Genomic DNA, 56,999 nt, shown 5'->3' with positions numbered 1-56,999 from the left:
GTGCAACCCCTTGCGTGTCAGGCGTTCCAGGCGCGTTTGTGCGGGTTCGCCATCGCGCGCTTCGTCGGGATACGCATGCTTCAAATCATTCAGACGGAACGCGCAGGCATTGGCAATTTCAACAGTGCGGCGGAGAGCGGCGGGATAACGGTGAAACAGCCGGGCCATCTCGGTTCCAGACTTCAGCCGATGCTCTGCATTGGTCAACCGATGCAGGCCGATGGAGTCGATGGTGCAACCAAGGCGCAGGCAGGTCAGCACATCTGCAAGTGGCCGCCGGGCCCCACGATGCATCAGTACATTGCCGACCGCCACCATGGGCAGTGCCAAATTCTTCGCAAGCGCGGCAATCCCGTCGAGCCGGGGTTGATCACGGCCATCATAGAAAGGCGCTGCTCCCAAAAAGCACTGCCCGGGAAAGGCGCGGGCCATATGGGCCATGTCTGCGCAAATTGCTTTGGTCTGTGTGGAATCCGCTTCCATCAGATCGGGCGGCAAAGAGATCAGGATCATTCCTTTGCCCCATTCCAGAAGGTCGGAACGCGTCAGATGGCATTCACCCTTGGGCGCACGACGTTTGCCCACCGACAGCAACCGGGTCAGGCGCGACCAAGCGGCGACATCTGTCGGCAAGGCCAGCCATTCCACGGCAGAGTCAGTCAAGACCAGTCTCGCACCGGGAATCAGCCGGGGCAGGGGCATATCGGGCAAAACAGGGGGGCCAGTCTCGCCCGTAAAATGCGGCACCGTCTGGCGGCTGGAGTGGTCGGTGACGTGCTGTGAACGAATGGCGGGCCCTTCGTACAGGGCTTGGTTTGTGGCTCTGGCCTCGTCGCGTTGCCGCGTCAGTTCCTTGAGCGCAGAAAAGGCCCGCACAACCCCGGCAACCGAGTTGCGATCGGTGATTGCAATGGCGGTCAGGCCAAGTTCGGCCGCGCGTGTCACGAGTTCTTCGGGATGCGAGGCCCCCGTCAAAAAGGTGAAATTCGAGGTCACGCATAATTCGGCATAAGGGTGTTTCGCGTCCCCGTGCCGACCGTCAAAAGAATTTTGGGTCTGAGAGACGGGGGTCACACGAACTCTCCTTGAACCCGCCAATCCGGTGCCTGGGGCGTGTGGAACAGCCACAGGCGCGGACCTTCCCGTGTTTCAATCCGCCAGTAGTCGCGCAATCCGCTGCGCCATGCCGGATCATCAAACCACCATTCCGGGGTGATACGCTCGGGGCCATGTGCGCGCAGCGTTGTGAATTCCATCCGACGCCAGCGAAATCGTACAGGTGGGTTTCCAGACGCATGGGTGACAGGTTCAGACAGAAAAAGTGTCGCAGGGCGCAGGGGGCCACGTCGCAAAGGTGCGGCCACGGGCTCAGACCAAGCCGCGGCCGTCATGTGAAAACTGCGCTCAGGAATCTTGCTGTCTGAGGGCGCCAACCGCAATACATGGTCAAAACCGATCCGGTTGCCAAGGCGGGACACCAGATCGGCCAAGTCATCCTGATGCCGCTGAGCCGGACCGCTGCCGGTTTGTTCAGGGGGCATCGGTTCGGTCACCGGGGCGGAAAGGCGCATGGCGTCAATGCCAAAGCCTGCATCAACCTCATCCACGCCTTTGGAGAACAGCGCGGCAATTCGGGCAGGGTCACGCATGGGGCGAGCCAAGCCAATTTCCACCTGTGCCGTGCCATGATCCACCCGGCGCAACTCCAGCCGGAGGCGCCGAGCGCCCTGATGATGCAGCGCCAATGTCGCACACAATCGGTCTAGCAGCCTTGCAAGACCTGCCATCACATCAGACTGCAGGCCGATCGGCTCTGGCAGAGTCATCCGAACGCCGAAATGCGGCGGCTCTGTCCCGGCCGAGACGGGTTCTGGCTGGTAGCCCAAAAGCTGATCCAGACGCAGCAGCAAAAAGGCGCCAAAACGACGCCCAAGCGGTGCACGGGGTTGGGCAATCAGATCTCCGATCCGCGACAGGCCCACACGGCCCAATCCATCGGCAGTGGCGTGGTCAATACGCAAGGCCGAGACAGGAAGATGAGCCGTTCCTTTTGCCAGCGCGCCCTCCGGGATGATCCCCCCCCCATGGCGCGCCAAGGCATAGGCTGCCCCCCGTGTATCGGCAATCGCGCTGAGCGCCGTCAAGCCGGCGCGTTCAATCCGGGCATGCAGATCATCTTGTAATTCTGCTTCTCCACCAAAAAGATGGGCAACCCCAGTGATATCGGCGATCAGACCATCTGTCCCGTCACTGGCCACCATTGGTGCATAACGGCTCACCCAACGGCGCAGTCCAACCAGTGATGCCGCTTCACGCGCCAGATTGGCCGGGCGGGTGGACAGGTCAGGGTAGATGGCGCGGGCATCGGCCAAGGCCATGCCTCGATGCAGGCCGCGCTGCTCCGCAGCCTTGTTCAGACAATGCAGATGGTCCGCATGGCCTGACCGATGGATCAGGGCAAAGGGTCCTTCAACAGGCCGGTTGCGCAGGCTGGCTTCGCTCGCCAGCCGCGGAAACCATATCGAAAGCAGCCGACGTCCCATTCCAGTTCAACACCCAACTTCCAATTGTTCCCTTTTTGTTCTTTTTAGTGCTCCAGCAATGTAAAGTCGAGTCTGCATCCGGCGCAGGCAAGGGCGCGCAGTGCCAGCGTGTTTCTGTGGCCGCGCTCCCATGATCCGTGCGGATCAGCAGAAGACCCGTGCTCTGCCCCGCTTCGGCGGCCAATTGCAGGCGGCGCCCTGCTGTCAGAGACAACATCTGTTGTGGTTCGGCAATCACAAGCCCGACAGGGTTTGCGCGCAGCGCTTCTTCCACACACCACAAAAGATCGGTTTCGTTCTTGGGGGTCAGCACAAGCAAACGTTCTGACACACCCTCAGGCAGGCCGTGCAGCATGGGGCGTTGCGGTTCATACGCAGGCAGGATCCACAGCACTGTGCCGGAATGACGCCGCGCTTGGAACAGCGCAAAGGCCCGTCGTCCGGGCCCTTCCGCCTCATGAACCCGGCCCTTGAGCAGACTCAACGGGTCTGCAGGGGCCGTGCGGTGGGTAAGATCACGCAGAGGGGTCATGCGCATCCTCGACCACGATATCCAATTCGCCATCTGGCAAGGGGCGCTGCAACTCCAGCGCCTGTTCAATGGGAGCGGTCAGCCAGATGCGCCATTCTTCAGGGCGCACCAGAATGACCGGCATCGCCTTGGGGTGAAACCGCTCTACCTCACGGTTGGGCGCACAGGTCAGGAAGCCGAAGGCATCCACCGTCACCTCGCCTTCTTTCAGTTTGCGCACCGACGTCCACTCGGTGCGGATGCCCGCGAAAAACCCCAGCGGTTGCTCTTTCCCAAGCGCGAACCACACCGGTTTGCCCTTGCCGGGGCCGGGGGTGGTGTCGGGCTCGGCAAAGCGGGTGAAGGGAACAAGGCACCGATGACCCACCCCCAACCAGCGCCGCCAATGCGGAGAGGCGAGGTTGCGGATATTGGTGACGCCGGGGTCCGTGCGCTTGCCTGCCAGAAATTGCGGCGGTGTCGGCATGCCCCAACGTGCCATCGAAAGCTGCCAGCCCCCTTGGGCGGCGTGCCGGAAGAGGGGGGCCGGGTAGTCCGGCCAGATGTCGGGCATCGGTGGCAGGTTGCCCGTTAGATCGCTGAACGCTTCTCCGTCGTGAATGATGCCGTCAAACACATGGCGCATCGCGTCTTGGCTTTTGGTTTGCGAATAAAGATTGCACATGCCTGTAAGATCCGGAATCGAGCAGATCTTAAGGGTGCGAACATTTGGGGAACTTGTCCAGTCGTCAGTTCGGCGCAGCCACCGGGGTCCACATCACGCTGTCAATCCGCGAAACCCCGGTCGCCAGCATGACCAGACGATCAAAGCCCATGGCGCAACCGCTGGCATCGGGCATATGGGCCAGAGCACAAAGGAAGTCTTCGTCCAGCGGATAGCGCTCCCCATAAAGACGGGCCTTCTCTTCCATTTCCGCAGTGAGTCGGCGCCGTTGCTCCTCGGGGTCGGTCAACTCGCCAAATCCGTTGGCCAGTTCCACCCCGCAGGCATAAAGCTCGAAGCGTTCCGCTTCGCGGGGATCGTCGGCGCAGGGGCGGGCCAATGCTGCCTCAACCACCGGATAGCGGTCCAGCAAGGTCGGGCGACCGTGGCCCAGATGCGGCTCTACCCGGTCTGCAAGCAAGCGGCTGAACACATCCGACCATGTATCGGTGTCATCCACACGCACGCCCGCCGCTGCCGCCTGACATGCCAAGGCCGCACGATCTGCCGTTCCATCCGCTTGCACGGTTGAGAGCAGATCAACCCCCGCATGGCGCTGCATCGCTTCGGCCACGGAAAGCCGCTCTGGCAGGGCGAACGGATCACAGCGCGCGCCTCGAAACTGCAACTGACTCGCACCGGCGGCCTGTGCCGCAAGCTGCAGAAAGCGCAGGCAGTCTGCCATCAGTGTCGTGTAATCCTGCTCGACACGGTACCATTCCAGCATGGTGAATTCCGGGCTGTGCAATGCGCCCCGTTCGCGGTTGCGCCAAACATGAGCAAAGGTGTGAATTCGGCTTTCGCCTGCCGCCAGCAGTTTCTTCATCGCGAATTCGGGGCTTGTGTGCAGGTACATCCGGTGCGGCAGGCCGTCGTTGCCAATCGCCTTTGTGCCAAAAGCATGCAGGTGGGTTTCGTTGCCGGGGCTGATCTGCAAACAGGCCGGGTCTACCTCGACAAAGTCTTCTCCCGCCAGATGCGTGCGCAGGGCGGCCTGTATCCGGTTGCGCGCCAGAAGTATGGGGCGGCGGTCGGCATGATGGGCGGCAGACCACCATTCACGTTGATTTTGCATGGTGACAGTTCCCCCGTCTTTTTGCGCGCTCTGCGTTGAATTTTCCATCCAGATGCGTTAGGCGCGCAGTCAATCGGTGCCGGGGCTATCCTTCGGCCTCACAAACCACAAGGAAAACCTGACCGTGAAAGTCATCGCATCCTCGCTGCGTAAGGGCAATGTTGTTGAAATGGATGGCAAGCTTTATGCCGTTCTGAAAGCCGAAAACTTCCATCCGGGCAAAGGCACGCCGACCACCAGCGTCGATATGCGCAGGATCTCGGATGGCGTGAAAGTGTCGGAACGCTGGCGCACCACCGAGATGGTGGAAAAGGCCACGGTGGATGAGCGCGAGTATGATTTCCTCTATGAGGATGGTGAAGGCTTTCACTTCATGGAGCCGAACACCTATGAACAGATCGCGGTGTCTCCTGATGTGATCGGGGATGACAAGGTGTTTCTGACAGATGGGATCAAGGTTTACCTGCGGACCTTCGAAGGCGTTGCGATTGCAATCGAACTGCCCCAGCGGGTGATCGTTGAGATCAGCGAGACAGAGCCTGTGGTGAAAGGCCAGACCGCGTCTTCGTCCTACAAGCCGGCGATCTGCTCAAACGGGCTGCGGGTGATGGTGCCACCACATATTGGTGCAGGGACCCGGATCGAGATCAACACCGAAGATTACTCTTATGTCGGTCGCGCCAAGGACTGATCAGGCTCAGACCTGCTGATTGCTTTAGGGTGCATCGCGTCACAAAACACCCCGGCCCTCCTCAGGGGGCTGGGGTTTTCGTTTGAGATCAGAAATCCTCCCAATCGTCCGCAGGGCTGGTTTGTTTGGCAGGAGCAGAGCGCGCTCCTCCGGATTTTCGGGCAACTTGCACAGGCGCAGAGGCGATCTTGGTTTCTGCCTGTGACGCTTGCCAAGATTCAGCCGTTCGGCTTGCCGCGCGGCGCAAAGTCCGATCCGCAGTGTTGCGCTGTTGAAGAGTGAAGCGCTGGGTGGTCTCCGTCAGCGCTGTCGCTGCCCGGTTCAAAGACTGCGAGGCGGCGGACGTTTCCTCAAACATCGCGGCGTTTTGTTGGGTCACCTGATCCAGATGTTTGACGGCCGTGTTCAGCTCTGTGATTCCATTGGACTGCTCGCGCGCAGATCCCGCGATGTCCGCCACAAGACCGTGGATTTCCCCGACGGCTGCCTGAATGCCCGTCAGACTGCGTCCGGCTTCTGCCACCAGACTGACGCCGCGTTTGACCTGATCCGAGGAGGCGGTGATCAGCCCTGCAATTTCGCGTGCGGCTTCTGATGAGCGTTGTGCCAAATCCCGGACTTCCGAAGCCACCACCGCGAAGCCCCTCCCAGCTTCGCCCGCCCGCGCAGCCTCAACCCCCGCATTGAGCGCAAGAAGATTGGTCTGGAAAGCGATCTCGTCAATAACCGAGGTGATGCGTGAGATCTTTGATGAGCTTTGCTCGATCTCTCCCATGGCGGAAACCGCCTCGCGCACCACCTGACCTGAAACTTCAGCATTCTGCTTGGCTTCTTCCACCTTGCTGTTGGCATGATTGGCCACTTCTGCGGTGGATTTGACTGAAGTGGTCATCTGATCCAGCGCTGCGGATGTTTGTTCAAGCGTTGCGGCCTGTTGTTCGGTTCTCCGGCTGAGATTTTCTGCAGCGCTGCTGATGTCCGCCACTTCGCCCCGAATGGCCGCCGAACTTTCTACGACGTCCGACAGTGCTGCTCGCAATTGATGGGTGGCGTCATTGAAATCGGCCTGCAGGTCTTCATAGCGTGCATCAAACGGTCCGCTCAACATTGCTGTCAGGTCTCCATTCGACAGTTGCGCCAGTGCGGCACGCAGGGCATCGACAACCTTGGCCTGCGCTGCGTCCATTGACCGGCGCAATTCTTCGGCTTCGCGTTGTTCCATGTGCCGGCGCGTCACATCGGTTCCGAGCAGAAGAAAGGATTGGCTTTGACCGTCCTTGTCTTTGACCGGTGTCAGCCTTGCATCCAGCAAAGCCTTACTGCCACCGGGGAGTGCCAGATGCAAAAGCCCTGCCACCGCCTCGCCCGCGTGCAGCACAGTCCACAGATCGCCCATGGACGCGCTTTCAAAAGTCAGAACGGAGCGGCAATCCCGCCCTGTGATGCTGCCGGCCGACTGACCGAACAGAGCGGCGAATTGTTCGTTGGCGGCCTCGATTTTTCCGGATTTGCTGAATTCTGCACGCAATTGTCCGGCATCAATGGCCGACAACACCGCTGCATTTCGCCGATCTTGCGTCGTCATGCGCCATTCCATCACATAACCTGTGACGGCTGTGGCGCTGTCGGTTACGGCAGCGACGGAGACTTCAAACAGCTGGTTTCCATTTGCAAAGCTGATCTGCCGAGGAAGGCTTCCCCCCACATGTCCGGCCAGCCCCGCCAACGCCGGACTGAGGGTCGTGATCGAGCGACCCAGCAGGCTGACACCATTGCCGGTAGCGAATTCGCTGCTGATGAGATTTTGTGCAGCGCCATTGGCAAAGAGAATCCGGAAGTCCGTATCGGTGATCACCAGCGCTGCTGAAGCGCCATCAAAGCCCGACCCTTTGAACATGCCGACCCGCGTGGTCTCGACGGACGCGGCGAGGTCAGCACGAAAGCCCTCCAGCGCCCGGGCGATATCTCCGATTTCGTCGCCCGATTGCTGGCCGGGCACAGCAATGGTGTAGTCGCCAGCGGCAACTTGCCCCACCGCCGCGTTTAGCCGGCGCAGGGGGCTGGCGATGAACACGCGGAAGCAAAGAGCCGCGGCAAGCAGCATGATCACGAAAAACGCACCACCAATCTTCAGGTTTTCGCGCATATTTTCCGCAATTTCCGACAAAATGCGGGCATCAGACCATCGCGTGACAATGACCCCCACCATTTGGCTTTCCGCCCCGAAATAAACGGGGTGCGCCGCAATCAGGCCGCTCTCGTCAAACATCAGCTCTTCGCTGTGGCTGGGGCTGTGCCCCTGAGATGTCCAGAGTGCCATTTTCGTCAGCAGCGCCTTGCCCAGAGCTTGGGCAGCCCCGTCTGCTGTCGCCTGAGGTTGTCTGATGGCATGGGAAAACACGCTGCCATCAGGGCGCAGCATCATTATTTCCGACAGGTCGGACCCCACCCTTTCGAAAAGCTCCTGCTCTATCATCTTGGCCGCTTCAGGCTTGTTAAAGCGCAATGGGCCGCCGCTGCTGTGGCCCGCCATGTTGGTCAGCAATCCTGCTGTCTGTCGCAGGGCGCTGTGCAGCAATTCATCCGTATCGGTGTTGCTGCGAAAGACCGCCGCAGCGGCGACCACGGCGACGGTGAATGCCGTGATCGCAGTCGCCTTCAAGAAGACCGAGCGCAGCTGAAAAAGAGATCGGACGGGCGAGATTGGAGACATGGGGTCAGTCCTTGGTACGTGTGCAAGAAAAGGCGCCTTCAAGCGGGAAGGTCAAAGCTGCTCTGCGTTCAGGCCTACGGTGATGGCTCCGATCAGGGTGCCATCTTCTGGGTCCAAAAGGCTAAAGGACGCTTGGATCTGATAAAGGTGCGCACTTTCGTCAAACTCCACATCGCTGATGTGCAGCCCATCCTCGCCTTTTTGGTAGGTTTCCGTGAATTTGGCCTCGTCGCCTTGCCAATAGTCGGAGGTGATCCCGGAGGCGGCGACGTTGAGGCCGACCGCATCCATCACGAAGACTTCCGTGATCAAGCCCGCCGAAAGTTCAATCTGATCGCGCAGCAGATCTGACGCCGCAGTGTCGACCACGCTGGAAATCAAAGGGCTTTGCGATCGCCCCAGCTCTTGCCTCCATTGCCTGTCAAGCGTGTCGATGTCTTCCTGCGTCATCATCTTGTGGCGAAGGTTTTGTGCACGGACCGCCTCTATAAGCGACGGGTCGGCGGCCCAGCCCTTCACCGCGGCCGCAATATAGGCACGGGCTTTTTCAGCGGGTTCGACAATTTCGGTAGCTTGCGCGGGCAGGGTGCAGGAGCACAGCAAGGCAGCGATCAGATGGCGCATCAAGGACTCCATGGAAGCAAACCCAGTCTTGGGCCAGTTCTGAGAGCTAACAGGGTTGCGATTGCCGCCTGCTTAACATCCGGCCGATCCATAAAATGCCGATCATAATCGCCGAGGCGATCCAGCCCTTGGATTCGTGGTGCAATCGGGTATTGCGACCCTCTGGATAAGGTCAGAGGGTTTGAGGATGGCGCAAAGGTTCGGATTTTCCCTGACGGCAACGGATAAGGGCGCGCGCACCGGTGTGATTCACACGCCGCGTGGCGAGATCCGCACGCCCGCGTTCATGCCGGTGGGCACGGCCGCGACGGTCAAGGCGATGTTGCCAGAATCGGTGCGCGCCACGGGCGCCGATATTCTGCTGGGCAATACCTACCATCTGATGTTGCGCCCTACTGCGGAACGGATCGCGCATCTGGGCGGGCTGCACCGCTTTATGAACTGGGAACGCCCGATCCTGACAGACTCTGGCGGATTTCAGGTCATGTCTCTTGCCAGTCTGCGCAAGCTCACCGAAGAAGGCGTGCGCTTCTCGAGCCATATCGACGGGTCCAAACATATGCTGAGCCCAGAGCGCAGCATGGAGATCCAGAAGCTGCTCGGCTCCGACATCGTGATGTGTTTCGATGAATGCCCTGCGCTTCCGGCCACCGAAGCGGAGGTGGCCAAATCGATGGCGCTTTCGATGCGCTGGGCACAGCGGTCGCGCGATGCCTTTGGCGACCGTCCGGGCCACGCGTTGTTTGGCATCATGCAAGGCGGGGTCACCCGAGATCTGCGTGAGGAATCGGCGAAGGCCTTGGTCGATATTGGGTTTGATGGCTACGCCGTTGGCGGACTCGCCGTGGGCGAGGGGCAGGAGGCGATGTTCGGCGTGCTGGATTATGCGCCGGGTTTTCTGCCCGCAGACAAGCCACGTTATCTGATGGGGGTGGGCAAGCCCGACGATATTGTGGGCGCGGTCGAGCGCGGGATCGATATGATGGACTGTGTTCTGCCATCCCGGTCTGGTCGAACAGGCCAGGCCTGGACCCGGCGCGGGCAGGTGAACATCAAAAATGCCCGTCACATGGACGACCCCCGGCCTTTAGATGAAAACTGCACATGTCCGGCGTGCCAGAACTACAGCCGGGCTTATTTGCATCATGTCTTCAAGGCGCAAGAGATGATTTCCGGCATGCTGCTGACTTGGCATAATCTGCATTATTATCAGGAACTCATGCAGGGTCTGCGTGCGGCAATCGCTGCAGGCCAGCTGTCGGCATTCGTTGCAGATTTCCATGCGCAGCGCGCAGCGGGAGACATCGAACCTGTGTGAGTCCGCGATGCGTTGCGCTGGGCGCCTGCTTGACCTGACACATTTGCCGTGCTTCTTGCCCATGCTGCGAGCCCGAAACAGGATGAATGCCTTTGATCCGGGAGTTATGACGCATCTGCGCTGAAAAATGACTCAGACTGTAAACTTGTGCGCGCATTTTCTGCAAGGCGCTGCTAAGATGGTGAGGCAGCGCCCTGCAACGACGGACAAGACGCTTGAAATTTCTGCATTGCTTTTGTGTGGTCGACTCGTCGCTCCGCATCCTTTGGGTTGGAGGTGATTGGGACGATTTTGCCATGGCGAATGGCGGCGGGGCAATTTTGGCCAACGATGTCCTGTCGACGCGGTTGACGGATCACATCACAGATGACCCAACCACCGAGGCGGTCGCAAAACTTGTGCGGGCGGTGATCGCCACCAAGGGCACCCTTCGAATGGACTACCGCTGCGATGCGCCGCACGAATTGCGCCGCATGCGGTTGACGATCAAGCCCATGAAAGATGATCGTGCGATTATGGTGCATGAACTGCGCGATGCTGTTCAGCTCAGACCAGAGATGGGCTTGTGGTCATTTGACCCAGCGGCGCGCAACCTGAAATGTTCGATTTGCGGAAAGGTGCATCTGCCTGACGGTCCTTGGTTTGATCCGGCTCAACGCGGCAACCGTCACCCGGAATTCGTAAGCTACACGGTCTGCCCAACCTGCGTGGGCCACATCGAGACCGCGATCACCGGCATCATCGAAGGCGCGCTGGACGTTGGGGTCGGGGATCTGAACCTCAAACCCGGATTGCGCAACGACTGAGCAACACACCCCGCGTCGCCCAAGCTGCTCCGGTGGCAAGCGTCAGGCGGGCTGGTCTGGCGATGGGCAAAATTGCGAAAGGAATGTGACTTGCCGCCATCTGCGGCAAGGCGCAGAATGTGGGCAATCGGATGGCCTGTCCCGGCCGAAAGGTTGCCCTGGTTGACAGCTCATCTTCGACCCCCCAGATAGAGGGTCCAGAGAGGGGAAGGTCGGGATGCTGCCGATGATCGGGGCCGTGACCTTCCTGCCGAGATAAGGATACCCGAAATGAGCGAGCAATTTTCTCCCAGCTACCCGGTTCTGCCGTTGCGCGATATCGTGGTGTTTCCGCACATGATCGTGCCGCTGTTCGTCGGTCGCGAAAAATCGGTGCGTGCGCTGGAAGAGGTGATGCAGGACGACAAGCAGATCCTGTTGTCGAGCCAGATTGATCCGACTGTGGATGATCCGGCCACGGATGGAATCTATCGTGTGGGCGTTCTGGCCAACGTGCTCCAGCTTCTCAAGCTGCCGGATGGCACTGTCAAGGTGCTGGTCGAAGGCAAGACGCGCGTGAAGATCACCGAATTCATGGACAATGTGAGCTTCTTCGAAGCCAAGGCTGCTCCGCTGTCGGAAACGCCCGGTGATGCCTCCGCGGTTGAGGCGATGTTGCGTGCCGTGGCGGAAGAGTTTGAACGCTACGCCAAGATCAAAAAGAACATCCCCGAAGAAGCGCTTTCGGCAGTGCAGGAAACGCGTGAACCCGCCCGTTTGGCCGACCTCGTTTCAGGGCACCTCGGGGTGGAGGTCGCGCAAAAGCAGGCCTTGCTGGAAACACTGGACGTCTCCGAGCGGCTTGAAAAGGTTTACGGCCATATGCAGGGCGAGATGAGCGTTCTGCAAGTCGAGAAAAAGATCAAGTCGCGCGTCAAAACCCAGATGGAGAAGACGCAGCGCGAGTATTATCTGAATGAGCAGATGAAAGCGATCCAGCGTGAGCTGGGTGATGGCGAGGATGGCCAGAACGAGATTGCGGAACTTGAAGCGCGGATCGCAGCCACCAAACTGTCGAAAGAAGCGCGTGAAAAGGCAGATGCCGAGGTCAAGAAGCTCAAGGCCATGAGCCCGATGAGCGCAGAGGCAACGGTGGTGCGCAACTATCTTGACTGGCTGCTTGGCGTGCCATGGGATGTGAAGTCGCGGGTCAAGAAGGATCTTGGCGCGGCCCAGAAGGTTCTGGATGCCGATCATTTTGGCCTGGAAAAGGTCAAGGAGCGCATCGTTGAATATCTGGCGGTCCAAGCGCGCTCGGCCAAGCTCAAAGGCCCGATCCTGTGCCTTGTTGGCCCTCCGGGCGTCGGCAAGACCTCGTTGGGGCGGTCGGTGGCCAAGGCGACAGGGCGGGAGTTCATCCGCATTTCCTTGGGCGGGGTGCGTGACGAATCCGAGATCCGCGGCCACCGTCGGACCTATATCGGGTCGATGCCCGGCAAGATCATCCAAAGCCTGAAAAAAGCCAAGACCAACAACCCGTTGATCTTGCTGGATGAAATTGACAAGATGGGTCAGGATTTCCGCGGCGATCCGGCATCGGCCCTGCTCGAGGTGCTCGATCCGGAACAGAACGGCAGCTTCGTGGACCATTATCTTGAGGTGGAATACGACTTGTCGAACGTGATGTTCATCACCACGGCCAACAGCTATAACATGCCCGGGCCTTTGATGGACCGCATGGAGATCATTCCGCTGGCGGGCTATACTGAAGACGAAAAGCGCGAGATCGCCCGGCAGCACCTGCTGCCAAAGCAGATTGCTGCCAACGGTCTGAAGAAAGGTGAGTTTTCGGTCGACGATGCTGCTTTGACGCATACGATCCGGTACTACACCCGTGAAGCCGGTGTGCGGAACCTCGAGCGTGAGATTGCCAAACTCGCCCGCAAAGCGGTGACCGAAATCCTGAAGGGGAAGACCAAGACGGTCGCGGTCGATGTGCCCAAGGTCGAAGAATACCTTGGGGTGCAGCGCCACCGCTACGGATTGGCCGAACTGGAGGATCAGGTTGGCGTGGTAACAGGCTTGGCATGGACCTCGGTTGGTGGGGATCTGCTGCACATCGAAGCCTTGAAACTGCCCGGCAAGGGACGGATGAAAACCACCGGCAAACTGGGCGACGTCATGAAGGAGTCGATTGATGCGGCCGCGTCTTACGTCCGCTCGGTCAGCCCACAGATTGGTGTGAAGCCGCCTAAATTCGAGACGATGGACATCCACGTCCACGTGCCGGATGGTGCTACGCCAAAAGATGGGCCCTCCGCTGGCTTGGCGATGGTGACGTCGATCGTTTCGGTTCTGACCGGTATACCGGTGCGCCGCGATATCGCGATGACGGGTGAGGTCAGTCTGCGTGGCAACGCGATGCCGATTGGCGGTCTGAAAGAAAAGCTGCTTGCAGCCTTGCGCGGTGGGATCAAGACTGTGCTGATCCCGCAGGAAAATGAGAAGGACCTCGCCGAGATCCCGGACAATGTGAAAGAGGGTTTGAAGATCATCCCTGTGACGCATGTGCGCGAGGTTTTGGCGGCGGCTCTGGTCCGTCAGCCCGAGGCGGTGGAGTGGGACGAAGCAGCAGAAGAGGCCGCAGCCGCGGCCCGGCGCGCTGCGGATGTCAATCCGCACGCACCCACTGCACATTGACCACTCGTCCATAGCAAAAGCAAAAGGCGCCCTGTTTCGGGGCGCCTTTTTTGCAAGGGGGCCTAGCCTTGCAAATACCCGTGGCAGATGATTCTCAGTGACTTTTTCTTGGGAGCATGGCTACTCTGAAGTCTGGCACCTGTGCATGGGACAGAACGGAGTGGTCAATGTCGAGCAAGTCCAGCGTTAAGCCCGGTTCCAAAGGCCTTGCTGCTGTCAAGACGAAGCCAGAGGCAAAATCAGAGCATGTTTCAAACGTCGCAGAGACGGTCGCCGGCGAAGACAATGCCGCGCAGGCTGGGTCAGTGAAGATGCGTGATCTGCTTGCCCGTGTGGTCGAGGCGACCGGGTCCAAGAAAAAGGATGCGAAGGGAATCGTCGAAGCCACTTTGGTGGCCTTGGGGGCGGCGTTGGCAAAGGGGGAAGACCTGAACCTTCCCGGCGTCGGCAAGGTTAGGGTTGCCAAATCGCTGGATCGGGACGGGCGCGCTCTGATGACCTTAAAAGTGCGCGGGAATGGCGCTGTAAAACAAAAACAAGCAAAAGAGGCCCTTGCAGACCCCGAGGAAGCCGTCTAAGACACGCCTCATCGGGCGATTAGCTCAGCGGTAGAGCGCTTCGTTCACATCGAAGATGTCAGCGGTTCAAATCCGTTATCGCCCACCATTCATTCATCGCATACGATAAGGCGGTCCTGAAAAGGACCGCATTATCGTATGCTCTGCCGGGCCAACGGCGAAAATGCGGTGGGAAAAGAAGCCGTCACAGGCACAAGATGCAGACTTGAAACCCCCGACTGAAGTCGCTAAACGAGCACCCAGCGGGTGATTAGCTCAGTTGGTAGAGCGCTTCGTTTACACCGAAGATGTCGGGAGTTCGAGTCTCTCATCACCCACCATAACCCTCTCTAATCAACGTGTTCTGATCCTGTCCTCATCTTGATTTTTTCAGGCGTGTAAGTGACGGTCTCGGTCGCATCACGCTGCGCACGAAAGGGCGTTTTCTGATCTTGTTGCGGGGCGGAGCCGAGCTTTTGTCCCTCGCCGCGCGCTTGCGGATTTGCCTTTGCTGATTGGGTTCCTGTCAGCCAAAGCCCAACTCTCCTTGAATGGTCTTGGCGGCATTGTTGTGGCACGGCAAACGGCGCTCTGTGGCCACATGCCGTTTGGACTGCCGTCAACATGACGTGCAAAAGGCGTGACAAGGCCAAGCCCGCCACGCCGGATGGGATCATCCGAGCATCGGTGCCGGACGGCCTCGTTATCCGGCCGATGCGTAAGAGTGTTGCCTCCTGCGCGGTGAGGCAGGCCGCGGTCGCTTTCTGGTCACTGGCGTGACGGGACGCGTGGGCCAGTTCCGGCGGGGATCACAAACGGCCGCTAGGTCCAAGGATGTGATCCACGCCGGAACTGGCAGAGGCTTATGCCGCCGCCTGCATCGTGGGTCTTGCGCCATGTTCCAGCAAGGCGGCATATGCCTTGCGCAGTGGGGCTTCCAACGTCTCGGCAAGCCTCTGCGGGAACACGGATCGCATTGAGAGCAGTGCGCCCACCGGATCGGGCGAAGTGGCTGCTGCGCGCAAAGCCGGGGCCAAAGGATCTTTCACCTCAATCGGTTGACCCGCAAGATCTGTGCCGCGCACATAGATCATCCATGCCGCGACAGCCAGCATCAGGCCGGGGCAGGGCCGTCCCTTTGCAAGATTGGTCTCCAGCGTGCCCAAGATCCGCTGCGGCAGTTTCTGACTGCCATCCATCGCAATTTGCCATGTGCGGTGCCGGATCGCAGGGTTGGCATAGCGTGCATGCAGGGCCTTGGCGTAATCTGCCAGCGCAACGCCTTCGGGAGGGGTCAACGCCGGGATGATCTCTTGCGACCACAACCGTTGCACAAAGCTGTCCAGAACCGGGTCGGCCATGCAATCTGCAATGGTCTCGTGGCCTGAGAGATAGCCGAGGTAGGCGAGCGCGGAATGGGTGCCGTTCAGCATCCGCAGCTTCATATGCTCGTATTCCGTCACATCGCGCACCAGTTGCACACCCACTGCGCCCAGATCGGGGCGGGCGCCGCCGACGAAGTCGTCCTCGACCACCCATTGCCGGAACGGTTCGTGGAAAACGGGTGCCGCATCCTGTGCCCCGATCAGCGCTTCCATCCGCGCCACGTCCTCGGGCTTGGTGGCAGGCACGATACGGTCGACCATGGTGGAGGGGAACTTGCCCTCGGCTTCGATCCAGGCGGCCAGTGTGGGATCAACCGCGCGTGCCAGATCAAGCACGACGCCGCGCACCACTTGGCCGTTGTTGGGCAGGTTGTCACAGGTCAGCACGGTAAAAGGAGCGAGCCCTCGCGCCTTGCGCAGGGCAAGGGCACGCACCAGAAAGCCCGGCGCAGAGACGGGCAGGTCCGACGCCAGATCCTGCACGATGTCGGGATGGGCCATGTTCAGCCGCCCTGTCGAAGGCTCATGGCAATAGCCTTTTTCCGTGACCGTCAGACTGACGATCCGCACGCCCGGGTCGGCCATGGCTTCGAGCACGGCGCTTGGGTTCTCTCGCGCGACCAGCACGTCCTGCACCGATTGAACATGGCGCAGGGTCTCTCCCTCGGGGCCCAGCTCCAGTGCCATATAGGTGCCGCCCTGAGGGGCCAATTGGTCGCGCATGGTGCTTGATTGCAGCGAGACCCCCAAGATGCCCCAGTCACCGCCCGAGGCTGACATCGCCTCTTCAATATAGACCGCGCCATGAGCCCGGAAGAAGGCGCCGAGGCCAAGGTGAACGATGCCCACCGGAACGGCAGGCGCACTGCGGGTCAGACGTTCAACGGGCAAGCCAGCCTCCATCGACATTCAGCACCGCACCATGGATATAGGCCGCTGCGGGCGAGGACAGGAACACCGCCGCTTCTCCGATATCTTCGGCGCGCCCCCAGCGACCTGCGGGAATACGGTCTAGGATCGCCTTGCTGCGATCTGGATCGGCGCGCAGGGCTTCGGTATTGTTGGTCTCGATATAGCCGGGGGCAATGGCATTCACATTGATGCCTTTGGCCGCCCATTCATTGGCCAGAAGTTTGGTAATGCCAGCCACCCCATGTTTCGAAGCGGTGTAGGAGGGAACCCGAATTCCCCCTTGAAATGACAGCAGGGACGCAACGTTCACGATCTTGCCCCCCCCATGACCAAGCGCTGCCTTGGCGAAGGCTTGGCAGGTGAAGAAAACCGCTTTCAGGTTCACGTCCATCACGGCATCCCAGTCTTCCTCGGTGAAATCCACCGAATCCGCGCGGCGGATGATGCCTGCGTTGTTGACCAGAATATCGATGCGTCGCGTTGCAAACACATCGCGCGCGGCCATCGGGTCTGCAAAATCAAGCCGCAGCTCTTCGCCGCCCGTCAGTGCGACGGTTTCTGCGCAAGAGGAACGGCCCGCCGCGATCACATGTGCGCCGGCCCGTGCCATCGCCGCCGCAATCGCCTGACCGATGCCGGTATTGGCACCCGTTACGAGTGCGGTTTGCCCGGAAAGTGAGAAGGGGGTCACCGCAGATCCTCCATCTTGACCATTTCCACATCGCGGTAATCGACGTTGTCACCGGCCATCGCCCAGATAAAGGTATAGCTTGCCGTGCCTGCGCCGCAGTGGATTGACCATGGCGGCGAGATCGCAGCCTCTTCATTCGCGATGACAAGGTGACGGGTCTCTGCCGGATCCCCCATGAAGTGAAACACTCGCTGGCCTTCGGGGATGTCGAAGTAAAGGTAGGCCTCCATCCGGCGGTCGTGCAGATGCGCGGGCATCGTGTTCCAGACCGAACCGCCGTGGAACTGCGTATAGCCCAGCACGAGTTGGCATGAGGGCATGACATCGGGATGGATAAACTGGTTGATGGTGCGATGGTTCACGGTCTCGGCCGCGCCCATGGTGACCTTCTTGGCGTCTTCCAGCTTGATGAGCCGCGCGGGGTGCGCGTGATGCGCGGGGCAGGAGTTGATGTAGAACCGCCCTTTGCCCGAAAAGGTGACCGCGCCTGCGCCCATCGGCAGATAAAGCACATCGCCTTTGGACAGGGCATAGCTTTCGCCGCCTGCGGACACGGTGCCGTCATCGCCGATGTTGACGATGCCCATCTCGCGGCGATCCAGCACGCTTGGCGTGCCGGTTTCCTTGACATGATCCAGCACCAGATCGCTGCCCGCAGGCACCGCGCCGCCCACGATCATCCGGTCGTAATGGGTATAAAGCAGCCGGATCTGACCGTCCTGAAACAGTCCCTCGCCATGGAAATTCGCGCGCAGGGCGGTGGTGTCCATTCCCTTCGCTTCATTGGCGGAAATCGCCTGGCGGGTTTCTACGTAAAGCATGGTCAGTCCTTTCAGAGAAAATCATCGCGACGCGGGGTAAACCCGTCGATCAGCGTGCCGGGTTCAAGGCAAACACAGCCATGAACGGCGTTGGAGGGGATCACGAAGGCATCCCCGGGGCCGACCTCGAAGTCGTGGTCGGCGATGGTAAAGCGAAAGCGCCCGGATTGCACAAAGGTGGATTGCACATGCGGGTGCTGGTGCAAGGCGCCCGTGGCTCCTTTGGCGGCAAAGCGGAAGGCCACCGTCATCAACTCGGGCGCATCAGCCAGAACCTGGCGGGTGACGTTTTCGCCGGTTTCAACAATGGGATAGGTCATGGTCAGCCTCAGTGGAACAGGGCGGGCAGCCACAAGGACAGCGCCGGAATATAGGTGACAAGCATCAGCGTGAAGAAAGCCGCGCCATAAAAGGGCCAGATGGTGCGCACCGCCTGCCAGACCGAAATCCGGCCGACTGCGCAGCCCACGAACAAAACCGCGCCCACAGGAGGCGTGCACAGCCCGATCCCAAGGTTGAGAACCAAGATCACCCCGAAGTGCACCGGGTCGATCCCAAAGGCAACCGCCACCGGCAGGAAGATCGGCGTAGTGATCACGATCAACGGGCTCATGTCCATGAAGGTGCCCAAGATCAGCAGGATCACGTTGATCAGCAGAAGGATGATGATCGGGTTCTCGCTGACGCTTTGCATCATCGAGATCATCGCGGTCGGCACCTTGAGATAGGCCAGCAGCCAACCGAAGGATGCCGCGCAGCCGATGACCAGCAGAACCATGGCCGTGGTGCGCACCGCCGCCTTGACCGCGCCAACAAAGTCAGCCCAGCCCATGGTGCGATAGGCCAGCGTGGTCACCCCAAGCGCGTAGATGGCGGCGATACAGGACGACTCCGAGGCGGTGAACACACCAGAGCGCACGCCGCCAAAGATGATCCCGATCAGCAGAAGGCCCGGTATCGCATTGATCAGCAGCAGGCCCAGCATCGACCAGCCGGGAAAGGCTTCGGTCGGATAACCTTTCTTGCGCGCCACCCACCACGCTGCGGCGGCAAGGCTCAAGGCCAGCAACAGCCCCGGAATGATGCCAGCGGTAAAGAGATCGGCAATCGAGAGGCGCCCGCCCGCCGAGATCGAATAAATAATCATGTTGTGCGATGGCGGGATCATCAGCGCGATGATCGAACTGACCACCGTGATGTTCACCGCATAATCCACATCATAGCCGCGTTCTTTCATCTGCGGCACCATCAGCCCGCCGATGGCCGAAGCGTCCGCCGCAGCAGAGCCCGAGATGCCGCCGAACAGCACCGATGAGGCGATGTTGACTTGGCCCAACCCCCCCCGAAAATGCCCTACGGCCGCACCCGCCACCGCAATCAGCCTTCGCGCGATATCGCCGCGCACCATCACCTCACCCGCAAAGATGAAGAAAGGGATCGCCATCAGCGCAAAGACGGAGACGCCGGAATTCAGCCGCTGGAACACCACGACGGGCGGCAGGCCCATGTAGATCACCGTGGCAAAGCTCGACACACCCAGACAGAAGGCCACCGGGGTGCCAATCGCAAGCAGCACCGCGAAAGTGCCGAAAAGAACCCAAAGCTCCATCACGCCACCTCGTCGAGTTCGGTTTCGCCAAAGCGGGCGGTGGGCAGACCTGCCGCGCGCCGCGCCAGCCGTTCCAGAGAGAACAGCACCATCAAGACGCCACCGACGACCAGCGGGATGAAATCAACCGCCCCTGTGATGCCAAGCGAGGGCAGGGTGATGCCATAGGCCGACACCATCAGTTGCCCGCCAAACCAGACCATGCCGGCCCCAAAGGCCGCGACCACGATATCGGAGAGCGAGAAGAGCACCATCTTCACCTTGTGCGACACCAGATACAGCAGGATGTCGAACGAGAGGTGATAGCCTTCACGAATGCCAACAGCGGCGCCGAGAAAGATGAACCACCCCATCAGGATCACCGCCGCAGGCTCGCTCCAGATGATCGAGTCATTCAAAAGGTAGCGAAAGAACACCTGTGCGCCAATGATGACGGTCATCAGAACCAGACCGGCCCCCGCGACCCAAAGCGCGGCTTTCGCGACATAACTCAGCCAAACGGCCAGCCGTAACAATCCCGTCTGCATGAAGGCTCCATGCCGCGCGCGGCGGTCATTCCTTTGAAGTGTAAATTCCCCGCGGGGAATCCGGGGGGCAGGAGCGCCCCCCGGTCCCGCGATCGGTTTAGATCACTCGGTGGCCTGAATACGCTGCACCAAGTCTTGCAGCTTTGGCGTGTTCGCGTGTTTTTCGTAAACCGGAACCATCGCCTCGATGAACGGGGTCTTGTCGATTTCCGAGATCACCTCGACGCCGGCCGCACGCACTTTCTCTTCCGAAAGCTTTTCACGTTCAGCCCAGAGTTGGCGGTTGACCGGAATCGAGTCCTTTGCCGCCTGCACCACAAGCGCCTGATCTTCCGGGCTCAGCTTGTCGTAGCTGGCTTTCGACATCACCAGAACTTCCGGCACAATGAGGTGCTGGTTCAGCGTGTAATAGCCCGCAACCTCGTAATGCCCCGAGGATTCGAACGACGGCCAGTTGTTCTCGGCCCCGTCGATGACGCCGGTCTGGATGCCGGAATAGACCTCACCATAAGGCATCGGGGTCGCGTTTGCGCCGAGTGCGGTCATCATGTCGACAAACACATCCGACTGCATCACGCGGATCTTCATGCCCTTCAGGTCTTCGACCGAGGTGATCGGCTTTTGCTTGTTGTAGAAAGACCGCGAGCCGCCGTCGAAATAGGCCAGACCGACAAATCCATGCGGTTCAAACGCGGCCAGAATTTCATCGCCGATCGGGCCGTCCATCACGCGGTGCATGTGATCGGTGCCGCGGAAGATAAAGGGCAGTGACACCACCTTGGTTTCTTCGATGATGTTGTTGAACGGCCCCATCGAGACGCGGTTGAAATCGATCACGCCGAACTTGGTCTGCTCGATCGTGTCTTTCTCTTCGCCCAGCTGCGCCGAGTGAAAGACTTCGACGCAGATCCGCCCGGCGCTGCGCTCTTTCAGCAGGTTGCCCATATGCTTGACCGCTTCCACCGTGGGATAGCCGTCAGGATGGGTGTCGGAAGATTTCAGGGTCACTTCGCATTCGGCAAAAGCGGCCCCGGCAAAGGCGGTCGTTGCCAAAAGAGCAGCGGCCATGGTCTTGATTTTTTTCATTTCAGTCTCCTCCCGTTGAATGGCTTCACAGCCGGTAGGCTTGCTTTGCAAGCCGGTATGCAAGGTCTTGTGCGACCTCGTATGCATCAGTCTCGGACAGGCGGCCCGTGCGGACCAGCGTCGCCAGAAAGGCGCAATCCACCCTGCGCGCCACATCATGGCGGGCGGGGATCGACAGATAGGCGCGGGTGTCGTCGTTGAAGCCGACGGTGTTGTAGAACCCGGCGGTTTCGGTCGTCATCTCGCGAAAGCGGCGCATGCCTTCGGGACTGTCATGGAACCACCACGCAGGCCCCAGTTTGAGGGCCGGATACACCCCGGCCAGAGGCGCGAGTTCCCGCGCATAGGAGGACTCGTCCAGAGTGAACACGATCACCGAAAGCCGCGGGTCCATGCCGACCGCATTCAACAGCGGTTGCAGCGCCGTGACGTAATCGGTGCGGCCCGGAATATCGAAGCCCTTGTCGCGGCCAAACATCTGAAGCACCGGCGCCGAATGGTTGCGCCGGCTGCCGGGGTGGATCTGCAACACCAGCCCGTCCTCCAGGCTCATCCGCGCCATCTCGGTCAACATCTGGCCGCGAAACGCATCTGCCTCTTCGGCCGAGCATTCTCCGCGCAGCGCGCGCGCAAACAGCAGTGCCGCCTCATCCTGCGGCAGATCCATCGTCCGCGCCGTCGCATGGCCATGGTCAGAGGAGGTGCAGCCATAGCCAATGAAAAACGCGCGCCGGATCCGGTGCGCGTTCAGATAGCCTTGCCATGTGCTGGTGTCTTCGCCCGTCAACGCGCCCAATTGCGCCACGTTCTGCGCAAATCCCGCAAACTCGGGGTCCACCACGGCATCGGGGCGATAGGCGGGCACCACGCGGCCATGCCAGCCCGAGTCCCGCATCATCTGATGCCAGTGCAGATCGTCCAAGGCGCCATCGGTGGTGGAAATCACCTCGATGTTGAACCGATCATACAGCGCGCGCGGGCGGAAGGCGGGCGTGGCAAGCTCGGCGGCGATCCGGTCGTAATAGGCATCCGCGGTGGCGGCAGAGAGCGGCGTGTCAAAGCCGAACACCGTCTCGAAGGCATGATCCAGCCACAGCCGCGACGGCGTGCCCCGGAACAGATGGTAGTTTTGCGCAAAACGATGCCAAATCTTGCGCCCGTCGGTTTCCGTAGGCCCGCCATCGGCGCGCGGCACGCCCAGATCGGTCAGGGCGATGCCTTGTGAACACAGCATCCGAAAGACGTAATGATCGGGTGTCACGAACAGCTGCGCCGGGTCGGGAAAGGCTTCGTCCGTGGCATACCAGCGGGGATCAGTGTGGCCGTGCGGGCTGATGATCGGCAGATCGGCCACCGTCTGGTAAAGCGCACGCGCAAGGCCGCGCGCGGCAGTCTCGACAGGGAAAAGGCGATCTGCATCGAGTAGCGGCACTTTGTGATTTCCTCCCGGTTGGTGCCCGATCGGCGAAAGGCGCTTTTCAAGACACGGTTAAACTAATATGCTAGTATGCGAAACCTGTCAACGGAGGCAAAGATGCCGGAAAGCACGCTGCTGAAAATGCTGGAGCCTGTGCAGCGGCCATCGGTGACAGAGACGATTTTCGAAGAGCTGCACCGCCAGATTCTGGCGCTGGAATTGCCTCCCGGCACCAAGATGTCGGAAGTCGACGTCGCCCGCATCATGGGGGTGTCGCGTCAGCCGGTGCGCGATGCGTTTTACCGGCTGTCGACACTGGGGTTTCTGACCATCCGCCCGCAGCGGGCCACCGTGGTGACCGCGATTTCCGAGACGGCCGTGATGCAGGCCCGCTTTATCCGATCTGCGATCGAGGCAGAAACGGTGCGGATGGCGTGCCAACGCCTTGCAAAGAGCGATCTCGCTGCCCTTGAAGCGGTGCTGGATCAACAGCGCGCCGCCGTTGAGGCGCGCGACTCGGCGAAATTCCACGCCCTTGATGATCTGTTCCACCGGGAGATCTGCGAGCGCAGTGGGCATGGTTTCGCATGGGACATTATCCGGGAGAACAAGGCGCATATGGACAGGGTGCGGTTCCTGTCGCTGTCCTTCGCCTCACAGGATGCTTTTGACGATCATCTGAAGGTCATGGCCGCGTTGCGGCTGCGGGATGCGCCGGGGGCCATGGCGGCGATGCATGCGCATCTTTCGCGCATCAAGACGCAGATCCGGCGCATCCGGGCCGAGCGCGAAAGCTTTTTCGACGGTGATCCCGTCCTTGAGGATTAGGCCCACAGCCGGCGTCGCGCGCCGGCTGTGGAGTCGTGTTCAGTCCAGCTTAGCCAGCACATCGGCCAGCGTGCCGATCAACGTGTCGATCTGGGCCTTGCTGATCATCAAAGGCGGCGACATGGCGATGATGTCTCCGGTGGTGCGGATCAGGATGTTCTTGTCATAGGCGGCAAGAAACGCGCTGAACGCCCGTTTTGTGGGCTCTCCTGCGATGGGGTCCAGTTCCACTGCGCCGATCAAACCCATGTTGCGCACGTCGATCACATGACGCGAATCGCGCAGGCTGTGCAGTGCCTCTTGCCAGTAGGGCGCGATCTCGGCGGCGCGTTCAAACAGCGCCTCTTCCTTATAGGTTTCCAGCGTGGCGATCCCGGCGGCACTGGCGATGGGGTTGCCGGAATAGGTGTAGCCGTGGAAGAGCTCGATCATATGTTCGGGGCCGTCCATGAAGGCATCATGCACCTCGGGCGTGGTCAGCACGGCGCCCATCGGAATGACGCCATTGGTCAGCCCCTTGGCGGTGGTCATCATGTCGGGCAGCACGTCGAAATACTGCGCCGCAAAAGGCGCGCCCAGACGGCCAAAGCCGGTAATCACCTCATCGAAAATCAGCAAGATGCCGTGCTTCTTGGTGATCGCGCGCAGCTTTTCCAGATAGCCCTTGGGCGGCAGGATCACGCCAGTGGACCCGGCCACCGGCTCGACAATGACTGCCGCGATGGTTTCGGCCCCGTGCAGCGCCACCAGCCGCTCCAGATCGTCGGCCAGCCATGCGCCGTGTTCCGGCTGCCCTTTGCTCCACCGGTTTTCTTGCGGCAAATGCGTGTGAGGAAGATGGTCTACCCCACTGAGAAGGCTGCCGAAATGCCGCCGGTTGTTGACGATGCCGCCGACCGAGATGCCGCCAAAGTTCACCCCGTGATAGCCACGTTCGCGCCCGATCAGCCGCGTGCGGCTGGCCTGACCCTTGGCACGGTGGTAGGCAATCGCCAATTTCAACGCCGTTTCAACGCTTTCGGAGCCAGAGTTCGTGTAAAAGACATGCTCGATGCCTTTGGGCGCAATCTCGATGATGCGGTTTGCCAGCTCGAAGGCGACCGGATGCCCCATCTGAAACGCGGGCGCGTAATCCAGTTCGGCCGCCTGCTTTTGGATCGCCTCGGTGATCTTCGGACGGCAATGGCCAGCGTTGCAGCACCACAGGCCTGCCGTGCCATCCAGAACCTGCCGGCCATCGCTGGTGGTGTAATGCATGTCCTTGGCCGCCACGAACATCCGCGGGTTCTTCTTGAACTGGCGATTGGCGGTAAAGGGCATCCAGAAGGCGTTCAGGTCATTGGGAGCTTTGCGGTCCAGCGCCATGGCATCAGGTTCCTGTTGGGGCGGCCTTGCGGCACGCGAAGGGGTTTTGACCAAATGGTCAGATCTTGCTATCACTGCGGCAATGCCAGTCAAGTGCCGGCTGGATCGCTGTGATCCTAGCACAGCCAGCTCAAGCTCTGCCAATTGCAAGATGCCGCAATCTGCGCCACGCTGTGCTTCCGACCGCAGGAATGACGATACAATGCCAAGACCCATGACCCGCATCCAGATTAGGAATTCGGAAACCATTCTGGAGGCAGCGCTGGATGTTTTCTCTGCCCACGGGTTTCGCGGGGCCACGTTGGATCAGATTGCCGAGGTGGCGGGCCTGTCAAAACCCAATCTGCTTTATTACTTTCCTTCAAAAGAGGCGATCCACCGCACCTTGCTCACCCGTTTGTTGTCCACTTGGCTGGATCCGCTGCGCGATATGGATGCGGCGGGGGATCCTGTGGCTGAGGTGATGGGATATATGCGGCGAAAGCTGGAGTTGAGCCGGGATTACCCGCGCGAAAGCCGCCTGTTCGCCATCGAGATTCTGCAAGGTGCGCCGCGCATGCGTGAGGCAATCGAAGGCGAGTTGACCGCGCTGGTGGCCGAAAAGGCGAAGGTGTTGCAGCACTGGATGGATGAAGGGCGTATCGCACGGTTGGACCCGGTGCATCTGGTGTTTTCCATCTGGGCACTGACGCAACATTACGCCGATTTTGACGTGCAAGTGCGCGCGGTTCTGGGCAGTGGGCATGACCCTTACGCAGAGGCGGGGGCCTTTCTTGAAACGCTTTATGCGCGCTTGCTGGCGCCCTGATCCGTTGACATTTTCTTGTAAAATTCACAGGGCTCTGTAAAGCTGCTGCATCGCCATCAGGTGACAGCCATGCCAAACAGCGTCAACACCACGCCCGCCAGTCTGACGGGCAGCCTGATCCGAGAGCGGAGGTTGGCTCTGGGGCTGCGGCAGGGCGACGTGGCTCAGGCCGTGGGGATTTCGGCCAGCTATCTGAACTTGATCGAGCACAACCGTCGCAAGGTGGGGGCGGATGTCCTCGCGCGGCTGGCGGATGCCTTGGGCACCGAGGCTGCCACCTTGGCCGAAGGGGCGGGCGGCGCGCTGATCGACGATCTGCGCGCCGCCGCCGCTGCTGCCCCGGGTGCGCAGCCCGAACTTGACCGGATCGAGGATTTCGCCGGGCGCTTTCCGGGGTGGGCGGCAGTTCTGGCCGCACAGCTCCATCGGGCGGCGCAACTGGAACGCACCGTGGGGGCGCTCAATGACCGGCTGACCCATGACCCGCACTTGTCCGCGTCATTGCATGAGGTGCTGTCGGCGCTTGCTTCGGTGCGCTCCACCGCGGCCATTTTGGCGGATACGGAAGACATCGAGCCACACTGGCGTGAGCGCTTTCACCGAAATCTCCATGAGGACAGCGAGCGGCTGGCGGCAGGGGCCGAGGCTTTGGTGGCCTATCTTGATGGATCCGATAGCGCGGTGGATACCGGGCTCGCCGCGCCGCAGGAAGAGGTAGAAAGCTGGTTGGCGGCACGCGGCTGGCATTTGGCAGAACTGGAGCAACCCGCTGGGTTCGAGCGGCTTGATGCCGAGGTGGCGGGGTTGGCTTCGGCGGCGGCCCGTGCCTTGGCAAGCGACTTCTTGCGGCAGGCTGTCCGTGACGCGCGCGCCTTGCCGGACACCGCCTTGCGCGCCGCCTTGGCGCAGGGGCACGATGACCCATGGCTTCTGGCGCAACAGTCCGGGCTATCGGTTCTTGCGGTGATGCGGCGCATCGCGCTGCTGCCGGGATCGGCGGCGGGGCTGGTGATTTGCGATGCCTCCGGCACCTTGCTGTTTCGCAAGCCCGTTGACGGCTTCGCCTTGCCACGTTTCGGCGCGGCTTGTCCCTTGTGGCCGCTGTTTTCCGCCTTGGCACGCCCGATGACCCCGATCATCGCCATGGTCGAGCCGGCGGGGCGCGCCGCCCGCCGGTTCCGGACCTTGTCGATCTGCGAGACGCGACTGCCTCAGGGATTCGGCGGCAGCGCCTTGCGTGAGGCCGCCATGCTCATCTGGCCTGATGAGGGGGGCCAGACCAGCTTGCCCGCCTTGGCCTTGGGAAGTTCGTGCCGGATTTGCCCCCGCGCGGCCTGCCCGGCCCGACGGGAGCCATCCATCTTGGCCGAGGCCGGGCTGCAATAGAGCTTTGACATAAGGCGGCAGAGGCCGGATAGTCAGCGCGAGGCCGGTGTAAACCGGAGGGGGGAACCAAGACGTATGACGGCGCGTGTGCTGCTCATCGAGGATGAGCCGAACATCAGCGAGGCTATTCGCTTTATCTTGTCGCGCGATGGCTGCGACGTGATGACGCTTGCCGATGGTCAAGGCGCCATCGCCACCGTACGCGCCGAGCGGCCGGATCTGGTGATCCTTGATCTGATGCTTCCGGGCCTGAGCGGGCTGGAGATATTGGCGCAGTTGCGTGCAGATCCGGTGACCCAGACAGTGCCGGTGATGATGTTGACCGCCAAAGGGCAAGGCCGTGACAGGGAGGCCGCCGAGCGTGCCGGGGCCAACCATTTCATGACCAAGCCATTCTCGAATGATGACATGCGTGCTGCGGTCCGCGCCCTGACGCGGGAATGAGCCGATGGCGCGTGGCCCACGTCCCCCACCGCTGTTTTTGCGCCCTGCCAGCTATCGGCAGCGCCGCCGCCGAGACGCCGCACGTCTTTTGCCGGTTGTGGGGATCTTCCTGACAATGTTGCCTGTGCTTTGGGCGCCGCAAGATACGTTTTCGCGGGATACGGCGCCCGACGGCATTTATCTTTTTGTTGCATGGGCCGTGCTGATCGGTTTGGCGATGCTGATCTCGCGCAGCCTGAGTGCCCCAGACGATGACGATGACGCCGCCGCCGGCAGCGATCAGGATTTTGGACGCTAGGAGGACACCGTCGTGCCCTTCAACATTCTGGTTCTGTCCTGTCTGGCCTATGTGATCTTTCTGTTTCTGGTGGCTTGGGCGGCTGAACGGCGCGCGGACCGGGGCCGTCTTGGCTGGCTACAATCCCCGCTGATCTACACGCTTTCCTTGTCAATCTATTGCACGGCTTGGACCTTTTACGGCGCGGTCGGGTATGCCGCGCGCTCTGGGCTTGAGTATCTGACCATCTACCTTGGACCAACGATCGTGTTCATCGGGTGGTGGTGGATCTTGCGCAAGCTGGTGCGCATCGGGCGGCAACAACGTGTCACGTCGATTGCCGACCTGATCTCCAGCCGATTTGGCAAGTCAAACCTCTTGGGGGTGATCGTCACCATTATCGCCGTGGTGGCCGCGACGCCCTATATCGCCTTGCAGCTTCAGTCGGTGACCCTGTCATTCAGCGTTTTCGCCAGTCCGACGGATGAGGGGTTCGCGCCTCCGGGCACAGAGGCGACCGCCATCTGGGTGGCCGGAGGGTTGGCGCTTTTCACCATTCTGTTTGGCACCCGCAATCTGGATGCGAAAGAGCAGCATCATGGCATTGTCACCGCCATCGCGGTGGAAGCGGTCGTCAAGTTGATCGCGCTCATCGCGGTTGGCATCTTTGTGGTCTGGTTCATGGCCGATGGACCAGCCGACATGATTGCGCGGATTGATACTTCTGATATTGCCGACTGGAACCTGCAGCCCGGCCGCTGGGCAGGCCTGCTTTTCGCTGCCGGGGCCGCTGTGATCTGCCTGCCGCGCATGTTTCAGGTGATGGTGGTGGAAAATGCCGATGAACGCCATCTCGCCACCGCGTCTTGGGCTTTTCCTTTGTATCTTTTCGCCATGAGCCTGTTCATTGTCCCCATTGCGGTCATGGGGTTGGAGCGCTTGCCGTCGAGCGCCAACCCGGACATGTTCGTGCTGACCTTGCCTTTGGCCGAAGGGCAAGGAGCGCTTGCGATGTTGGCCTTTTTGGGCGGGTTTTCTTCGGCAACCTCTATGGTGATCGTCGAATCGATCGCCTTGGCTACGATGGTGTCGAACCATGTGGTCATGCCCATCTGGTTGCGTCTGCGTCCGTCGCGTGCGGTGTCGGGGGATGTGCGGCGCTTGGTGCTGCTGTCGCGGCGCGTCTCCATCGGTGTGGTTCTGGCACTCGGCTACGCTTACTACCGGATGTCAGGGGGCTCGACCGCCCTTGCCGCCATCGGTTTGATTGCCTTTGCCGGTGTCGCACAGATCCTGCCGGCCATGGTTTTCGGCATCTTCTGGCGCGGCGCCACCCGGATCGGGGCCGCGTCGGGCATGACGGTGGGCTTCATCGTCTGGGCCTATACCTTGTTCTTGCCTTCCTTCGGGCCGGATGCCGTGATCCCGGCGATGGTGTTTGCGGACGGGCCTTTTGGCATTTCTTGGCTGCGTCCGCGCGCCCTGTTTGGCGTCGCAACCATGGACCCGCTTTTGCACGCGCTGTTTTGGTCGATGGTGTTGAACACGGCCGCTTTTCTGATCGGCTCGCTGCTCACCTTTCCGGGCCCTGTGGAGCGCATGCAGGGCGCAGCCTTTGTGCGGGTGTTCGACACCACATCGGGCAGTCCGCGGGGGTGGGAGCGGGGTTTGGCCGAGCCCGAAGATCTTCTGGTGATGTCACAGCGGATCATGGGCGACGACGATGCGCTGACGTTCTTTGAGACAGAGGCGAAGAAGCAGGGCAAAGCGGGTTATCTGCCGGATCCCACGCCAGACTTCATGGCCCGGCTTGAACGACGTCTGGCTGGCTCGGTCGGGGCGGCGACGGCTCATGCCATGATGAGTCAGCTGGCCGGGCGCGCCACGGTGACGGTCGAGGATCTGATGGCCGTCGCCAGTGAGTCCGCCCAGATCATGGAGTACTCGGCCCGGCTTGAAAGCCAGCAGGAAGAGTTGACACGCACGGCCCGCGCCCTGCGCGAGGCGAATGAAAAGCTCACGCAGCTTTCGATCCAGAAAGATGCCTTCTTGTCGCAGATCAGCCATGAGCTGCGCACCCCGATGACCTCGATCCGCGCGTTTTCCGAGATCTTGACGGAAGGTGAGCTTCCACCGGAACTGGTGACGAATTACGGTCGCATCATTCATGACGAAGCCAAGCGCCTAACGCGGCTTCTTGATGACCTGCTGGATCTTTCGGTGCTTGAAAACGGCAGCGTGCAACTTAATCTGGGGCTGGCCAACCTCAGCCAGATGATTGACCGGGCCTTGGCAAGTGCAAGCCATACCAAGCCAGAGCGCAGCTTCATCATTCACCGCGACCTGCCGATGGAGAATATCTTCATCCGCACCGATGCGGACAGATTGGTGCAGGTGTTCATCAACCTGATCTCGAATGCACGCAAGTATTGCGACTCTGAGACACCGGAATTGCGCATCTCGGTGCGGCAACGCGGAGGGCGCGTTGCGGTGGATTTTATAGACAATGGCTCGGGCATTCCCAAGAAAAGTCAGGCGCTGATCTTCGAGAAATTTGCGCGGCTGACGGATCAGACCCGCGCGGGCGGTGCCGGGCTTGGGTTGGCCATCTGCCGCGAGGTGATGGCCAATCTTGGGGGCACCATCACCTATCTGCCGGGGCAAGGCGGCGCCGCGTTCCGCGTTGCCATACCCCTGCGGCTAGAGCGCAAAGCAGCCTGAAACGCGAAAGGCGCGTGTTCTTGTCAATGCTTTGGTAATGTCGCTGCGGGACACTGCCCAAAAGCAAGCAAGGACAGGATTGCCGTGCCGGGTGAGGTGTTGCGTAAAAAGCTGCAATCCACGCAGCCGCTTTCTGGCGATGCCGGCATTGGGGCAGAGCGTGCGTGGAGGCTGGCCTTTGCGCGGGCGGCGCGCGACATGATGCAATTGCCGGTCGACTTTATCAGCCTGTCCATGGCGCGTCTCTCCTTGCCTGAACTGCTCGACATGCCGCCGGAACATGCCCTGATCTTGATGTTAGAAGGCCCCGAAGACAGCCTTGGCCTGCTGATTCTTTCCCCGCCCTTGGTTTCGGCCATGGTCGAAATCCTGACCATTGGCAAATGCGGCACCCAAGCACCAGAACCGCGCAAACCCACCCGCACTGATGCCGCCATGTTGTCGCCTTTGGCAGATCTTGCCCTGTCCTATCTGGAAGACGCCCTGGCTGGCTTGCCTGATCTGATCTGGGTCGGGGGCTTTCGCTTTGCGTCCTTTATCGAAGAGGCGCGGCCTCTGGGTCTTTTGCTGGAGGATATCAGTTACCGCGCGCTGACGGCGCGATTGTCGCTGGCTCAAGGCGCCCGCACAGGCGACATGGTGCTTGTGCTTCCGGCCGATGGGCAAGGGCATCAGGCGCATGTGACGCCACAGCCCGCTGCTGATGGCGCACCGCTTCCGGATTTTGCCTCTGCGCTCGCCGAAAACGTCGAAGGGGCCTGCTGCCCGCTGGATGCGGTGCTGACGCGGCTGTCCTTACCCTTGTCCGCCGTCCTGCGTTTGTCGGTCGATATGATTTTGCCCTTGCCGAATGCCGCCTTGGACCTGATCCGTTGTGAAGGCCTGGACCGGCGCGCGGTGGGTGAAGGCCGTCTGGGACAGCATCGGGGTATGCGCGCCTTGCGCCTGACCTCAGGCGGATACCAGGCGGCCAGTGCGCCACCGCCGAAGCTGCACAGCGCGCCACAGGCTTTGCACGGCGCAGATGCCTTTGCAGAAGACATCTCAAAGACAGCGGTTCAGATGCCAGCGGCGCAAGAGATTGACTTTATGCAGTTTTCGGCCACCGGCACAGGTTAGGCAAACCCAATCAACGATTGGACAACGCCTCCAGTTGCGGGCGCAGCCCTTCCAGGTTGTAGCCATGACGTGCCGCCGTTCCGATGAGGTCATCGGCCGGAACATCGGCTGCTTTTGCCAAGGCCCAACAGATCGAAGACCGATTGCCGCTTGCGCAATAGGCCAGAACCGGCCCCGAAGAGGAGGAGATTGCCTCGGCCTGTGCGGTGACATTGCTCATCGTGAGGGCGCCGCCAATCACGGGGTTGGCGACGAACTCCAACCCGGCCGCCTCTGCTGCCGCTTTCATGACAGATGTCTGATGCGACGGGGGAATTTCTGCATCGGGGCGATTGTTGATCACCCGTGTATATCCTGCGGCCTTGATGGCGGCAAAATCCTCGGGGTCGATCTGGGGCGCAACAGCATAGTCGGGGGTCAGGGCGCGGATATCCATCCGATGTCTCCTCAGGTCAGGGCGCGGCGCAGCGCGGGCGTCGCAACCATAGCGGCCAGCATCGCAACAAGGAAGACCACTCCGCTGATCCCGTTCAGGAAAGCGGCGGCCAAGGCCGGGCCGGGGCAGAGCCCGACCAGCCCCCAACCCGCTCCGAACAAAAGCGAGCCAAGGATCAGGTTGCGATCCAGCTTTTGTGCAGGCTTTGGCGGGATCGGCGTGCCCAGCAAGGCAGTCTTGCGCCGTTCGGCCATCCGCCATGCAAAGACCATCGGAACGATCGCTCCCCCCATCACGAAGGCGAGGGTTGGGTCCCACCGCCCGAACACATCGAGAAACCCTTGGACTTTCGCAGTATCCACCATGCCAGACACCAAAAGCCCGGCTCCAAAGAGGGCGCCTGACAGCGCCGCCGCAAACAGACGCGCCATATCAAATGGCTCCCATCAGATAACGAAATGCCGCCACAGTGAGTCCTCCCGCAAGCAGGTAAACCAACGTGGCTGCGATGCCGCGCCAAGACAGGCGCGAAATGCCGCAGACCCCGTGGCCAGATGTGCACCCATTTGCAAGCCGGGTGCCAAAACCGACCAACAGGCCTGCGGCGACCAGAAGCCAGAGGTTGTCGGTCAAATGCGTGTCAATTTCATCGACAAGCCCAGCCAAAAGTGGCGGAACCAGCACCAGACCTGCCAGAAACGCCACTCTCTCCGCCCAATTGCCTCGTCCCGACCCGTCTGCCAAGCCACCGATGATACCGGAGGCTCCCATGATCCGACCGTTGAGCAAAAGGAAAAGCGCGCCCGCGCCTCCAATCATGAGGCCGCCGATCAGGCCCCAGATCCAGTCTTGTTGCAGCATGATGACTTTCCATTTGGGACAAAGGGGCAAGGCGGACTAGAGGCCGTTAATCGGGACTTTCAGATAGGTTTTGCCGTTGTCTTCAGGCTCGGGCATTTGCCCTGCGCGCATGTTGACCTGCAGCGACGGGATGATCAGACGCGGCATTCCCAAGGTGGCGTCACGACTTTGGCGCATGGCAACAAAATCCTCGCGGCTTTTTCCCGCGCCAACGTGGATGTTCAGCGCCTTCTGCGCCCCCACCGTGGTTTCCCACGCAAACTCTTCTCGTCCCGGGGCCTTGTAGTCATGGCCCACGAAAATCCGCGTTTCGTCCGGCAGCGCCATGATCTTTTGCACCGAGTCGAACAGCGTTTCCGCCGAACCGCCCGGAAAGTCGCAGCGGGCCGTTCCGAAATCGGGCATGAACAGTGTGTCTCCGACAAAGGCAGCGTCTTCAATCACATAGGTGAGGCACGCAGGTGTGTGGCCGGGCGTGTGAAGGACTTCGCCGCGCATCTGGCCGATATGGAAAGAGTCGCCCTCGCGGAACAGCCGATCAAACTGCGACCCGTCGCGCTGGAAGCGCGTGCCTTCGTTGAAGATCTTGCCGAAGGTGTTCTGCACCACGGTTATCTGGTCGCCAATGCCGATCTTTCCGCCCAAGCGCTCTTGGATATAGGGTGCGGCGGAAAGGTGGTCGGCGTGGACATGCGTTTCCAAGATCCATTGCAGGTCAAGGCCATGCTCTTGGATATAAGAGATCACACGGTCCGCCGAGCGGGTGTCTGTCCGCCCTGAGGCATAGTCGAAATCCAGCACCGAATCGATCACGGCGCAGGCTTTTCCGTGGGGCTCAACCACCACATAGGTGATCGTATTGGTCGCTTCGTCGAAAAATCCCTGAACAGTGGCGGTCATTGTCATCTCCGTTGGCTGTCTGGCGCTGATATAGGCAAGCGCTAAACACATTGCAAGATTTGAATGTATTGTCCTGCAGATCTATCGAGTCTTTGACATGCATCAAGGCGGAGCTCGCGGGACTGCCCGACACTGGAGAAAACCTTGGGAGGCATCATGGGCAAGACTTTGGCAGACCGCAAAGCGCATCTTATCGATCGGCGCACAAAGCTCGCAGACCGTATGGCGGCGATCGAAAGTGAACTCGACAGCCACCAGAACCGGGACTGGGAAGATTTGGCGACTGAACGCGAAGGTGATGAGGTTCTGGAAAGCATAGGCCTTTCTGCTCAGGCCGAAACGCGGATGATCGATGCCGCGCTCGCACGTCTCGAGGCGGGGAGCTATGGGCTTTGCGTCCGCTGCGGAGACGAGATTGGCGAAGCCCGCCTGGATGTGCTGCCCTTTACGCCCCTCTGCCGCAGCTGTGCGGCGAAAGCGTAAGAGGGGGCATCCATGGGAGTCGAGCGAACTGTGCGCAGGACGGCACATCTGGCAGGCGATGGTGCCGAGGGCACCGTCGCGCCGAACACGTCTCCGCTTTCCCCCTTGCTGTGCGAGATGCATGCCTTGTGGCATCTTTTGCCGGGCTTGGCAGATCGGACAGCGGGGGCTCATGCTGCGTGGGACGCTGAGGGTGACACCGAGTTAGACAATATGCCGGTTTGATCGGACTGCTTGCCCGGCAAGCCGCGCCTCCGTTGCGGGCGCATCGCGGCTTGACCGCGCGTCCCCTTGCGCTGCACTGTGCAACGGCGTGCGCAAAACAAGGACATGACAGTGACAAACGGCATCAATGTGACCCACACGGACGCATTCGCCGAGATTGTCGTGTCACGGCCTGTGGAGGGTGAGTGGATGGGCGTTATGCAGCGCAGCGCCTTGGTGGATGCGCTGTCTGGGCTGGATCGCGAAACCGCTTTTGTTCTGCTCCGTTCTGCGGACAGGCACTGGGCGCGTTACCCTGATGGCGGTCCCGACCTTCCCGGCGAAGACGATGCAGCGACCCCGACATTGGCTGACCTGTGTCTGGCGATCGACGCCTCGCCTGTCCCCGTCTGTATCTTGCTCGAAGGGCTGGTGTGCGGTGTAGGCGCAGAGCTTGCCATCGCGGCGCAGGCAAGGGTTGCAACACCTGCCGCGCGGATCGTTTTCTCGGCGGCACGCTTGGGCCGGATCAGCGGTGCTGGAAGCACGCAGCGCCTTCCGCTTGCGGTTGGCGCTGAACAGGCGTTGCGTCTGCTGATCGACGCGCGCCCGGTGCCAGCGCCCGAGGCTTTGGCCATAGGTCTTGTCGATCAGGTGGTCGAAGGTGAAACAGCGGCCGATTGCGTGGCCGCGGCGAGAGCATGGGCCCAGAGACATGCTCTGCGTTCCCCCCGCGAGAGGGGGGGACAGGATGGCCGCAGCTTCTTGCGCGCCGTCAAGGCTGTGCGCGCGACTGCATCCGAAGGAAGCCTTGCCATGGCCTTGGCGGATTGTGCTGAAGCGGCGCTTTTGCTGCCACTTGCACAGGGACTGGCCTTTGAGGCAACCCTTGCCGCCGAGCGTGACAGCTTGCCTCAGACCGGGGCCTTGGCGCATCTGATCCGCGCCGAGCGCAGCGCCGCGCAGATGCCTGAGGCCTTGCAGGGGGTGACGCCGGAGCCTGTGACCTGCCCGACATGGGTGGGCGCCTCCCCTCAGGGCACGGCCTTGGCTCTGATGGCTTTGGTGCGCGGGATGTCGGTCCAGATCTGGGAACCAGATCGCGCACGGCTGGTGGCCTTGTTGCAAAGCATTGCTGCCCGACAAGAGGCCGCCGTGCAATCTGGTGCGCTGACCGCAGCAAAGAGGGATGCCGATTGGTCGCGCTTGCGGACCTTTTCCGATGCCACAGCGCTGGAGGGGGCGGATCTGGTGCTGGTGGCTGCAGAGACGCCGCTTCCACCCGTCAGAGCACAGGTGCCCTTGCTGGTGATGGGGCGCGGCGAATTGCCTGCCGGTGCGTTTCGTCTGACGATTTCGGGCCGGGTGGCCGAACTTGGTCTGCCGCAGCCTTGGTCGGCAGCGGCGGCGGCCCAAAGCCTCGCGTTTTTGCGCCGCCTTGGGCAGATCGTGATACTGACTGCGCAGCCGTCTGGTCCGGGGATCGCGTCAAGACTGGCCGGGGCAGGGGGCGCGGCCTTGCGCGCGATGCATGCGTCGGGCGTGCGCGATGAGGCCATTCTGGCCGCCTTGACCGACTTTGGGGTTGCATCTCCCCGTTTGCCAAAAACCGACTCTCGCCCGGAACCGCGCGACATGGCGCCGGAGGAAATCACGCGGCGCTGGTTGGCTGCTCTGGCAAACGAAGGCACGCGCTTGCTGGCCGAGGGCGTTGCCCAGTCTGCCGCCGACATCGATTTGGTTGCGATCCATGGGCTTGGATTGCCCGCAGAATGTGGCGGGCCAATGTATCAGGCAGACCAACGCGGCCTGATGATCCTTCGGCGTGATCTTCGGCTTTGGGCCGCCGAAGCAGATGTGTGGGAACCGGTGCCTGCGCTTGACAGGCTGGTGTCAGTCGGTCGGGGGTTTTCAGCGGCGATCAGCCCAGAATGACCCCAACGACCACAACGATCAGCCCGAGCGCGGAGACGGCGAGTGCGCCAAGGTTCAGCACCACAACGCGCTGAAGCTGCGCTTTGATCTGATCTTCGGGCAGGCTGGATTTGCGCGCCCGCATCGCAAGCAGAATGCACCACACCAGCGCAAGAACGCCCGTCATGGTCAAGGCAGCGCCTCCCCAGATCAGCATGTCCATCTGTCGTTTTCCTTTGGCTATGGTCCCGCGCCGCCTAGCCGAAGCCTGCCCGCTGCGCAAGCCTTGAACCCCCGAGACGCCCGCGTTAGGGATGAAGTCAAACCGCACAGCACGAGGCCATGATGAGCGACGCAATTGACAACTACTCCGTGACCGCCGACGAGCTGCGCCAGTTCATCGAGCGGGCCGAACAGCTGGCAGCTGAAAAAAAGGACATTGCCGAACAAGAAAAAGAGCTGTTCGCTGAAGCCAAGGGCCGCGGCTATGACACCAAGGTGATGCGCAAGGTGATTGCCCTGCGCAAGCGCAAGCCGGATGAGATTGCCGAAGAAGAGGCTGTGCTGGAAATGTACAAGACCGCCCTCGGCATGGCCTGACCGTCTTCAAGCAAAAAGGGGCGTTTTGCGCCCCTTTTTTGTGTCGCGGCTTTTGCGCCTTACGCCGAAAGGAAGGTCACCCCGGGCATCGCCCGGATGCGCGCCACATCGGCATGGTAATTGGCCGTCAGCGTGGTCACCATCTTTTCGGTCCATCCCGGCACGTCCAGCTCCATTTCGACTCGGTCTGGCAAGGCAAACTTGTCAAGAAACGCCGAAACGATGCGTCGCCGCTGCGCGATCGTCTGAACCGGGTGAGTTTCAAGATAGGCATTCATGCGCGCCACGCCTTCGGGCGACATGATGTGGTGCAGCAAATCATCGCTGTCTTCCAGCACGGTGCCCTCTGCATGGCCCGACACCACCCGCAGAACCTCGGGCCAGATCAGCGGAGTGTCTTCGTCACACCAAACCGTCAGTGGCACGCCGGGGTTGTTCTTCAGCACGTCCTCGACCACCTCCGACCAGTGCAGATCCTGCGGATCAATGCCGTCCATGAACTGCTCGAAACTTTTGTCGCGCTGCTTGGCAAACAGGTCTGGCAGAAAGCTCGCCGGATTGCGGATGGCCAGATGAAACTCGGCGTCGATTTCGGGGAAGATCTGCGTGAAGGCGCGGACCCGCTCTGCTGCTGCCGGATACAGCCTATCCTTCAAAACCCATTGCGGAAAGGACAGGAAATTGTCCCACGACAGCACCAATCGCTCAGCCCCGTCTTCCTCCATGATCTGCTCCAGCACCAGCGCTTGCGTGTCGCGGTTCGCGGCTTGGCCCTTGAGCGTGATGGCCGTATCCCGCAGCAATGAGCGGTAGCGGGCGGGTCCCGGGACCACGATGCCTTGAGCGCCCAGAACCTGACGGTTCTTCAGCAAACAGCGCAAAAGGCGCTCGTCATCGGTGCAATGGGCGCCAAGGTGGTAGACGATACGCATGCTGCCGGGGACCTGTGCTGTTCTTGTTGCTTGCAACTATATGGTCATTCGGGACGAATGCCACCGGGCGGCCATATAGGTGGCACAAGAAATGCGCCGAGGGATGGCTGCGCAACGCATGCGCGCGGGTCGATCTGGACAGGGCAGGGGATGGAGTGCTAGGTGAGCCCAAGATGACCAAGCAAAACACTCAAGTTCCGCGATCTTTCTCTCGGTCTGCCCTGCGCCTGCCGCGCGTCGATCTGTGGACGGCTGGGGCGATGATGATTGCGCTGGTGGTTCTGGCGCCGATGGCCTCGGTGGTGTGGATCGCTTTCCACCCGACCGAAAACATCTGGCCACATCTGATCTCGACAGTTTTGCCCCGCTATCTGGGCAATACGCTGGTTTTGATGCTGGGCGTGGCCGTGCTGACGGCGGGTGTCGGCACGGGCGCCGCATGGTTGACCACCATGTACCGTTTTCCCGGACGCAACTGGTTGGATTATGTATTGCTGTTCCCCTTGGCGATCCCTGCCTATGTCGGGGCCTATGCGCTGGTCGATGTGCTGCAATACGCCGGGCCTGTGCAAACGGGGTTACGCAGCCTGATGGGCTATGAGACGGCGCGGGACTACTGGTTCCCGCAGGTCCGATCGCGGGGCATGGCGATCATTGTGTTGTCGGCGGCACTCTATCCTTATGTCTATCTGCTGGCGCGCGCCGCGTTTCGCGAACAGTCCGCAGGCGCATATGAGGTGGCGCGGGCCTTGGGCTGCGGGCCATGGCGGCTTTTTGGCCGGGTCGGGCTGCCCTTGGCGCGGCCCGCAATCGCGACGGGCGTCGCCTTGGCGCTGATGGAGACGGTGGCCGATTACGGCACGGTTCAATACTTTGGGGTGCAGACCCTGACGACGGGGATCTTTTCAACGTGGTTGAATGGCAACAATGCCGGCGGTGCGGCCCAGATTGCGGGGGTGGTGCTGACCTTGATCTTCCTGCTGCTGGCGCTGGAGCGGACCAGTCGTCGCAATGCGCGCTTTCATCGGGTCGGGCGGGCCGCCCGCCCGGTAGAGCCTGTCACGATCACCGGCCTTGCACGGTGGGCCGCCTTTGCGCTTTGTGCGCTGCCGGTGCTGCTGGGTTTTCTGTTGCCGGTCGCCATTATGGGATGGCATGCCTTGCGCCGACCCGAGGTGTGGTTGTCGCCGGGCTTGGCGCAGGCTTTTGTCAACACCTTGGTGACGGGCGGGGCGGCCGCCGTGCTCACGGTGGGGGCGGCTTTGTTTCTTGTGTATGGTTTGCGCATGGCCCACCGCTCGGCCGCACGCTGGGTGTTGCCTGTGACCACGCTGGGATACGCCGCGCCCGGCGCCGTGCTCGCTGTCGGGATCCTGATTCCGCTCGCCGCGTTGGATCACAAACTGGCCGATGCCATCTTGGCGATCAGCGGCTGGGACCCCGGCCTGCTGTTGACTGGAACGGCAGCAGCGCTGGTGCTGGCCTATTCGGTGCGGTTTTTCGGGGTGGCGCAAGGCGCCGTCGATGCGGCCTTCGGGCGGATTTCTCCCTCCCTTCCGATGGCCGCCCGCTCGCTGGGGCGAAGCCCCGGCGGCGCTCTGCGCGCGGTGCATCTGCCCTTGATGCGGGGATCCGTGGCGACAGCGCTTTTGGTGGTGTTCGTTGATTGCGTGAAGGAACTGCCCGCCACCTTGCTCTTGCGCCCGTTCAACTACAACACGCTGGCCACTCGTGTCTTTGAACTCGCCAGTCTTGAGCGGCTGGAAGAGGCTGCGCCCGCCGCGCTGATGGTGATGGCGGTCGGATTGTTGGCCGTAGGGCTTATGGCACGCGCCAATCGCTGAGGGGCTTGCACACGCCGCCGCGCGCGGTTATTTCAATGCCATGCCTCTATAGCTCAGCTGGTAGAGCACCTGATTTGTAATCAGGGGGTCGCGGGTTCAAGTCCTGCTGGGGGCACCATTTTTCCTAACCAGATCCTCCGTCGCCTCTTTGGGGGCTGAGTATCCACGTGCGGTCTTGGGTTAGGATGGCGGCCATGGCCTGTGCGGCCGCAACTGAGGCGCCGGATGCGACTCCATTTGCCAAATCCTTGTAATGCGCTGATTTTTCAGATGAAAATTCCGTTACGCCAGCCGCTCTCCTGACCAGCGTGGCCTGCACGACACCAAATTCCACAAGCCCCGAGGTTGCGCGCAGGAACGGGTTCTGGCTGGCTTCGCACAGAATGCGATGAAACTCGAACTCCGCCAAAGCATAGGGCTCGCTCATGGCGGCCATGGCCTCGCGCTGATTCAGCCAATACTGCAGCATGCGCACCTGCTCGGCGGTCCTGCGGCTCGCGGCGAGCGTTGCTGTTTGCAATTCCACCGTTTCGCGCAGTTCCACAAAGCTTGCCAGAAAGGCAGCATCTGGCCCTGCTTCCTGAATCCAGCCCAGCACAGACCGGTCGAACAAATTCCAGCGGCTGCGGGACAGCACGCGGGTGCCAACCTTGGCGCGCGCCTCAACCAGCCCCTTGGCTTCCAGTGTTTTCAAAGCTTCCCGCAAAACCGTGCGTGACACACCGAAAGTGTCCATCATCTCGGCGTCATTGGGCAGGATCGACCCAATGGCAAAGCGCCCCGAAGCGATGCCAAGCCCGACTTCGGAAATCACATAGGAATGATAGTTCCGCGCCGTCTGCCGCCCGGAGAGCGCGCGCACCAGGCTCCCCGGTTCGCTCATGTCAGGATTTCCTAAACGCCTTTTTTCGGGAGCCGAAACCTGCCTTTTGCGGGGCAGCGGCCGAGAACACCAGTCTTTGCAACAGAATGAACAGAAAGAGAAGCCCGCCAATCACGATCTTGGTCCACCAACTGGACAAGGTGCCGTCAAAGACGATGTAGGTCTGCACCAGTCCTTGCAGCATGACGCCGATGAAAGTGCCCGCCACAAAGCCATAGCCGCCTGTCAGCAATGTGCCGCCGATCACCACGGCCGCGATGGCATCAAGCTCTACGCCCAAGGCGGAAAGCGAGTAACCCGCAGATGTATAAAGCGAAAACACAATTCCGGCGAGCCCCGCCAACGTGGAGGAGAGGGTGTAAACCAAGATCGTGGTGCGGGCGACGGGCACACCCATCAGGGCGGCTGAGGTTTCATTGCCGCCGAGCGCGTAGACATAAGAGCCAAACCGGGTGCGGTGCGCCAGGACGATGCCAAGCGCGAACACGGCCAGCATGATCATCGCAATGACAGTCAGTCGGCCGCCGCCGGGAAGCAGCACATAGCTGCGTGAAATGCTCGTATAAAGATCATGCTTGATGCCGATGCTGTCGGGCGACAGGACAGAGGCACCACCCCGGGCAAGAAACATGCCAGCCAGCGTGACGATGAAGGACGGCACTTTCAGATAATGGATGGCCGCCCCCATCACCGCTCCGAAACAGGCCGCCGTCACAAGCGTGATCGCGAACGCCATCAGCGGGTGCAGCCCGGCCCACATGATCAGCGTGGCAATCAGCACGGTGGAAAAGCCGATCACGGCCCCAACAGAAAGATCAATGCCCCCTGACAGGATCACAAAGGTCATTCCGACGGCGGCAATCCCCAGAAAAGCGTTGTCGGTCAGGAAATTGCCCAGCACCCGCGTCGAGAGCATCGACGGATATTGCAGCACGGCCGCGACATAGGCGAGCAGAAAGATGGCCGTGGTCGCCAGCAGGGGGCGCAGCGCGCGGTTCATTTGGCGCTCCTTTTCGGGGGCGGTGCAAGGGGGGGGAAGCGGCGGCTGATCCACTGGCCTGCCTGTGGCGATTGCAGGACAAGGATCAGGATGATGACCCCCGATTTGACCACAAGGTTAAACTGTGGCGAGAAGCCCGAGATCAGGATGCCGGTGTTCATCGCCTGAATGATCAGCGCACCCATCACCGACATCGGAATTGAAAATCGTCCGCCCAGCAAAGAGGTGCCGCCAAGCACCACGGCAAGGATGGCATCCAGTTCAAGCCAGAGGCCAGCGTTGTTGGCATCTGCGCCCCGAATGTCACCCGCGACGATCAACCCCGCGACGGCGGCGCAAAATCCGGCGAAACTGTAGACGAGCAACAGCAGGACGCGGCTTGAAATTCCGGCAAACCGGGCGGCAGAACGGTTGACCCCGACCGCTTCGATCAAAAGCCCAAGGGCCGTGCGCCGCACTGCCACGGTTGCCAGACACATCAACACAAAAGCGATCACCACCGGCATCGGCAGGCCGAGAAAGGCCCCGGTTCCGATATAGCTGAGGAGCGGATCGGAAAAGGTAACGATCGAGCCTTCGGTGATCAATTGCGCCAAGCCTCTTCCCGCCACCATCAGAACCAAGGTCGCGATGATCGGTTGGATGTCGAGATAGGTGACAAGAAGCCCGTTCCAGAAGCCACAAAGCAAACCTGCCAGCAAAGCCACCGGAATGGCGATTGCGGCCGGGGTTCCGGTGGAAACCATGACCGCCGCCACTGCGCCCGATATCGCCATCACCGCGCCGACCGACAGATCCACCCCTTTTGTTGCGATCACGGCCGTGACCCCGATGGCCAGAATGGCCACCGGTGCGCCACGGTTCAGGACGTCGATCAAACTTCCAAAGAAGCGCCCATCCTGCCACGTGATGCTGAAAAATCCGGGAAACAACAGCCAGTTGATGAACAATACGGCGGCGAGCGCCGCAAATTGCGGTCGCAAGAGCGCCGATTTCAGGGCATGCCGCCTCATGTCTGCGCCTCCAGAGCGTCTCGGTTGTCGGCAATGGCGGCCACGATCACAGCAGGGGTGATGTCCTCGCCATGCAGTTCCGCAACCATCTGGCGGTCCCGCATCACCACCACGCGGTTTGAGTAGGCCACCACTTCGTCAAGTTCGGAAGATATCACCAGAAGTGCCAGACCTTCTTCCCGCAAACGGGTGATGGTGCGCACGATTTCCGCATGGGCGCCCACATCGATGCCACGCGTCGGTTCGTCCAGAATCAGAAAGGTGGGGTCATTTGCCAGCCAGCGGGCCAAGATCACCTTTTGCTGGTTTCCGCCCGACAAAAGCTTGACGGGCATGTCATGATTGGCGGCGCGTATGTCCAGTTCATCGGCGTAGCGTCCGGCGATCTCATCCTGCTCGTCACGCCGCAGGGCGCGAAACCATCCCAGCTTGGCCTGTAGCGCGATAACAATATTTTCCCGCACCGAAAGCTCGCCAAAGATCCCGTCAACCTTGCGATCCTCGGGGCAAAAGCCAAAGCCCGCCCGAACGGCCTGTGCCGGATTGCGAAGGCTCACTCGGGTGCCATCGACCGTGATCTCACCTGTATCAGCGGTGTCCACCCCGAACATCAGCCGCGCCATCTCTGTCCGGCCAGAGCCCAACAGGCCCGCGACGCCCACCACCTCGCCCGCATGGAGTGACAGTGTGAAGGGGGCCACCCGTCCCGCGCGACCAAGCCCTGTGAAGGTGACCTTTTCGGGGCCTGTTGCCGCCTCCATCACGGGCAGGGTGCTATGCCCATAGGCCAGATCCTTGCCCAGCATCATGCGCACCACTTCTGTCGCCGTCAGCGTGCTCAAGTCGCGCGTTCCGATCAGTTGGCCGTTGCGCAGGATCGTCACGCGGTCTGCGACAGCAAAGACCTGATCGAGAAAATGCGTGATGAAGATGATGCCAAGCCCGCGTGCCTTCAGTTTTGCGACCACCTCAAACAGCTTGGCCACTTCGTTGCGGTCCAGACTGGCCGTTGGCTCGTCCAGAACCAGCACTTTTCCCGACAGTTCCACCGCACGCGCAATCGCCACAATCTGCTGCACGGCGACCGAAAAGCTTCCAAGTTCAGCGCGCACATCAATGTCGAGCCCATAGGCGGCCATCAGAGCGGTCGCCTCTGTGACAATCGCCTTTCGAGCGACAAGGCCAAAGCGGGTGGGTTGGCGACCCAAAAAAAGATTCTCCGCCACCGAGCGGTTGGGAAGCAGGTTCACCTCTTGATAAACCGTTCCAATCCCCGAGCCCTGTGCATCCAAAGGGTCGGTGAAGCGCAGCGGCGTGCCATCCAGAAAAATCTCGCCGCCGTCGGGTTGATAGGCGCCGGTCAAGATTTTGATCAGCGTCGATTTCCCGGCACCATTCTCGCCCAGCAGTGCATGCACCTCGCCGGGGTGCACGGCAAAATCAACGCCATCCAAGGCCCGGTGCTGCCCAAAGACCTTGACGATCCCCCGTGCCTCCAGCACCGGACGTGTTCCGTCTGCCATATCCTGCCCCCCGTCTCCTGCCTGCCACAGTTCTGCTTTTGCCGTCACAAGACAATCCGTCGGCGAAAGCTTTTCCGCCGACGGTGCCGTGAGGGGGCTCTCAGTAGCCCAAGCCCTTGCGGCGGTCGTATTCGCCTTGTGGGTCATCGGTGGGGGTATAAAGCTTGGATTCAGTGATGATGAACTTTTCGGGCATGGTGCCCGCGTTCAGGTAGGCGTCCAGTGCCGCAAACGCTGGTCCGGCCATGTTCGGCGTCAGCTCGACCGTGGCATTGGCTTCCCCTGCGGCCATGGCAGAGAAAATGTCTGGCACCGCGTCAATCGAAACCACCAGAATATCGGTGCCCGGCTTCAAGCCCGCATCCTTGATGGCCTGAATGGCACCCACGGCCATGTCGTCATTGTGGGCATAGACCGCGCAAATCCCGGCGCCCCCTCCCTCGGCCTTCAGGAAGCCTTCCATCACTTCCTTGCCTTTCGAGCGGGTGAAATCGCCAGTCTGGCTGCGGATGATCGAAATGTTGCTGGCTGCCGCGATGCCTTCTTCAAAGCCTTGTTTGCGGTTGATGGCGGGCGAAGAGCCGACGGTGCCTTGCAGCTCTACCACCTTGCAGTCTTTGTCGCCGACGGCCCCGACAAGCCATTCGCCTGCCACGCGGCCTTCTTTGACCTGATCGGAGGCCACCGAGGTCAGGTAAAGATCTTCCGGCGCGTCAATGCCGCGATCCAGCAGCACGACAGGAATTTCTGCATCCTTCGCTTCAGTCAGCACCTCTTCCCAACCGGTCGAAACAACCGGCGCGATCAAGATCGCATCAACGCCTTGCGCGATAAAGCCGCGCAGCGCCTTGATCTGGTTTTCCTGCTTTTGCTGGGCATCGGCAAACTTCAGATCAACTCCCAGACGCTCAGCCTCGGCCTTGGTCACCGAGGTTTCGGCCGCACGCCAGCCGGATTCCGACCCGATCTGTGAAAAGCCGATCACCTTGCCCGAAAGGCCCTCGGCATAAGCTGTCGAAGACATAAGGGCGCCGATACCCGCGACCAGCGCGAGTTTCTTGATAATGGACATGAATCCCTCCCTAGGATTGTGCGGCAGACGTCTCCTCCCGTCGACCTGCGGTCAGGCTAGCAAAAGTAATACTATATGTAAAATCCTATGTGCAGGCTTCGCAGACCCGTGGAAATGCCCAACTTTGGCGAGATTTTGTGCGCGTTTGACGCGTGTCAGGATCGATGAGCAAGCTGTCTCAAGTGTCTGATTTTTCACAAGGGTCTAATGTGCCAAGCACGGCCCTCATGCCGTGCTTCAGGGCCTGCGCGTCTGACGGCCCTGCAGCGCAGCTGCAACCGTCACGCAGACCTTGGCAGGCCCCGTCGCCGCAGTTCGTATCGACGCGGCTTCCTGCAGGCGCTGACCGATGTTTGGCAAAGCTCGAATCACGGATGCGTGAAACGTGCTCGGGCAAAGCTGTCTGGGACGATCGTTCCGTCACTTCACCTCAGCAGCCTTGCGGGCGCAACGCCCGTCGTGTGAAATCGACGTCGCGGCCCAGTGCCGCGGTCGGTCAGGAGGACGCCGTTGAGAATTCTCGCCTTTACCTGTGTCAAGAACGAAGGCCCATTTCTTTTGGAATGGCTTGCCTACAACCGCTTGATCGGGGTGACGGATTTTCTCATCTTCTCCAATGATTGCGAAGATGGCACGGATGCTCTGCTCGCACGGCTTTCCGATCATGGCGTCTTGCACCACAGGCCACAACGGGCAACCGCTGACAAAAGCGTTCAATGGCAAGCCCTGCAAAAGGTCGCCAAGGACAATCTGATCGCAGAATATGACTGGGCGCTCTTCCTTGATGTTGATGAATTTCCGCTGATCCATGCAGCAGGACATCGTCTTCCCGACGCGCTTGCTGCCTTGCCGCCCGAAGCGGATGCTCTTGCCATGCCATGGCGGCTTTTCGGGGCAAATGGGTTGGTGCGCTTTGAGGATCTTCCCGTCACGACCCAGTTCCTTCGATCGGCCCCCGAGGACGTGTTTCACCCCATCGCAGGCCGCTACATCAAAACACTGTTTCGACCACATAGATTTCAAAAGCCCGGCATTCACCGCCCCAAACGGCCTGAAGGCGGGCCTTTGCCGGTCTGGTATGATGGCGCAGGCCAGCCTTTGCCCGAAGCCTTTGCCGCGCGGGATGGTCAGATCGCGTTGCCAAGCCTGTCCGCCGGGCGCAGCCTGATCGAGCTCAATCATTATGCGCTGCGCTCGGTTGAAAGCTTCATCGTCAAATCCGATCGCGGACTCGCCAATCGGCGCGCCAAATCCATAGACCTAAGCTATTGGGTCGAGCGCAATTTCAACACGGTGGAAAACAAGGCGATCACGCGGTGGTCGGCGCAGTTGGCGCGGGAAATGAGTGGGCTCCGCGCCTTGCCGGGGATCGACGACCTGCATACTCAAGCCTGTCAATGGCATCGCGCGCGTTCGGCTGCGCTGATCCGCACGGAAATGGGATATCGGCTTTACCGCGATTGTCTGCACGCCGCAGACTCAGCAGTCCTGTCACGCCGTCTGGCGTTGCATCTGTATTCCCTCTTCGCCGATCTGCACGCGCAAGACGATTAAGGATTGACCGAAGTTGCCGACAGCACATCGGCAGCAAAGGAGATCAGCGGTGAACAGAAAAATGGAGGCGGGTATCGGAATCGAACCGATCTTCACGGATTTGCAATCCGGTGCATAGCCTGCCTGCCCACCCGCCTCGTGATGGGGAGCGAATAGCGCAGCTTGGCAGGGCATGCAAGGGCTGACTTGCACCTCTGGTCTGTCGGGATGCCGTTATGATAGGCAAAGAAAAACGGGAGACGGGCATGATCCTTGGCTACGCAGAACAAGGCGGACGGCTGATGCAACTGGCCGAAGCGCTGCCAGAACAAGCGCTTTGGCTCGATATGATCGCGCCCACAGGGGCCGAGGAAGCAAAGATCGAAGCGGCGTTGGGGCTGGATCTGCCCACCCGCGCAGACATGGAAGAAATTGAACAGTCCTCGCGGCTTTATACCGAGAACGGCGCCTTGTTTATGACCGTGATGCTGCCCGCCCATTCGGAAAGTGACGTGCCCGAGGTTGCTCCGGTGACGCTGGTCCTGACACAGCGTCATCTCATCACCATCCGCTATCACAGCCCAAAAGCCTTTGAGATGTTCACGCAGCGGGCGGCAAAAGGGGGGCTGGCCTGCGCGAGCGCAGAGGAAATCACCCTCTCGCTGATGGAAGTAATGGTCGACCGCTTGGCCGATGTGATGGAGCGCGTCGCCCGCGATATCGAAGCAATTTCGCGCAGCATCTTTGCCAAGGATGGCGCTCAGGCGCGCAAAGGCACCGGCTGGCGGTTGGTTCTGGAAGAAATCGGGCGCAAGGGTGACCTTGTTTCCACGTTGCGCGACAGTCTTGGCACGCTTGACAGGTTGACCGTGTTTTGGGGGCAACGTCTGCGTGATGAGCCTGACACCAAGGATCTGCGGGCACGGCTGAAGGATCTGACGTCAGATGCGCGCGGGCTTGAAGATCATGCCGCTTTCATGTCGCAAAAAATCAGTTTTCTGATGGATGCAACCCTTGGCCTGATCGGCATCGAGCAAAACGGGATCATAAAGATTTTCTCGGTGGCCTCCGTCGTCTTTCTGCCTCCCACGCTGATTGCCTCCATCTACGGCATGAACTTCGAACACATGCCCGAACTTTCGTGGCCCTATGCCTATCCCGCCGCACTTGCCGGAATGGTTCTGTCGGCTGTGCTGCCTTACCTCTATTTCAAACGGCGTGGCTGGCTTTGATCTCTGTCCTGTCTGAAAATGACGCGAGACGCGGCAAACTGCGATAGGGTTGTTCAAATTTGCAGAGCTCGGATCGCCTCTAGGGAGAGCTGCGCCACTTGATCTTGCCAAGTCAAAGGTTCACTACACTTTGGAAATCATTGGCGCGGGAACTCTATTTTCTTTGCGCTTTCGCCGGAAATGAGGCTCCTTTATGGCAAAACGTTTGATCATCGCAATCCTTCTGCTTGGCCTCGTGGTGGGCGGGATCGTGTGGTTCAAGTATTTCCGCGACGGCATGATCGCGCAGTTCATGGCGGGACGGGTGCCCCCGCCGGTGCCCGTCACCGCACAGATGGTGGAGCCGGTCACCTGGACACCTGGGATTGATGCCGTCGGCACGGCCATCTCGGCCCGGGGCGTTGATCTGGCGATTGAATCGGGCGGGCTGGTGCGCGCCATCAATTTTGCCTCGAACGACCGCGTGACCGAAGGCCAAACCCTGCTGAACATCGACGATGACAGCGAGCGCGCCTCGCTTGCGGCAGCGGAGGCGGCGCTCGGGGTGACCCGCGCCGAAGCCCAGCGGGCCGCAACGCTGACAGAACGCGGCGTGGGCACAGCCAACGCGGTTGAAACAGCGCAGGCGCAAGAGGAAAGCGCGCGCGCCCAAGTGGCGCAGGTGCAAACGGCTCTGGACGCCAAAACCCTGACAGCCCCTTTTGACGGCGTGATCGGCATTCCGCGGGTTGAGGTTGGCGAATATGTCAGCGCTGGCACCATCTATGCGACGCTGCAGGATCTGGATCAGATGTATGTGGATTTCACCGTGCCAGAACAACAGATCGGCGCGCTGGATCTGGGCCGCGCCCTAACCGTCAGCACCGATGTGGGCGCCTTCAGCGCCGAAGGTCGCATCACTGGCATCGAGCCGCAGGTGGACCCCAGAACCCGCCTTGTCTCGGTGCGCGCCGAAGTCGACAATCAGGATGCACAGCTTTTCCCGGGTCAGTTCTTGCGCGTGCGCGTGGCCTTGCCAGCCGAAGAAGGCGTGATCACGGTGCCGCAGACGGCCGTGATTTCCAGCCTTTATGGCGACTCGATCTATGTCGTGAAACCCGAAGGCGAGGAGTTGAAGGTCGAGCAGGTCTTTGTCCGCTTGGGCCGCCGCTCTGATGATCGGATCGAGGTGGTCGAAGGCATCGCGGCTGGTGATCAGATCGTGACCTCTGGGCAAAACCGCTTGTCCAATCAGGCGAAGGTGGTGATCGACACGTCGGTGGAACTCTCGCCGCCCGCGGCCAGCGAATAAGGAGCGGATGATGCATTTTTCCGAGCTTTTCATCCGCCGCCCTGTTCTTTCCTCGGTGCTGGCAGCACTGATCATGTTTCTCGGCCTCGCCGCCATGCTCAATCTTCCGGTGCGGCAATATCCCGAGGTGCAGGAAAGCGTGATTACCATCACCACGGTGTATCCCGGGGCCGCGCCCGAGCTGATCCAAGGGTTTGTCACGGCGCCGATCGCCTCGGCGGTCTCGACAACCGAAAACCTTGATTATGTGACGAGTGAGTCACGCCCTTCGGCATCCGTGGTGACGGTGCAAATGCGGCTGGGGGCTGATCCTGACATCGCGCTGACCGAGGTGATGTCAAAGGTGCAACAGGTGCGCGGTCAGTTGCCGCAAGATACGGAAGACCCGGTGATTGCCAAAGGCACAGGCATGACCTTCGCGCTGATGTATCTGGCGGTTCAAAACCCCAACATGACGCCCGAACAGCTGACCGAGTATCTGGAGCGTGTGGTGCGGCCGCGCGTGACCAACATTCAAGGTGTGGCGCAGATGGAGATCATGGGCGCCCAGAAATACGCGATGCGTGTCTGGCTCGATCCATTGCTGCTGTCGGCACGGGGTGTGACCGCATCCGAAGTTCTGGGGGCAATCCGGTCGTCCAACTTCCTTTCGGCGCCGGGCAAGACCGAGAATGAATACTTCACCTATTCGCTGACCCTCGACTCGACCATTCAAACACCCGAGGCCTTTGGCGCACTGCCAATCGGGCAGGGGGACAGCGGTGTGGTGCGTCTGCGCGACGTGGCGCGGATCGAGCTTGCGTCTGGCACCAACGATGCGATCGTGACCTTTGCAGGACAGCCGGGTATCTTCATCGGCATCATCCCGGCACCGGGCGAAAACCAACTCGATGTCGCAACCAATGTGCGCGAGGCCTTGCCGGCGTTGCAGGACACGCTTCCCACCGGCATGACCGTCGATCTGGTGTATGACTCCACCGAAACGATCTCTGCATCCATCTCGGAAGTGTTCAAGACCATCGCCGAGGCGGTGCTGATTGTTGTCGTGGTGATCCTCTTGTTCCTTGGATCATTCCGGTCGGTCTTGATGCCGATTGTCACCATTCCCCTGTCGCTTGTAGGGGTGTGCAGCGTCATGCTCGTGCTTGGCTATTCGATCAACCTGCTTACCTTGCTGGCGATGGTTCTGGCGATTGGTCTGGTGGTGGACGATGCCATCGTGGTGGTCGAAAACATCCACCGTCACATCGATGAAGGCATGACCCCGGCCGCCGCCTCGATCAAGGGGATGAAAGAGATCACCGGCCCCGTCATCGCCATGACGATCACACTGGCGGCTGTGCTTGCGCCCCTTGCCTTCACTGGCGGCCTCACGGGCGCGCTTTTCGCCGAGTTCGCGCTTACCCTTGCAGGATCGGTCGTGATTTCGGGGATCGTGGCCTTGACCATCACGCCCGCAATGTCGGCGCGTCTGCTCAGCCATGGGACGCCGGGGCGCTTTCAGCAGATCGTGGACCGCACCTTGGGTGGCTTGGCCAATTGGTATGAACGGCGGGTCTCGTCTTCGCTGGATTACCGCCCTGTGACCTTCCTCATGGTGGTTTCGCTCTTGGGCGCCACTGGCTTCATGTTTCTCAACACTTCTTCCGAGCTCGCGCCTGAAGAGGACAGCGGCGCGCTGTTCGCCATCATGAGCGGCCCGCGCTATGCGACGCTGGACTATACCGACGCCTTCACGCAAGAGGTGAGCCGTCGCACGGCCGACATCGAAGAAGTGCAAACATCCTTCTCGGTGGCTGGCATGGGCGGGGCCGGGAATACGGGGTTTTATATCTGGGCTCTCAAGGACTGGGCGCAGCGCACGCGGGGTCAGGCCGAGATTCAGGCGCAGATCCAAGGCATACTGGATGGCACGCCGGGCCTGCAAAGCTATGTCTTCGCTCCGCCCTCCTTGCCCGGTGCTGGAGGGGGCTTGCCGATCTCGATGGTGATCCAGTCCATCTACGCCCCCGAGCGCGTGGTTGAGATCGCCGAGGAAATCCGGATGCGGGCCATGCAATCGGGCATGTTCATCGTCGTGCAGAACAGCTTGTCTTTTGATGCGCCGCAAGTGCGGGTTACCATCGACCGTGACCGCGCGGCCCAATTGGGCGTCGCCGTCAGTGACATCGGCAGCACCCTTGGGCTGCTGGTGGGGGGCGGTGCCGTGGCGCAGTTCGACCGCGAGTCGAACAGCTATGACGTGATCATGCAGGTGCCAAAGGAATGGCGCGATAACCCCGAACGCTTGGGCGAATTTTTTGTGCGCTCCGGCACTGGGGCGATGGTGCCACTGTCCTCGGTGGTCAGCCTGCTGCCAACGGTTTCGGCGGCTTCGATTTCGCAGTTCAACCAGCTGAACTCTGCCAGCCTGTCCGCGATGCCGATGATCGGACTGTCAACCGGCGTGGCCTTGGCCGAGCTGGAGCGGATCGCCGATGAGGTGCTGCCCGACGGGTTCTTCGTGGATTACTCCGGCCAGTCGCGGCTGGAGAAGTCCGAAGGCAGCACAATCCTGTTGGCCTTTGCGGCTGCGATTGTGGTGATCTATCTGGTTCTGGCCGCGCAGTTCGAAAGCTTCCGCGACCCGCTGATCATCCTGATGTCCGTCCCGCTGTCGATCTTTGGGGCCGTGCTTCCCTTGTATCTCGGGGCGGGGACCTTGAACATCTACACGCAGGTCGGCCTGATTACTCTGATCGGTCTGATCACCAAGCATGGCATCCTGATGGTGGAGTTCGCCAACCAGCAGCGCGAAGAGCATAACCTGTCCCGGCGTCAGGCGATTGTGGCAGCGGCCAAAACTCGTTTGCGCCCCATTCTGATGACGACCTTTGCAATGGTTCTGGCGGTGGTGCCGCTGATCATTGCCGAAGGCGCGGGGGCGGCGGCACGGCAGGCGATGGGTCTGGTGATCTTTACTGGCCTGTTGATCGGCACCCTGTTCACGCTCTTTGTGGTGCCGGCCTTCTACACGCTGATCTCGCTGAGCGATTCGAAGTATCTGATGAAGAAGCGGCTGGTCGAGAAGCAGTTCGGCGCGGCCGAGGCGCACTGAAACATTCCCCTGCGCGCCCTTGGGCGCGCAGGGGCTGCGCCTTATTTGGCGCGGGTGGGGCGGTCAAAGACCTTCTTGCCCATCAGGCTGCCGACCAGATCGACCATCAGCCGTGCGGTCATGCCGCGATCATCCAGAAACGGGTTTAGCTCGACCAGATCCAGACTGGTGACCAGCCCAGATTCGTGCAGCAATTCCATCACCAGATGCGCCTCGCGGAAGGTGGTGCCGCCGGGGACGGTGGTGCCGACGGCGGGGGCGATGGCGGGGTCGAGGAAATCGACGTCGAGGCTGACATGCAGCATGCCGCCCGCCGCGCGGACCTGTTCGAGGAAGGCGCGCAAGGGGGCGACCACGCCGTGTTCGTCCAGCACCCGCATATCATTGATGGCGATGTCATGGTCGAGCAAGGCGGCGTGTTCGGCGGGGTCGACGGAGCGGATGCCGTAGAGGCAGATCCTTTCGGCCGGGATGGGTGCGGGGAAGGGGGGGAAGGCGTCAAAGCCGTCGCGCCCCGCGATATAGGCCACCGGGGTGCCGTGGAGGTTGCCGCTGGTGGTGGTGAGGGGGGTGTGGAAATCGGAATGGGCGTCCAGCCAGAGAAGGAAGAGCGGGCGGCCCGCGCGGGCGGCATGGGCCGCGGCGCCTGCCACCGAGCCCAAGGCAAGGGAGTGATCCCCTCCCATCACGATGGGGAGGGCGCCTTCGGTCAGGGCCTCGGCGACCCGGGTGGAGAGGATCTGGGTCCAGCCCAGCACCTCGTCCAAGGAATGGACGGCGGGGTTGGGGCAGGGCGGGGCCGCGACCTTGGGGCAGGTAAGGTCGCCCCAGTCGGACAGGGGATGGCCTTGGTCTGTGATGGCCTGTGCGAGCCCTGCGACCCGGTAGGCGGCGGGGCCCATCAGGCAGCCGGGGCGGCGTTGGCCCGCGTCGATGGGGGCGCCGATGAGGATGGTTCTGGGCATGGTCTGTCCTTTGTTTTGGGGGATCATGGCCCATCCGGTCCGGCAATTCACCCCGATTCTGAACCGGCCGCGTTCCACTGTGTTACAGGTCCGCCAAACCAATGGAATCAAGGGCTTGGTCTTTTGAATTTACGAGGGCTTAACCTTTGGCCCCCCATTTCCCCCCCACATCCGCAGGCTTTTCGACGCGCAGGCACTTTGTGCCACTTTCTGGCTTGACGCCCCTGTGGCGCGCGTATATCAGCCCCCTATCGCGCGGTTGTAGCTCAGTTGGTTAGAGTACCGGCCTGTCACGCCGGGGGTCGCGGGTTCGAGCCCCGTCAACCGCGCCACTTGATTTGCTCAGAGAGCCTTGAACGCCCACACGCAGCCGTGTGGGCGTTTTTGTTTGCGGCAGACAGAGGAGGGGCGCGATGATCGAGGCTGTGCAAAGCGGTTTGCCCTTTGCGCCTTGGGCCGATCCGCGCACGCGGCGGCTGCCGGGGACGCTGCCGCTTGAGATGGCCGACTGGCTGCGGGTGGATGAGGCCTATGCCGCCCAGATGGCTTTGCGGGATGCGTTGATCGCCACGCGAGAGGCCGAAGTGGTGGCCGCGCTGCCGCAGGCGGCCGAAGCGGTGGCCGAGCTTTATGACTTTACGCTGGCGCGGCTGCCGCAAGGATTCGTGCGCGCGCGGGACAGCATCACCCGCCCTGATGGGGTGCGGGTTGCGCTGGATGCCACGCGCCCGCTGCACACGCTGGGGCGGTTGGTGCAGGAAGACCTGTGCCTGATGCAAGAGACCGCGCCGGGGCAACATGGGCTGACGGCGGCGGTCTTGTGCTTTCCGGCGGGCTGGACGCTGGCGGAAAAGCTGGGGCGGCCCTTGATGCGAATGCACAGGCCGGTGGCAAGCTATACCGAAGACATCGGGCGCCGTGTGCAGCGGTTGATGGAGGGGGTGCGGGTGGAGGCACCGCTGTGGCGGGCCAATGCGCATCATTCGCGGGCGCCGCTGTTCAACCCGCAGGCCGAGGATGCGGCCAAGGACACGGTGGCGCAAGGCGAGATGCCCTTTATCCGGTCTGAGCGGCAATGCCTGATCCGACTGCCGCAAAGCCGCGCGGTGCTGTTTTCAATTCACACCTATCTGGTGCGGATCGCGGATCTGACGCCCGCGCAGGCGGCGGCGCTCGCCGAGCATCCGATTCACCGCGCGCTGTAACTGCGCTTTGCACTGGCCTGACCGCAAAGGAAAAGCCGCCCCGAAGGGCGGCTTTTGTGCTTTGCCGTGCTGCGATCAGCAGGAGTAATACATCGCGTATTCGATCGGGTGGGGCGTATGCTCGTAGGCATAGACCTCTTCCCATTTCAGCGCCATGTAGCCTTCGAGCTGGTCACGGGTGAACACGTCACCGGCGAGCAGGAAGTCCATGTCTTTTTCCAGCTCTTCCAGCGCTTCGCGCAGGCTGCCGCACACGGTGGGGATCGCTGCCAGTTCTTCGGGCGGCAGATCATACAAGTCTTTGTCCGAAGCCGGGCCCGGATCGATCTTGTTGGTGATGCCGTCGAGGCCAGCCATCAGCAGGGCTGCGAAAGCCAGATAGGGGTTGGCCGCCGGATCGGGGAAGCGGGCTTCCACGCGCTTGGCTTTGGGCGATTCCGTCCACGGAATACGGACGCAACCCGAGCGGTTGCGGGCCGAGAAGGCGCGCAGAACCGGAGCTTCGAAGCCCGGGATGAGACGCTTGTAGGAGTTGGTGGACGGGTTGGTCAGGGCGTTGAGCGCCTTGGCGTGCTTGAGGATACCGCCGATGAAATACAGCGCCTCTTGGCTGAGGTCGGCGTATTTGTCGCCTGCGAACAGCGGCTTGCCATCTTTCCAGATCGACATGTTCACGTGCATCCCCGAGCCGTTGTCGCCCTTCATGGGCTTGGGCATGAAGGTCACGGTCTTGCCATAGGCGGCCGCGACGTTGTGGATGACGTATTTGTATTTCTGGATGTTGTCGGCCTGTTCGGTCAGACCACCGAAGATCATGCCGAGTTCGTGCTGGCAGGTCGCCACTTCGTGGTGGTGTTTATCCACCTTGATGCCCATGCGCTTCATCGTGGAGAGCATTTCGCCCCGGATGTCTTGCGCTTCGTCAATCGGGTTGACGGGGAAATAGCCGCCCTTGTGGGCTGCGCGGTGGGCGAGGTTGCCCCCTTCCATTTCGGCATCGGTGTTCCAGGCGGCGGCTTCGGCGTCGATCTGGAACGACACTTTTTGCGGCGTCACGGAATAGCGCACGTCGTCGAACAGGAAGAATTCCGCCTCGGGGCCGCAATAGAAGGCGTCGCCGATCCCGGAGGATTTCAGGTAGGCTTCGGCTTTCAGCGCGGTGCCGCGCGGATCGCGCGAGTAGGATTCGCCGGTGTCGGGTTCGACCACGGTGCAATGCACGCACATGGTTTTTTCCGCATAGAACGGGTCGATGTAGACCGAGGTCGCATCGGGGATGAGTTTCATGTCGGACTGGTCGATCGACTTCCAGCCGGCGATGGAGGAGCCGTCGAACATGAAGCCTTCTTCAAAGAAGTCTTCGTCCACCAGATCCGCCACCAGCGTCACGTGCTGGAGCTTGCCTTTGACGTCGGTGAAGCGGATGTCGACATATTCGACTTCTTCATCCTTCATCAGTTTCAGAGCTGTTTTGATCGCGCTCATCATGCTGCCTTTCGGTTACTTGAGTGTTACAGTGCAGGCCAAGCGGGCCTGATGTTCGGGGGCGGGTCAGACGGCGTCGTCGCCGGTTTCACCCGTGCGGATGCGGATCGCCTGTTCGACCGAGGAGACGAAGATCTTGCCATCGCCGATCTTGTCGGTGCGGGCGGCCGCGATGATGGCGGCGACGGCCTGATCGACCATATCGTCGGTCAGGATCACCTCGATCTTCACCTTGGGCAGGAAATCCACCACATATTCAGCGCCACGGTAAAGTTCGGTATGGCCTTTCTGGCGGCCAAACCCTTTGACCTCGGTCACCGAGAGGCCTTGGATGCCGGCTTCTTGCAGGGCTTCCTTGACCTCATCGAGCTTGAAGGGCTTGATGATTGCCTCAATCTTCTTCATGGGCCGCACTCCCCCGCGTCGTGGCTTTTTGTCTGTCTGATGATGTCTGATCATTTCTTGCGCGCCGGGACAATTGTGGACGGTGCAAGGGCGGAGTGGAAGCCGGGGAATCCGTGGCGGGTGATTAAATTATGTGCGTTGCGATGAAATATGGTGCGGTTTGAGAACGAAATGAGCGGGGATATGGCGGAACTTCTGACATCTGCACAAATGCGCGCCATTGAGGCGGCGGCGATGGCCTCGGGGAGGCTGTCGGGGGCGGCGCTGATGGAGCGGGCGGGCGCGGCGGTGGTGGCAGAGATTTTGGCGCGCTGGCCGGAGCTGGCGGCGCCCCCCGGCACGGCGCGGGTGCTGTGCGGGCCGGGCCATAACGGGGGCGATGGCTATGTGGTGGCGCGGCTGCTGGCGGAGCGGGGGTGGGCGGTGACGGTGCATGCCTATGGCGACCCCGCGCGGCTGCCGCCCGACGCGGCGGCGATGCGCG

At 61.0% G+C, this 56,999-nt stretch carries 51 protein-coding genes and 5 tRNA genes (1 of these 56 running past the window's edge); 25 read left to right on the top strand and 31 right to left on the bottom strand.

Annotated elements, in window-relative coordinates:
- From CUR21_RS15830 to epmA, 5 genes are all read right to left on the bottom strand, one after another.
- On the bottom strand, positions 1-1,074 hold the beginning of the coding sequence (locus CUR21_RS15830; RefSeq protein WP_100198039.1) for an error-prone DNA polymerase. It extends 2,343 nt beyond the left edge of the window; only the first 1,074 of its 3,417 coding nucleotides appear in the window; it begins with the start codon at positions 1,072-1,074; its stop codon lies beyond the left edge, outside the window.
- Entirely contained in the window at positions 1,071-2,543 is a 1,473-nt protein-coding gene (locus CUR21_RS15825) for a DNA polymerase Y family protein (RefSeq protein ID WP_100198038.1), read from the bottom strand. Before CUR21_RS15825 ends, CUR21_RS15830 begins: the two co-directional genes overlap by 4 nt.
- Positions 2,470-3,075, bottom strand: a complete 606-nt coding sequence (locus CUR21_RS15820) for an ImuA family protein (protein ID WP_100198203.1) — start codon at positions 3,073-3,075, stop codon at positions 2,470-2,472. Before CUR21_RS15820 ends, CUR21_RS15825 begins: the two co-directional genes overlap by 74 nt.
- On the bottom strand, positions 3,059-3,739 hold the full coding sequence (locus CUR21_RS15815; protein WP_100198037.1) for an SOS response-associated peptidase: 681 nt from the start codon (positions 3,737-3,739) through the stop codon (positions 3,059-3,061). Before CUR21_RS15815 ends, CUR21_RS15820 begins: the two co-directional genes overlap by 17 nt.
- Positions 3,740-3,803: 64 nt before the next feature.
- Positions 3,804-4,853, bottom strand: coding sequence for an EF-P lysine aminoacylase EpmA (gene epmA, locus CUR21_RS15810; RefSeq protein ID WP_100198036.1), 1,050 nt, complete (start codon positions 4,851-4,853; stop codon positions 3,804-3,806).
- 124 nt (positions 4,854-4,977) lie between these two features.
- Here epmA and efp point away from each other — a divergent pair, with 124 nt between their 5' ends.
- A complete protein-coding gene (gene efp, locus CUR21_RS15805; RefSeq protein WP_100198035.1) occupies positions 4,978-5,544 on the top strand; it encodes an elongation factor P in 567 nt (188 codons plus the stop codon).
- An 88-nt stretch (positions 5,545-5,632) separates the two neighbouring features.
- On the opposite strand, the gene CUR21_RS15800 is transcribed toward efp, so the two are convergent.
- On the bottom strand, positions 5,633-8,257 hold the full coding sequence (locus tag CUR21_RS15800; RefSeq protein ID WP_100198034.1) for a methyl-accepting chemotaxis protein: 2,625 nt from the start codon (positions 8,255-8,257) through the stop codon (positions 5,633-5,635).
- A 51-nt stretch (positions 8,258-8,308) separates the two neighbouring features.
- The gene (locus CUR21_RS15795; RefSeq protein ID WP_198431736.1) at positions 8,309-8,881 is read right to left on the bottom strand and encodes a hypothetical protein; all 573 of its coding nucleotides are present in this window, start codon (positions 8,879-8,881) and stop codon (positions 8,309-8,311) included.
- A gap of 187 nt (positions 8,882-9,068) precedes the next feature.
- Between CUR21_RS15795 and tgt the strand changes: the two genes are divergently transcribed.
- The 6 genes from tgt (at position 9,069) to CUR21_RS15765 (ending at position 14,582) form a co-directional block, all read left to right on the top strand.
- The gene (gene tgt / locus CUR21_RS15790; RefSeq protein ID WP_100198033.1) at positions 9,069-10,199 is read left to right on the top strand and encodes a tRNA guanosine(34) transglycosylase Tgt; all 1,131 of its coding nucleotides are present in this window, start codon (positions 9,069-9,071) and stop codon (positions 10,197-10,199) included.
- A 215-nt stretch (positions 10,200-10,414) separates the two neighbouring features.
- On the top strand, positions 10,415-11,005 hold the full coding sequence (locus CUR21_RS15785) for a hypothetical protein (RefSeq protein WP_100198032.1): 591 nt from the start codon (positions 10,415-10,417) through the stop codon (positions 11,003-11,005).
- A 270-nt stretch (positions 11,006-11,275) separates the two neighbouring features.
- Positions 11,276-13,684, top strand: coding sequence for an endopeptidase La (lon, locus tag CUR21_RS15780; RefSeq protein WP_100198031.1), 2,409 nt, complete (start codon positions 11,276-11,278; stop codon positions 13,682-13,684).
- Between the two features lie 167 nt (positions 13,685-13,851).
- On the top strand, positions 13,852-14,262 hold the full coding sequence (locus tag CUR21_RS15775; RefSeq protein WP_157792041.1) for an HU family DNA-binding protein: 411 nt from the start codon (positions 13,852-13,854) through the stop codon (positions 14,260-14,262).
- A 13-nt stretch (positions 14,263-14,275) separates the two neighbouring features.
- Positions 14,276-14,350: transfer RNA gene (locus CUR21_RS15770), tRNA-Val, on the top strand.
- Between the two features lie 156 nt (positions 14,351-14,506).
- Positions 14,507-14,582, top strand: a tRNA-Val gene (locus CUR21_RS15765).
- Between the two features lie 522 nt (positions 14,583-15,104).
- Here the strand turns inward: CUR21_RS15765 and CUR21_RS15760 are convergent.
- From CUR21_RS15760 to uxaC, 8 genes are all read right to left on the bottom strand, one after another.
- Positions 15,105-16,529, bottom strand: a complete 1,425-nt coding sequence (locus CUR21_RS15760) for a mannitol dehydrogenase family protein (RefSeq protein ID WP_100198201.1) — start codon at positions 16,527-16,529, stop codon at positions 15,105-15,107.
- A complete protein-coding gene (kduD, locus tag CUR21_RS15755; protein WP_100198029.1) occupies positions 16,507-17,229 on the bottom strand; it encodes a 2-dehydro-3-deoxy-D-gluconate 5-dehydrogenase KduD in 723 nt (240 codons plus the stop codon). Before kduD ends, CUR21_RS15760 begins: the two co-directional genes overlap by 23 nt.
- Positions 17,226-18,050: a 5-dehydro-4-deoxy-D-glucuronate isomerase gene (kduI, locus tag CUR21_RS15750; RefSeq protein WP_100198028.1), complete on the bottom strand. Its 825-nt coding sequence runs from the start codon at positions 18,048-18,050 to the stop codon at positions 17,226-17,228. The genes kduD and kduI overlap by 4 nt, the downstream gene beginning before the upstream one ends.
- Before the next feature lie 11 nt (positions 18,051-18,061).
- Entirely contained in the window at positions 18,062-18,370 is a 309-nt protein-coding gene (locus tag CUR21_RS15745; protein ID WP_100198027.1) for a cupin domain-containing protein, read from the bottom strand.
- Between the two features lie 8 nt (positions 18,371-18,378).
- Positions 18,379-19,659 (bottom strand): TRAP transporter large permease, encoded by a 1,281-nt coding sequence (locus CUR21_RS15740; protein ID WP_100198026.1) that lies wholly within the window; start codon positions 19,657-19,659, stop codon positions 18,379-18,381.
- Positions 19,659-20,186: a TRAP transporter small permease gene (locus tag CUR21_RS15735; RefSeq protein ID WP_100198025.1), complete on the bottom strand. Its 528-nt coding sequence runs from the start codon at positions 20,184-20,186 to the stop codon at positions 19,659-19,661. The genes CUR21_RS15740 and CUR21_RS15735 overlap by 1 nt, the downstream gene beginning before the upstream one ends.
- A gap of 102 nt (positions 20,187-20,288) precedes the next feature.
- Complete coding sequence (locus tag CUR21_RS15730) at positions 20,289-21,272, bottom strand: TRAP transporter substrate-binding protein (RefSeq protein WP_100198024.1); 984 nt, start codon at positions 21,270-21,272, stop codon at positions 20,289-20,291.
- Positions 21,273-21,297: 25 nt separating this feature from the next.
- Positions 21,298-22,704, bottom strand: coding sequence for a glucuronate isomerase (uxaC, locus tag CUR21_RS15725; protein ID WP_100198023.1), 1,407 nt, complete (start codon positions 22,702-22,704; stop codon positions 21,298-21,300).
- A gap of 102 nt (positions 22,705-22,806) precedes the next feature.
- On the opposite strand from uxaC, the gene CUR21_RS15720 reads away from it, so the two are divergent.
- The gene (locus tag CUR21_RS15720; protein WP_100198200.1) at positions 22,807-23,517 is read left to right on the top strand and encodes a GntR family transcriptional regulator; all 711 of its coding nucleotides are present in this window, start codon (positions 22,807-22,809) and stop codon (positions 23,515-23,517) included.
- 39 nt (positions 23,518-23,556) lie between these two features.
- On the opposite strand, the gene CUR21_RS15715 is transcribed toward CUR21_RS15720, so the two are convergent.
- Entirely contained in the window at positions 23,557-24,882 is a 1,326-nt protein-coding gene (locus CUR21_RS15715) for an aspartate aminotransferase family protein (protein ID WP_100198022.1), read from the bottom strand.
- Between the two features lie 202 nt (positions 24,883-25,084).
- Between CUR21_RS15715 and CUR21_RS15710 the strand changes: the two genes are divergently transcribed.
- From CUR21_RS15710 to CUR21_RS15685, 5 genes are all read left to right on the top strand, one after another.
- Positions 25,085-25,690, top strand: a complete 606-nt coding sequence (locus CUR21_RS15710; protein ID WP_100198021.1) for a TetR family transcriptional regulator C-terminal domain-containing protein — start codon at positions 25,085-25,087, stop codon at positions 25,688-25,690.
- Positions 25,691-25,759: 69 nt separating this feature from the next.
- Positions 25,760-27,076, top strand: coding sequence for an XRE family transcriptional regulator (locus tag CUR21_RS15705; RefSeq protein ID WP_100198020.1), 1,317 nt, complete (start codon positions 25,760-25,762; stop codon positions 27,074-27,076).
- 75 nt (positions 27,077-27,151) lie between these two features.
- Positions 27,152-27,520, top strand: a complete 369-nt coding sequence (locus CUR21_RS15700) for a response regulator transcription factor (protein WP_100198019.1) — start codon at positions 27,152-27,154, stop codon at positions 27,518-27,520.
- 310 nt (positions 27,521-27,830) lie between these two features.
- Positions 27,831-30,518, top strand: a complete 2,688-nt coding sequence (locus CUR21_RS15690) for a sensor histidine kinase (protein ID WP_100198017.1) — start codon at positions 27,831-27,833, stop codon at positions 30,516-30,518.
- 84 nt (positions 30,519-30,602) lie between these two features.
- Complete coding sequence (locus CUR21_RS15685; protein ID WP_100198016.1) at positions 30,603-31,637, top strand: FliM/FliN family flagellar motor switch protein; 1,035 nt, start codon at positions 30,603-30,605, stop codon at positions 31,635-31,637.
- Positions 31,638-31,647: 10 nt separating this feature from the next.
- On the opposite strand, the gene CUR21_RS15680 is transcribed toward CUR21_RS15685, so the two are convergent.
- Genes CUR21_RS15680 through CUR21_RS15665 form a run of 4 tightly spaced genes read right to left on the bottom strand, consistent with a single transcriptional unit; the run spans position 31,648 to position 33,834 of the window.
- Positions 31,648-32,073, bottom strand: coding sequence for a TIGR01244 family sulfur transferase (locus tag CUR21_RS15680; protein WP_100198015.1), 426 nt, complete (start codon positions 32,071-32,073; stop codon positions 31,648-31,650).
- An 11-nt stretch (positions 32,074-32,084) separates the two neighbouring features.
- A complete protein-coding gene (locus tag CUR21_RS15675) occupies positions 32,085-32,504 on the bottom strand; it encodes a DUF6691 family protein (protein ID WP_100198014.1) in 420 nt (139 codons plus the stop codon).
- Position 32,505: 1 nt separating this feature from the next.
- Positions 32,506-32,931 carry a YeeE/YedE family protein gene (locus tag CUR21_RS15670; RefSeq protein ID WP_198431740.1) on the bottom strand — a complete coding sequence of 142 codons (426 nt, stop codon included), beginning with the start codon at positions 32,929-32,931 and terminating at the stop codon, positions 32,506-32,508.
- A 39-nt stretch (positions 32,932-32,970) separates the two neighbouring features.
- On the bottom strand, positions 32,971-33,834 hold the full coding sequence (locus tag CUR21_RS15665; RefSeq protein ID WP_100198199.1) for an MBL fold metallo-hydrolase: 864 nt from the start codon (positions 33,832-33,834) through the stop codon (positions 32,971-32,973).
- Between the two features lie 156 nt (positions 33,835-33,990).
- Here CUR21_RS15665 and CUR21_RS15660 point away from each other — a divergent pair, with 156 nt between their 5' ends.
- Together CUR21_RS15660 and CUR21_RS15655 are read left to right on the top strand one after the other, a co-directional pair.
- Positions 33,991-34,317 carry a TraR/DksA C4-type zinc finger protein gene (locus tag CUR21_RS15660; RefSeq protein ID WP_100198012.1) on the top strand — a complete coding sequence of 109 codons (327 nt, stop codon included), beginning with the start codon at positions 33,991-33,993 and terminating at the stop codon, positions 34,315-34,317.
- A gap of 336 nt (positions 34,318-34,653) precedes the next feature.
- The gene (locus CUR21_RS15655; protein ID WP_198431735.1) at positions 34,654-36,456 is read left to right on the top strand and encodes an enoyl-CoA hydratase/isomerase family protein; all 1,803 of its coding nucleotides are present in this window, start codon (positions 34,654-34,656) and stop codon (positions 36,454-36,456) included.
- Here the strand turns inward: CUR21_RS15655 and CUR21_RS15650 are convergent.
- The gene (locus CUR21_RS15650) at positions 36,443-36,658 is read right to left on the bottom strand and encodes a hypothetical protein (protein ID WP_100198010.1); all 216 of its coding nucleotides are present in this window, start codon (positions 36,656-36,658) and stop codon (positions 36,443-36,445) included. The two genes, CUR21_RS15655 and CUR21_RS15650, sit on opposite strands and share 14 nt — an antisense overlap.
- Positions 36,659-36,780: 122 nt before the next feature.
- Here CUR21_RS15650 and CUR21_RS15645 point away from each other — a divergent pair, with 122 nt between their 5' ends.
- Positions 36,781-37,035: a DUF2312 domain-containing protein gene (locus CUR21_RS15645; protein ID WP_100198198.1), complete on the top strand. Its 255-nt coding sequence runs from the start codon at positions 36,781-36,783 to the stop codon at positions 37,033-37,035.
- Positions 37,036-37,094: 59 nt separating this feature from the next.
- On the opposite strand, the gene CUR21_RS15640 is transcribed toward CUR21_RS15645, so the two are convergent.
- On the bottom strand, positions 37,095-37,967 hold the full coding sequence (locus CUR21_RS15640) for a hypothetical protein (protein WP_100198009.1): 873 nt from the start codon (positions 37,965-37,967) through the stop codon (positions 37,095-37,097).
- Positions 37,968-38,140: 173 nt separating this feature from the next.
- Between CUR21_RS15640 and CUR21_RS15635 the strand changes: the two genes are divergently transcribed.
- Together CUR21_RS15635 and CUR21_RS15630 are read left to right on the top strand one after the other, a co-directional pair.
- Positions 38,141-39,811: an iron ABC transporter permease gene (locus tag CUR21_RS15635; RefSeq protein WP_100198008.1), complete on the top strand. Its 1,671-nt coding sequence runs from the start codon at positions 38,141-38,143 to the stop codon at positions 39,809-39,811.
- 42 nt (positions 39,812-39,853) lie between these two features.
- A tRNA-Thr gene (locus tag CUR21_RS15630) sits at positions 39,854-39,929 on the top strand.
- Positions 39,930-39,935: 6 nt separating this feature from the next.
- Here CUR21_RS15630 and CUR21_RS15625 read toward each other — a convergent pair.
- The 5 genes from CUR21_RS15625 to ytfQ form a co-directional block, all read right to left on the bottom strand.
- Positions 39,936-40,694: a FadR/GntR family transcriptional regulator gene (locus CUR21_RS15625; protein ID WP_100198007.1), complete on the bottom strand. Its 759-nt coding sequence runs from the start codon at positions 40,692-40,694 to the stop codon at positions 39,936-39,938.
- 1 nt (position 40,695) lies between these two features.
- Positions 40,696-41,694, bottom strand: coding sequence for a galactofuranose ABC transporter, permease protein YjfF (yjfF, locus tag CUR21_RS15620; RefSeq protein ID WP_100198006.1), 999 nt, complete (start codon positions 41,692-41,694; stop codon positions 40,696-40,698).
- Positions 41,691-42,707, bottom strand: coding sequence for an ABC transporter permease (locus CUR21_RS15615; protein ID WP_100198005.1), 1,017 nt, complete (start codon positions 42,705-42,707; stop codon positions 41,691-41,693). Before CUR21_RS15615 ends, yjfF begins: the two co-directional genes overlap by 4 nt.
- Positions 42,704-44,230 (bottom strand): sugar ABC transporter ATP-binding protein, encoded by a 1,527-nt coding sequence (locus CUR21_RS15610; protein WP_100198004.1) that lies wholly within the window; start codon positions 44,228-44,230, stop codon positions 42,704-42,706. Before CUR21_RS15610 ends, CUR21_RS15615 begins: the two co-directional genes overlap by 4 nt.
- Before the next feature lie 100 nt (positions 44,231-44,330).
- Entirely contained in the window at positions 44,331-45,302 is a 972-nt protein-coding gene (gene ytfQ / locus CUR21_RS15605) for a galactofuranose ABC transporter, galactofuranose-binding protein YtfQ (protein ID WP_100198003.1), read from the bottom strand.
- Positions 45,303-45,812: 510 nt separating this feature from the next.
- Here ytfQ and CUR21_RS15600 point away from each other — a divergent pair.
- Entirely contained in the window at positions 45,813-46,856 is a 1,044-nt protein-coding gene (locus CUR21_RS15600) for a glycosyltransferase family 2 protein (protein ID WP_157792040.1), read from the top strand.
- Between the two features lie 62 nt (positions 46,857-46,918).
- Here CUR21_RS15600 and CUR21_RS15595 read toward each other — a convergent pair.
- Positions 46,919-46,992, bottom strand: a tRNA-Cys gene (locus tag CUR21_RS15595).
- Between the two features lie 109 nt (positions 46,993-47,101).
- Here CUR21_RS15595 and corA point away from each other — a divergent pair.
- The 3 genes from corA (at position 47,102) to CUR21_RS15580 (ending at position 52,455) form a co-directional block, all read left to right on the top strand.
- Positions 47,102-48,067, top strand: a complete 966-nt coding sequence (gene corA, locus CUR21_RS15590; protein ID WP_100198001.1) for a magnesium/cobalt transporter CorA — start codon at positions 47,102-47,104, stop codon at positions 48,065-48,067.
- 193 nt (positions 48,068-48,260) lie between these two features.
- Positions 48,261-49,358, top strand: a complete 1,098-nt coding sequence (locus CUR21_RS15585; RefSeq protein WP_100198000.1) for an efflux RND transporter periplasmic adaptor subunit — start codon at positions 48,261-48,263, stop codon at positions 49,356-49,358.
- Positions 49,359-49,368: 10 nt separating this feature from the next.
- Positions 49,369-52,455: an efflux RND transporter permease subunit gene (locus CUR21_RS15580; RefSeq protein WP_100197999.1), complete on the top strand. Its 3,087-nt coding sequence runs from the start codon at positions 49,369-49,371 to the stop codon at positions 52,453-52,455.
- A 41-nt stretch (positions 52,456-52,496) separates the two neighbouring features.
- Here the strand turns inward: CUR21_RS15580 and rocF are convergent, their stop codons facing one another.
- Positions 52,497-53,420: an arginase gene (gene rocF, locus CUR21_RS15575; protein WP_100197998.1), complete on the bottom strand. Its 924-nt coding sequence runs from the start codon at positions 53,418-53,420 to the stop codon at positions 52,497-52,499.
- Positions 53,421-53,675: 255 nt separating this feature from the next.
- Here rocF and CUR21_RS15570 point away from each other — a divergent pair.
- Together CUR21_RS15570 and CUR21_RS15565 are read left to right on the top strand one after the other, a co-directional pair.
- A tRNA-Asp gene (locus CUR21_RS15570) sits at positions 53,676-53,752 on the top strand.
- A gap of 81 nt (positions 53,753-53,833) precedes the next feature.
- On the top strand, positions 53,834-54,625 hold the full coding sequence (locus CUR21_RS15565) for a DUF3445 domain-containing protein (RefSeq protein ID WP_100197997.1): 792 nt from the start codon (positions 53,834-53,836) through the stop codon (positions 54,623-54,625).
- Positions 54,626-54,700: 75 nt separating this feature from the next.
- Here the strand turns inward: CUR21_RS15565 and glnA are convergent, their stop codons facing one another.
- Together glnA and CUR21_RS15555 are read right to left on the bottom strand one after the other, a co-directional pair.
- Entirely contained in the window at positions 54,701-56,110 is a 1,410-nt protein-coding gene (glnA, locus tag CUR21_RS15560; RefSeq protein WP_100197996.1) for a type I glutamate--ammonia ligase, read from the bottom strand.
- A gap of 66 nt (positions 56,111-56,176) precedes the next feature.
- A complete protein-coding gene (locus CUR21_RS15555) occupies positions 56,177-56,515 on the bottom strand; it encodes a P-II family nitrogen regulator (protein WP_100197995.1) in 339 nt (112 codons plus the stop codon).
- A 183-nt stretch (positions 56,516-56,698) separates the two neighbouring features.
- Here CUR21_RS15555 and CUR21_RS15550 point away from each other — a divergent pair.
- Positions 56,699-56,999, top strand: a 301-nt coding sequence (locus tag CUR21_RS15550) for an NAD(P)H-hydrate epimerase (RefSeq protein WP_304528569.1), incomplete at its 3' end; no start/stop codon positions are given.

The organism is Pseudorhodobacter sp. MZDSW-24AT, from assembly GCF_002794355.1.
In the GTDB taxonomy this organism is placed as follows: Bacteria; Pseudomonadota; Alphaproteobacteria; order Rhodobacterales; family Rhodobacteraceae; genus Pseudotabrizicola.
Note: the sequence above shows the minus strand (reverse complement) of the source record. Positions and strands in the feature narration are given on the sequence as shown.

What these genes read in the sequence shown, in the direction of transcription:
- CUR21_RS15775 (WP_157792041.1), top strand. Translation starts at nt 13,852, where the DNA reads ATGTCGAGCAAGTCCAGCGTTAAGCCCGGTTCCAAAGGCCTTGCTGCT.
- CUR21_RS15795 (WP_198431736.1), bottom strand. Translation starts at nt 8,881, where the DNA reads ATGCGCCATCTGATCGCTGCCTTGCTGTGCTCCTGCACCCTGCCCGCG.
- CUR21_RS15680 (WP_100198015.1), bottom strand. Translation starts at nt 32,073, where the DNA reads ATGGATATCCGCGCCCTGACCCCCGACTATGCTGTTGCGCCCCAGATC.
- CUR21_RS15580 (WP_100197999.1), top strand. Translation starts at nt 49,369, where the DNA reads ATGCATTTTTCCGAGCTTTTCATCCGCCGCCCTGTTCTTTCCTCGGTG.
- rocF (WP_100197998.1), bottom strand. Translation starts at nt 53,420, where the DNA reads ATGCCCAGAACCATCCTCATCGGCGCCCCCATCGACGCGGGCCAACGC.
- CUR21_RS15825 (WP_100198038.1), bottom strand. Translation starts at nt 2,543, where the DNA reads ATGGGACGTCGGCTGCTTTCGATATGGTTTCCGCGGCTGGCGAGCGAA.
- CUR21_RS15640 (WP_100198009.1), bottom strand. Translation starts at nt 37,967, where the DNA reads ATGCGTATCGTCTACCACCTTGGCGCCCATTGCACCGATGACGAGCGC.
- CUR21_RS15635 (WP_100198008.1), top strand. Translation starts at nt 38,141, where the DNA reads ATGACCAAGCAAAACACTCAAGTTCCGCGATCTTTCTCTCGGTCTGCC.
- CUR21_RS15675 (WP_100198014.1), bottom strand. Translation starts at nt 32,504, where the DNA reads ATGGCGCGTCTGTTTGCGGCGGCGCTGTCAGGCGCCCTCTTTGGAGCC.
- CUR21_RS15735 (WP_100198025.1), bottom strand. Translation starts at nt 20,186, where the DNA reads ATGCAGACGGGATTGTTACGGCTGGCCGTTTGGCTGAGTTATGTCGCG.
- yjfF (WP_100198006.1), bottom strand. Translation starts at nt 41,694, where the DNA reads ATGAACCGCGCGCTGCGCCCCCTGCTGGCGACCACGGCCATCTTTCTG.
- epmA (WP_100198036.1), bottom strand. Translation starts at nt 4,853, where the DNA reads ATGCAAAATCAACGTGAATGGTGGTCTGCCGCCCATCATGCCGACCGC.
- CUR21_RS15745 (WP_100198027.1), bottom strand. Translation starts at nt 18,370, where the DNA reads ATGACCTATCCCATTGTTGAAACCGGCGAAAACGTCACCCGCCAGGTT.
- CUR21_RS15650 (WP_100198010.1), bottom strand. Translation starts at nt 36,658, where the DNA reads ATGGACATGCTGATCTGGGGAGGCGCTGCCTTGACCATGACGGGCGTT.
- kduI (WP_100198028.1), bottom strand. Translation starts at nt 18,050, where the DNA reads ATGCTTTACGTAGAAACCCGCCAGGCGATTTCCGCCAATGAAGCGAAG.
- CUR21_RS15710 (WP_100198021.1), top strand. Translation starts at nt 25,085, where the DNA reads ATGCCAAGACCCATGACCCGCATCCAGATTAGGAATTCGGAAACCATT.
- CUR21_RS15800 (WP_100198034.1), bottom strand. Translation starts at nt 8,257, where the DNA reads ATGTCTCCAATCTCGCCCGTCCGATCTCTTTTTCAGCTGCGCTCGGTC.
- CUR21_RS15730 (WP_100198024.1), bottom strand. Translation starts at nt 21,272, where the DNA reads ATGAAAAAAATCAAGACCATGGCCGCTGCTCTTTTGGCAACGACCGCC.
- CUR21_RS15645 (WP_100198198.1), top strand. Translation starts at nt 36,781, where the DNA reads ATGAGCGACGCAATTGACAACTACTCCGTGACCGCCGACGAGCTGCGC.
- CUR21_RS15610 (WP_100198004.1), bottom strand. Translation starts at nt 44,230, where the DNA reads ATGGCAGACGGAACACGTCCGGTGCTGGAGGCACGGGGGATCGTCAAG.
- CUR21_RS15715 (WP_100198022.1), bottom strand. Translation starts at nt 24,882, where the DNA reads ATGGCGCTGGACCGCAAAGCTCCCAATGACCTGAACGCCTTCTGGATG.
- CUR21_RS15815 (WP_100198037.1), bottom strand. Translation starts at nt 3,739, where the DNA reads ATGTGCAATCTTTATTCGCAAACCAAAAGCCAAGACGCGATGCGCCAT.
- CUR21_RS15740 (WP_100198026.1), bottom strand. Translation starts at nt 19,659, where the DNA reads ATGGAGCTTTGGGTTCTTTTCGGCACTTTCGCGGTGCTGCTTGCGATT.
- CUR21_RS15665 (WP_100198199.1), bottom strand. Translation starts at nt 33,834, where the DNA reads ATGACCGCCACTGTTCAGGGATTTTTCGACGAAGCGACCAATACGATC.
- corA (WP_100198001.1), top strand. Translation starts at nt 47,102, where the DNA reads ATGATCCTTGGCTACGCAGAACAAGGCGGACGGCTGATGCAACTGGCC.
- CUR21_RS15720 (WP_100198200.1), top strand. Translation starts at nt 22,807, where the DNA reads ATGCCGGAAAGCACGCTGCTGAAAATGCTGGAGCCTGTGCAGCGGCCA.
- lon (WP_100198031.1), top strand. Translation starts at nt 11,276, where the DNA reads ATGAGCGAGCAATTTTCTCCCAGCTACCCGGTTCTGCCGTTGCGCGAT.
- CUR21_RS15625 (WP_100198007.1), bottom strand. Translation starts at nt 40,694, where the DNA reads ATGAGCGAACCGGGGAGCCTGGTGCGCGCGCTCTCCGGGCGGCAGACG.
- CUR21_RS15565 (WP_100197997.1), top strand. Translation starts at nt 53,834, where the DNA reads ATGATCGAGGCTGTGCAAAGCGGTTTGCCCTTTGCGCCTTGGGCCGAT.
- CUR21_RS15820 (WP_100198203.1), bottom strand. Translation starts at nt 3,075, where the DNA reads ATGACCCCTCTGCGTGATCTTACCCACCGCACGGCCCCTGCAGACCCG.
- ytfQ (WP_100198003.1), bottom strand. Translation starts at nt 45,302, where the DNA reads ATGTCCATTATCAAGAAACTCGCGCTGGTCGCGGGTATCGGCGCCCTT.
- glnA (WP_100197996.1), bottom strand. Translation starts at nt 56,110, where the DNA reads ATGAGCGCGATCAAAACAGCTCTGAAACTGATGAAGGATGAAGAAGTC.
- CUR21_RS15705 (WP_100198020.1), top strand. Translation starts at nt 25,760, where the DNA reads ATGCCAAACAGCGTCAACACCACGCCCGCCAGTCTGACGGGCAGCCTG.
- CUR21_RS15585 (WP_100198000.1), top strand. Translation starts at nt 48,261, where the DNA reads ATGGCAAAACGTTTGATCATCGCAATCCTTCTGCTTGGCCTCGTGGTG.
- CUR21_RS15760 (WP_100198201.1), bottom strand. Translation starts at nt 16,529, where the DNA reads ATGGAGGCTGGCTTGCCCGTTGAACGTCTGACCCGCAGTGCGCCTGCC.
- CUR21_RS15555 (WP_100197995.1), bottom strand. Translation starts at nt 56,515, where the DNA reads ATGAAGAAGATTGAGGCAATCATCAAGCCCTTCAAGCTCGATGAGGTC.
- tgt (WP_100198033.1), top strand. Translation starts at nt 9,069, where the DNA reads ATGGCGCAAAGGTTCGGATTTTCCCTGACGGCAACGGATAAGGGCGCG.
- CUR21_RS15615 (WP_100198005.1), bottom strand. Translation starts at nt 42,707, where the DNA reads ATGAGGCGGCATGCCCTGAAATCGGCGCTCTTGCGACCGCAATTTGCG.
- CUR21_RS15700 (WP_100198019.1), top strand. Translation starts at nt 27,152, where the DNA reads ATGACGGCGCGTGTGCTGCTCATCGAGGATGAGCCGAACATCAGCGAG.
- CUR21_RS15660 (WP_100198012.1), top strand. Translation starts at nt 33,991, where the DNA reads ATGGGCAAGACTTTGGCAGACCGCAAAGCGCATCTTATCGATCGGCGC.